51 protein-coding genes (1 of these 51 running past the window's edge) are annotated in these 57,671 nt (G+C 55.6%); 16 read left to right on the forward strand and 35 right to left on the reverse strand.

Annotated elements, in window-relative coordinates:
* Positions 1-143 precede the first annotated feature (143 nt).
* Complete coding sequence (gmhB, locus tag IM317_RS18670) at positions 144-710, reverse strand: D-glycero-beta-D-manno-heptose 1,7-bisphosphate 7-phosphatase (protein WP_029741186.1); 567 nt, start codon at positions 708-710, stop codon at positions 144-146.
* Positions 711-898: 188 nt separating this feature from the next.
* Here gmhB and metN point away from each other — a divergent pair, with 188 nt between their 5' ends.
* The 6 genes from metN (at position 899) to proS (ending at position 6,478) form a co-directional block, all read left to right on the forward strand.
* Positions 899-1,930: a methionine ABC transporter ATP-binding protein MetN gene (gene metN / locus IM317_RS18675; protein WP_033144683.1), complete on the forward strand. Its 1,032-nt coding sequence runs from the start codon at positions 899-901 to the stop codon at positions 1,928-1,930.
* Complete coding sequence (locus IM317_RS18680; RefSeq protein ID WP_014168730.1) at positions 1,923-2,576, forward strand: methionine ABC transporter permease MetI; 654 nt, start codon at positions 1,923-1,925, stop codon at positions 2,574-2,576. Before metN ends, IM317_RS18680 begins: the two co-directional genes overlap by 8 nt.
* Positions 2,577-2,616: 40 nt before the next feature.
* A complete protein-coding gene (gene metQ / locus IM317_RS18685) occupies positions 2,617-3,432 on the forward strand; it encodes a methionine ABC transporter substrate-binding lipoprotein MetQ (protein ID WP_014168729.1) in 816 nt (271 codons plus the stop codon).
* Positions 3,433-3,538: 106 nt separating this feature from the next.
* Complete coding sequence (gene rcsF, locus IM317_RS18690) at positions 3,539-3,943, forward strand: Rcs stress response system protein RcsF (RefSeq protein WP_008501883.1); 405 nt, start codon at positions 3,539-3,541, stop codon at positions 3,941-3,943.
* Complete coding sequence (tsaA, locus tag IM317_RS18695; RefSeq protein WP_033144682.1) at positions 3,940-4,647, forward strand: tRNA (N6-threonylcarbamoyladenosine(37)-N6)-methyltransferase TrmO; 708 nt, start codon at positions 3,940-3,942, stop codon at positions 4,645-4,647. The genes rcsF and tsaA overlap by 4 nt, the downstream gene beginning before the upstream one ends.
* A gap of 112 nt (positions 4,648-4,759) precedes the next feature.
* Positions 4,760-6,478 carry a proline--tRNA ligase gene (proS, locus tag IM317_RS18700; RefSeq protein ID WP_033144681.1) on the forward strand — a complete coding sequence of 573 codons (1,719 nt, stop codon included), beginning with the start codon at positions 4,760-4,762 and terminating at the stop codon, positions 6,476-6,478.
* Positions 6,479-6,525: 47 nt separating this feature from the next.
* On the opposite strand, the gene nlpE is transcribed toward proS, so the two are convergent.
* Genes nlpE through IM317_RS18715 form a run of 3 tightly spaced genes read right to left on the reverse strand, consistent with a single transcriptional unit; the run spans position 6,526 to position 8,223 of the window.
* Positions 6,526-7,224: an envelope stress response activation lipoprotein NlpE gene (gene nlpE / locus IM317_RS18705; RefSeq protein ID WP_033144680.1), complete on the reverse strand. Its 699-nt coding sequence runs from the start codon at positions 7,222-7,224 to the stop codon at positions 6,526-6,528.
* 34 nt (positions 7,225-7,258) lie between these two features.
* Entirely contained in the window at positions 7,259-7,681 is a 423-nt protein-coding gene (gene arfB, locus IM317_RS18710) for an alternative ribosome rescue aminoacyl-tRNA hydrolase ArfB (RefSeq protein ID WP_033144679.1), read from the reverse strand.
* Entirely contained in the window at positions 7,678-8,223 is a 546-nt protein-coding gene (locus IM317_RS18715; RefSeq protein WP_033144678.1) for a YaeQ family protein, read from the reverse strand. Before IM317_RS18715 ends, arfB begins: the two co-directional genes overlap by 4 nt.
* A gap of 196 nt (positions 8,224-8,419) precedes the next feature.
* On the opposite strand from IM317_RS18715, the gene IM317_RS18720 reads away from it, so the two are divergent.
* Together IM317_RS18720 and rof are read left to right on the forward strand one after the other, a co-directional pair.
* Complete coding sequence (locus IM317_RS18720) at positions 8,420-8,620, forward strand: YaeP family protein (protein ID WP_033144677.1); 201 nt, start codon at positions 8,420-8,422, stop codon at positions 8,618-8,620.
* On the forward strand, positions 8,607-8,867 hold the full coding sequence (rof, locus tag IM317_RS18725; RefSeq protein ID WP_008501890.1) for a Rho-binding antiterminator: 261 nt from the start codon (positions 8,607-8,609) through the stop codon (positions 8,865-8,867). Before IM317_RS18720 ends, rof begins: the two co-directional genes overlap by 14 nt.
* 28 nt (positions 8,868-8,895) lie before the next feature.
* Here rof and tilS read toward each other — a convergent pair whose 3' ends face one another.
* The 20 genes from tilS to rpsB form a co-directional block, all read right to left on the reverse strand.
* On the reverse strand, positions 8,896-10,185 hold the full coding sequence (gene tilS, locus IM317_RS18730) for a tRNA lysidine(34) synthetase TilS (protein WP_033144676.1): 1,290 nt from the start codon (positions 10,183-10,185) through the stop codon (positions 8,896-8,898).
* A gap of 58 nt (positions 10,186-10,243) precedes the next feature.
* Positions 10,244-10,633 carry a VOC family protein gene (locus IM317_RS18735; RefSeq protein WP_023334583.1) on the reverse strand — a complete coding sequence of 130 codons (390 nt, stop codon included), beginning with the start codon at positions 10,631-10,633 and terminating at the stop codon, positions 10,244-10,246.
* A 65-nt stretch (positions 10,634-10,698) separates the two neighbouring features.
* The gene (locus IM317_RS18740; protein ID WP_033144675.1) at positions 10,699-12,831 is read right to left on the reverse strand and encodes a lysine decarboxylase LdcC; all 2,133 of its coding nucleotides are present in this window, start codon (positions 12,829-12,831) and stop codon (positions 10,699-10,701) included.
* A gap of 100 nt (positions 12,832-12,931) precedes the next feature.
* Positions 12,932-13,891 (reverse strand): acetyl-CoA carboxylase carboxyl transferase subunit alpha, encoded by a 960-nt coding sequence (accA, locus tag IM317_RS18745; RefSeq protein WP_023310466.1) that lies wholly within the window; start codon positions 13,889-13,891, stop codon positions 12,932-12,934.
* Positions 13,892-13,903: 12 nt separating this feature from the next.
* Entirely contained in the window at positions 13,904-17,386 is a 3,483-nt protein-coding gene (gene dnaE / locus IM317_RS18750) for a DNA polymerase III subunit alpha (protein WP_033144674.1), read from the reverse strand.
* A gap of 38 nt (positions 17,387-17,424) precedes the next feature.
* On the reverse strand, positions 17,425-18,021 hold the full coding sequence (gene rnhB, locus IM317_RS18755; RefSeq protein ID WP_024907528.1) for a ribonuclease HII: 597 nt from the start codon (positions 18,019-18,021) through the stop codon (positions 17,425-17,427).
* Positions 18,018-19,166 (reverse strand): lipid-A-disaccharide synthase, encoded by a 1,149-nt coding sequence (gene lpxB / locus IM317_RS18760; RefSeq protein WP_023334578.1) that lies wholly within the window; start codon positions 19,164-19,166, stop codon positions 18,018-18,020. Before lpxB ends, rnhB begins: the two co-directional genes overlap by 4 nt.
* Positions 19,166-19,954: an acyl-ACP--UDP-N-acetylglucosamine O-acyltransferase gene (lpxA, locus tag IM317_RS18765; protein ID WP_023310462.1), complete on the reverse strand. Its 789-nt coding sequence runs from the start codon at positions 19,952-19,954 to the stop codon at positions 19,166-19,168. The genes lpxB and lpxA overlap by 1 nt, the downstream gene beginning before the upstream one ends.
* 3 nt (positions 19,955-19,957) lie before the next feature.
* Positions 19,958-20,413, reverse strand: a complete 456-nt coding sequence (gene fabZ / locus IM317_RS18770) for a 3-hydroxyacyl-ACP dehydratase FabZ (RefSeq protein WP_010426706.1) — start codon at positions 20,411-20,413, stop codon at positions 19,958-19,960.
* A gap of 102 nt (positions 20,414-20,515) precedes the next feature.
* The gene (gene lpxD / locus IM317_RS18775; RefSeq protein ID WP_032644136.1) at positions 20,516-21,541 is read right to left on the reverse strand and encodes a UDP-3-O-(3-hydroxymyristoyl)glucosamine N-acyltransferase; all 1,026 of its coding nucleotides are present in this window, start codon (positions 21,539-21,541) and stop codon (positions 20,516-20,518) included.
* Between the two features lie 3 nt (positions 21,542-21,544).
* A complete protein-coding gene (gene skp, locus IM317_RS18780; RefSeq protein WP_032644135.1) occupies positions 21,545-22,039 on the reverse strand; it encodes a molecular chaperone Skp in 495 nt (164 codons plus the stop codon).
* A 122-nt stretch (positions 22,040-22,161) separates the two neighbouring features.
* Positions 22,162-24,579, reverse strand: a complete 2,418-nt coding sequence (bamA, locus tag IM317_RS18785) for an outer membrane protein assembly factor BamA (protein ID WP_033144673.1) — start codon at positions 24,577-24,579, stop codon at positions 22,162-22,164.
* 29 nt (positions 24,580-24,608) lie between these two features.
* Positions 24,609-25,961 (reverse strand): sigma E protease regulator RseP, encoded by a 1,353-nt coding sequence (gene rseP / locus IM317_RS18790; protein WP_033144672.1) that lies wholly within the window; start codon positions 25,959-25,961, stop codon positions 24,609-24,611.
* Between the two features lie 11 nt (positions 25,962-25,972).
* Positions 25,973-26,830, reverse strand: coding sequence for a phosphatidate cytidylyltransferase (gene cdsA, locus IM317_RS18795; RefSeq protein WP_023310457.1), 858 nt, complete (start codon positions 26,828-26,830; stop codon positions 25,973-25,975).
* Positions 26,831-26,842: 12 nt separating this feature from the next.
* Positions 26,843-27,601: a (2E,6E)-farnesyl-diphosphate-specific ditrans,polycis-undecaprenyl-diphosphate synthase gene (gene ispU, locus IM317_RS18800; RefSeq protein WP_024907522.1), complete on the reverse strand. Its 759-nt coding sequence runs from the start codon at positions 27,599-27,601 to the stop codon at positions 26,843-26,845.
* A 186-nt stretch (positions 27,602-27,787) separates the two neighbouring features.
* Complete coding sequence (gene ispC, locus IM317_RS18805; protein ID WP_033144671.1) at positions 27,788-28,987, reverse strand: 1-deoxy-D-xylulose-5-phosphate reductoisomerase; 1,200 nt, start codon at positions 28,985-28,987, stop codon at positions 27,788-27,790.
* A gap of 95 nt (positions 28,988-29,082) precedes the next feature.
* The gene (frr, locus tag IM317_RS18810; RefSeq protein WP_003856180.1) at positions 29,083-29,640 is read right to left on the reverse strand and encodes a ribosome recycling factor; all 558 of its coding nucleotides are present in this window, start codon (positions 29,638-29,640) and stop codon (positions 29,083-29,085) included.
* A 167-nt stretch (positions 29,641-29,807) separates the two neighbouring features.
* Positions 29,808-30,533 carry a UMP kinase gene (pyrH, locus tag IM317_RS18815; RefSeq protein WP_008501910.1) on the reverse strand — a complete coding sequence of 242 codons (726 nt, stop codon included), beginning with the start codon at positions 30,531-30,533 and terminating at the stop codon, positions 29,808-29,810.
* A gap of 150 nt (positions 30,534-30,683) precedes the next feature.
* Positions 30,684-31,535 carry a translation elongation factor Ts gene (gene tsf / locus IM317_RS18820; RefSeq protein ID WP_014882627.1) on the reverse strand — a complete coding sequence of 284 codons (852 nt, stop codon included), beginning with the start codon at positions 31,533-31,535 and terminating at the stop codon, positions 30,684-30,686.
* 117 nt (positions 31,536-31,652) lie between these two features.
* Positions 31,653-32,378: a 30S ribosomal protein S2 gene (rpsB, locus tag IM317_RS18825; protein ID WP_003856207.1), complete on the reverse strand. Its 726-nt coding sequence runs from the start codon at positions 32,376-32,378 to the stop codon at positions 31,653-31,655.
* A gap of 321 nt (positions 32,379-32,699) precedes the next feature.
* Between rpsB and map the strand changes: the two genes are divergently transcribed.
* The 4 genes from map (at position 32,700) to IM317_RS18845 (ending at position 37,588) form a co-directional block, all read left to right on the forward strand.
* Positions 32,700-33,494 carry a type I methionyl aminopeptidase gene (gene map / locus IM317_RS18830; RefSeq protein WP_033144670.1) on the forward strand — a complete coding sequence of 265 codons (795 nt, stop codon included), beginning with the start codon at positions 32,700-32,702 and terminating at the stop codon, positions 33,492-33,494.
* Between the two features lie 63 nt (positions 33,495-33,557).
* On the forward strand, positions 33,558-36,233 hold the full coding sequence (gene glnD, locus IM317_RS18835) for a bifunctional uridylyltransferase/uridylyl-removing protein GlnD (protein WP_029741204.1): 2,676 nt from the start codon (positions 33,558-33,560) through the stop codon (positions 36,231-36,233).
* Positions 36,234-36,265: 32 nt separating this feature from the next.
* Complete coding sequence (gene dapD, locus IM317_RS18840) at positions 36,266-37,090, forward strand: 2,3,4,5-tetrahydropyridine-2,6-dicarboxylate N-succinyltransferase (protein ID WP_008501915.1); 825 nt, start codon at positions 36,266-36,268, stop codon at positions 37,088-37,090.
* 111 nt (positions 37,091-37,201) lie between these two features.
* Positions 37,202-37,588 (forward strand): DUF3461 family protein, encoded by a 387-nt coding sequence (locus tag IM317_RS18845; RefSeq protein ID WP_014168696.1) that lies wholly within the window; start codon positions 37,202-37,204, stop codon positions 37,586-37,588.
* Between the two features lie 92 nt (positions 37,589-37,680).
* On the opposite strand, the gene cdaR is transcribed toward IM317_RS18845, so the two are convergent.
* The 3 genes from cdaR to dgt form a co-directional block, all read right to left on the reverse strand.
* On the reverse strand, positions 37,681-38,838 hold the full coding sequence (gene cdaR, locus IM317_RS18850; RefSeq protein ID WP_023310452.1) for a DNA-binding transcriptional regulator CdaR: 1,158 nt from the start codon (positions 38,836-38,838) through the stop codon (positions 37,681-37,683).
* A 146-nt stretch (positions 38,839-38,984) separates the two neighbouring features.
* The gene (gene degP / locus IM317_RS18855; RefSeq protein ID WP_024907518.1) at positions 38,985-40,421 is read right to left on the reverse strand and encodes a serine endoprotease DegP; all 1,437 of its coding nucleotides are present in this window, start codon (positions 40,419-40,421) and stop codon (positions 38,985-38,987) included.
* Positions 40,422-40,552: 131 nt separating this feature from the next.
* Positions 40,553-42,067, reverse strand: coding sequence for a dGTPase (gene dgt / locus IM317_RS18860; RefSeq protein ID WP_033144669.1), 1,515 nt, complete (start codon positions 42,065-42,067; stop codon positions 40,553-40,555).
* 82 nt (positions 42,068-42,149) lie between these two features.
* On the opposite strand from dgt, the gene mtnN reads away from it, so the two are divergent.
* The 3 genes from mtnN to IM317_RS18875 are packed head-to-tail and all read left to right on the forward strand — an operon-like array spanning position 42,150 to position 44,292.
* The gene (gene mtnN, locus IM317_RS18865; protein WP_014882620.1) at positions 42,150-42,848 is read left to right on the forward strand and encodes a 5'-methylthioadenosine/S-adenosylhomocysteine nucleosidase; all 699 of its coding nucleotides are present in this window, start codon (positions 42,150-42,152) and stop codon (positions 42,846-42,848) included.
* Positions 42,841-43,641, forward strand: a complete 801-nt coding sequence (gene btuF / locus IM317_RS18870; protein WP_033144668.1) for a vitamin B12 ABC transporter substrate-binding protein BtuF — start codon at positions 42,841-42,843, stop codon at positions 43,639-43,641. The genes mtnN and btuF overlap by 8 nt, the downstream gene beginning before the upstream one ends.
* A gap of 27 nt (positions 43,642-43,668) precedes the next feature.
* The gene (locus IM317_RS18875) at positions 43,669-44,292 is read left to right on the forward strand and encodes a TRIC cation channel family protein (RefSeq protein ID WP_023310447.1); all 624 of its coding nucleotides are present in this window, start codon (positions 43,669-43,671) and stop codon (positions 44,290-44,292) included.
* A 93-nt stretch (positions 44,293-44,385) separates the two neighbouring features.
* Here the strand turns inward: IM317_RS18875 and erpA are convergent, their stop codons facing one another.
* Together erpA and clcA are read right to left on the reverse strand one after the other, a co-directional pair.
* On the reverse strand, positions 44,386-44,733 hold the full coding sequence (gene erpA, locus IM317_RS18880; protein ID WP_023310446.1) for an iron-sulfur cluster insertion protein ErpA: 348 nt from the start codon (positions 44,731-44,733) through the stop codon (positions 44,386-44,388).
* A 79-nt stretch (positions 44,734-44,812) separates the two neighbouring features.
* Positions 44,813-46,213 carry a H(+)/Cl(-) exchange transporter ClcA gene (gene clcA, locus IM317_RS18885; protein WP_033144667.1) on the reverse strand — a complete coding sequence of 467 codons (1,401 nt, stop codon included), beginning with the start codon at positions 46,211-46,213 and terminating at the stop codon, positions 44,813-44,815.
* A 177-nt stretch (positions 46,214-46,390) separates the two neighbouring features.
* On the opposite strand from clcA, the gene hemL reads away from it, so the two are divergent.
* Complete coding sequence (hemL, locus tag IM317_RS18890) at positions 46,391-47,671, forward strand: glutamate-1-semialdehyde 2,1-aminomutase (protein ID WP_033144666.1); 1,281 nt, start codon at positions 46,391-46,393, stop codon at positions 47,669-47,671.
* A 96-nt stretch (positions 47,672-47,767) separates the two neighbouring features.
* On the opposite strand, the gene fhuB is transcribed toward hemL, so the two are convergent.
* The 6 genes from fhuB to hrpB form a co-directional block, all read right to left on the reverse strand.
* Entirely contained in the window at positions 47,768-49,750 is a 1,983-nt protein-coding gene (gene fhuB / locus IM317_RS18895) for a Fe(3+)-hydroxamate ABC transporter permease FhuB (protein ID WP_033144665.1), read from the reverse strand.
* On the reverse strand, positions 49,747-50,637 hold the full coding sequence (gene fhuD, locus IM317_RS18900) for a Fe(3+)-hydroxamate ABC transporter substrate-binding protein FhuD (RefSeq protein WP_033144664.1): 891 nt from the start codon (positions 50,635-50,637) through the stop codon (positions 49,747-49,749). The genes fhuB and fhuD overlap by 4 nt, the downstream gene beginning before the upstream one ends.
* Complete coding sequence (gene fhuC / locus IM317_RS18905; RefSeq protein WP_033144663.1) at positions 50,637-51,434, reverse strand: Fe3+-hydroxamate ABC transporter ATP-binding protein FhuC; 798 nt, start codon at positions 51,432-51,434, stop codon at positions 50,637-50,639. Before fhuC ends, fhuD begins: the two co-directional genes overlap by 1 nt.
* A gap of 50 nt (positions 51,435-51,484) precedes the next feature.
* Positions 51,485-53,734 carry a ferrichrome porin FhuA gene (gene fhuA, locus IM317_RS18910; RefSeq protein WP_033144662.1) on the reverse strand — a complete coding sequence of 750 codons (2,250 nt, stop codon included), beginning with the start codon at positions 53,732-53,734 and terminating at the stop codon, positions 51,485-51,487.
* A 235-nt stretch (positions 53,735-53,969) separates the two neighbouring features.
* A complete protein-coding gene (gene mrcB / locus IM317_RS18915) occupies positions 53,970-56,495 on the reverse strand; it encodes a bifunctional glycosyl transferase/transpeptidase (protein WP_033144661.1) in 2,526 nt (841 codons plus the stop codon).
* Between the two features lie 188 nt (positions 56,496-56,683).
* Positions 56,684-57,671, reverse strand: the 3' portion of a protein-coding gene (gene hrpB, locus IM317_RS18920; protein ID WP_033144660.1) for an ATP-dependent helicase HrpB. 1,442 nt of this gene lie beyond the right edge of the window; only the last 988 of its 2,430 coding nucleotides appear in the window; its start codon lies beyond the right edge, outside the window; the stop codon is at positions 56,684-56,686.

Here is a 57,671-nt window from a genome sequence, read left to right on the forward strand (position 1 = left end):
TTTTTCTCTTCAACCGAACCGGCTGTTGTGTGAAGTGATTCACATCCGCCGTGTCGATGGAGGCGCATTATAGGGGGCCGCCGAGGAATGACAAGCGGAAAAATGCATTTTTATTTCAACCGCTCATCTTTTCACCAAAAAGGCTATTTTTGGTGCTTTTTAATCTCTTTTGGCAGATCGGCCAGACTATTAATCACCCAATCCGCTGCATTTTCTGCTTCTGGCGTCACTGGCTTACCGGTGCGAACTAATATTTTGGTTCCTACACCCGCTGCGGCGGCTGCCTGCATATCTTCCAGTTTATCGCCCACCATATAAGAAGCAGACATATCAATGTGCAGGAACTCCTGTGCAGAGATGAACATCCCGGGATGCGGCTTACGGCAGTCACAGGTCTGACGATACGCTTCAACGGTTCCCTGCGGGTGGTGCGGACAATAGTAGATGCCGTCGAGATCCACACCGCGGTCGGCTAGCGACCAGTCCATCCATTCCGTCAGCGTCTCGAACTGCGCCTCGGTGAATTTACCGCGTGCAATACCGGACTGGTTCGTCACAACCACCAGCGCATAACCCATCTCTTTCAGCTGGCGCATGGCATCTATTACGCCCTCGATAAACTCGAACTCATCAATCTCATGAACATAACCGTGATCCACATTAATAGTGCCGTCACGATCGAGAAAAATTGCGGGTACTGATTTTGCCACCGGTTTGCTCCTGAAAAAGGCATGTTCGACTAGTATCTCATGAATCGCAGCGCAATAAAGTGCTCATCGTACAGAGTTGGATTGATTTAGACGTCTGGATGCCTTAACATCCGTTTTGTTTACGGTCATCACCCGTATCTGGCAGAAGAAAATGCCACGGCTAACTTACATACGATAAAAATAATCTAATGATTAAACTTTCCAATATCACCAAAGTGTTCCAGCAGGGGAACCGAACCATTCAGGCGCTGAACAACGTCAGCCTGCATGTTCCTGCTGGTCAAATTTATGGCGTCATTGGCGCATCGGGTGCAGGTAAAAGCACGCTGATTCGTTGTGTTAACCTGCTTGAGCGCCCAACCCAGGGCAGCGTAGAAGTTGGCGGCCAGGAACTTACCGCCCTCTCAGAGAAAGAACTCACCAAAGCGCGTCGTCAGATTGGCATGATCTTCCAGCACTTTAACCTGCTGGCTTCCCGCACCGTGTTCGGCAACGTTGCCCTGCAGCTTGAGCTTGATAACACGCCAAAAGAAGAAGTGAAGCGTCGCGTCACCGAACTGCTCGACCTCGTGGGTCTGGGCGACAAGCATGATAGCTACCCGGCAAATCTGTCCGGTGGGCAAAAGCAGCGTGTGGCCATTGCCCGCGCGCTGGCAAGCAATCCTAAGGTTCTGCTGTGTGATGAAGCCACCAGCGCACTGGATCCGGCAACCACGCGTTCGATTCTGGAACTGCTGAAAGACATTAACCGTCGCCTGGGCCTGACGATCCTCCTTATTACGCATGAGATGGACGTGGTGAAACGCATCTGCGACTGCGTGGCGGTCATCAGCAACGGTGAACTGATCGAGCAGGACACGGTAAGTGAAGTGTTCTCGCATCCGAAGACGCCTCTGGCACAGCAGTTCATCCAGTCCACGCTGCATCTGGATATTCCGGAAGATTATCTGGAGCGTTTGAAAACCGAACCCGCAGCAGACAGCGTCCCGATGCTGCGCATGGAGTTCACCGGTCAGTCCGTTGACGCTCCCCTGCTTTCCGAAACCGCGCGTCGCTTTAACGTAAACAACAACATCATCAGCGCGCAGATGGATTACGCCGGTGGCGTGAAGTTCGGCATCATGCTGACAGAAATGCACGGCACACAAGAAGAAACCCAGGCCGCGATTGCCTGGCTGCAAGAACACCACGTAAAAGTAGAGGTACTGGGTTATGTCTGAGCCGATGATGTGGCTGCTGGTTCGCGGCGTTTGGGAAACGCTGGCAATGACCTTTGTCTCTGGCTTCTTTGGTTTTGTGATTGGCCTGCCGGTCGGCGTATTGCTGTACGTGACGCGTCCGGGTCAAATCATTGAGAACGCGAAACTGTACCGTACGCTCTCTGCGCTGGTGAACATCTTCCGTTCTATTCCCTTCATTATTCTGCTGGTGTGGATGATTCCGTTTACCCGCGTGATCGTCGGAACGTCTATCGGTCTGCAGGCGGCCATTGTTCCACTGACCGTGGGGGCTGCGCCGTTTATCGCCCGTATGGTGGAAAACGCCCTGCTGGAGATCCCAACCGGTTTGATCGAAGCCTCACGCGCGATGGGCGCAACACCGATGCAGATCGTCCGCAAAGTCCTGCTCCCGGAAGCACTGCCAGGCCTGGTGAACGCGGCAACCATCACGCTCATCACGCTGGTCGGTTATTCCGCAATGGGTGGCGCAGTTGGCGCTGGCGGTTTAGGCCAGATTGGTTACCAGTACGGCTATATTGGATATAACGCTACCGTGATGAATACCGTTCTGGTATTGCTGGTTGTTCTGGTTTATTTAATCCAGTTCTCCGGCGATCGCATCGTCCGGACCGTTACTCACAAATAACGTTACACACAACACAAACTCTACGAGTTAAGGATAAAACATGGCGTTTAAATTAAAGACCTTTGCAGCAGTAGGCGCGCTGATCGGCTCTCTGGCACTGGTGGGTTGCGGTCAGGACGAAAAAGATCCAAACCACATTAAAGTGGGCGTTATCGTGGGTGCAGAACAACAGGTTGCTGAAGTTGCTCAGAAAGTGGCGAAAGAGAAATATGGCCTGGACGTTGAGCTGGTGACCTTCAACGATTACGTTCTGCCGAACGAAGCGCTGAGCAAAGGCGATATCGACGCTAACGCCTTCCAGCATAAGCCATACCTGGATCAGCAGATCAAAGATCGTGGCTATAAACTGGTGGGTGTTGGTAACACCTTCGTTTATCCAATTGCCGGTTACTCTAAGAAAATTAAATCGCTGGACGAGCTGCAGCCGGGTTCTCAGGTTGCCGTGCCTAACGACCCAACCAACCTTGGCCGTTCCCTGCTGCTGCTGCAGAAAGTGGGCCTGATCAAACTGAAAGACGGTGTTGGCCTGCTGCCAACCGTTCTGGATGTCACCGAGAACCCGAAAAATCTGAAAATTGTTGAACTGGAAGCACCGCAGCTGCCACGTTCTTTGGACGATGCGCAGATTGCCCTGGCCGTGATCAACACCACCTATGCCAGCCAGATTGGCCTGACGCCAGCTAAAGACGGTATCTTCGTTGAAGATAAAGACTCCCCGTACGTTAACCTGATCGTGACTCGCGAAGACAACAAGGACGCGGAAAACGTGAAGAAATTCGTTCAGGCTTATCAGTCTGATGAAGTTTACCAGGAAGCCAACAAAGTGTTTAACGGCGGCGCTGTTAAAGGCTGGTAATCTCACCTCAGTGTAATATCATCAGGACGGGCTTATGCCCGTCTTGTCATTTGTGCAGTCAACTGATTCAATATCTGACGTTTTGATTATCCATTGAGGAACTATTATGCGTGCTTTACCGATCTGTCTTTTAGCACTCATGCTGAGCGGCTGTTCTATGCTAAGCAGATCTCCCGTTGAACCTGTTCAAAGCACGGCAACCCCGCCAAAAACCGAGCCTGCAAAACCGAAAGTGGTTCGCCCTGCGCCGGTTCGCATTATCACGAAAGCAGACGAACTCGTCGGTAAACCGTTCCGTGAACTGGGCGAAGTGAGCGGCGAATCCTGTCAGGCAACCAATCAGGACTCACCACCGAATATTCCGACAGCGCGTAAACGTATGCAGATTAATGCCGCAAAAATGAAAGCCAACGCGGTTCTGCTGCACAGCTGCGAAGTCACCAGCGGCACGCCGGGCTGCTACCGTCAGGCGGTTTGCATCGGTTCAGCGCTGAACATCACGGCGAAATGAGTGCATTTCAGTTCGAGCAGATAGGCGTTATCCACTCTCCTTATAAAGAGAAGTTCGCCGTCCCCCGCCAGCCCGGTCTGGTCACCAGCGGAAGCGGTGAGCTTCACCTGATTGCGCCTTACAATCAGGCCGATGCGGTACGCGGGCTCGAGGCTTTCAGCCATTTATGGGTGGTGTTCGTGTTTCACCAGACGATGGAAGGCGGCTGGCGTCCGACCGTGCGCCCTCCTCGTCTTGGCGGAAATGCGAGAATGGGCGTGTTTGCAACTCGCTCGACCTTCCGCCCAAACCCGATTGGAATGTCGCTGGTTGAACTGAAAGGCATACGCTGCCAGAAAGATCGGGTGATACTGGAGTTAGGTAGCCTGGACCTGGTAGACGGCACGCCGGTAATCGACATCAAACCCTATTTGCCCTTCGCCGAAGCGCTCCCGGACGCGCGTGCAAGTTATGCTCAGGACGCGCCGCAGGCGGATATGCCTGTTTATTTTACGCCAGAGATAACCGCGCAGATCGGCCAGCTGGAGAAACGCTATCCTCGCTTACGGGATTTCATCACTGAAGTTCTGGCACAGGACCCGCGTCCGGCCTACCGTAAAGAAGAGGAAGAAGGAAAAACGTACGCCGTCTGGCTGCTCGATTTCAACGTTCGCTGGCGCGTCACCGGGGCAGGTTTTGAAGTGTTTGCCCTTGAACCCAGGTAATTTTGTTCTCCTCTCTTTTGGCATCTTTGCCACACTGGTAAACTAAACCACTTTTTTTGTGTCAGGCTGGTGTTTCAGCCTGTTCCAATCGTCGAAATGGAACCGTAACAACATGCGTACTAGCCAATATCTGCTCTCCACTCTGAAGGAGACGCCTGCCGACGCCGAAGTGATCAGCCATCAGCTGATGCTGCGCGCCGGGATGATCCGCAAGCTGGCCTCCGGGTTATATACCTGGCTGCCGACCGGCGTGCGCGTCCTGAAAAAAGTCGAAAACATCGTGCGTGAAGAGATGAACAACGCCGGTGCTATCGAGGTGTCCATGCCTGTGGTTCAGCCCGCTGACCTGTGGCAGGAGAGCGGCCGTTGGGAGCAATATGGTCCTGAACTGCTGCGCTTTGTCGATCGCGGCGAGCGTCCTTTCGTTCTCGGCCCAACGCATGAAGAAGTCATTACCGACCTGATTCGTAACGAGCTGAGCTCTTACAAACAGCTGCCGCTGAACTTCTTCCAGATCCAGACCAAGTTCCGTGACGAAGTTCGCCCACGTTTCGGCGTCATGCGCTCTCGCGAATTCCTGATGAAAGATGCTTACTCTTTCCATACCTCTCAGGAATCACTGCAAGAGACCTACGACGCAATGTACGCGGCGTACAGCAAAATCTTCTCCCGCATGGGTCTGGATTTCCGTGCTGTGCAGGCTGATACCGGCTCCATCGGCGGTAGCGCATCCCATGAGTTCCAGGTACTGGCGCAGAGCGGTGAAGACGATGTGATCTTCTCTGACTCTTCAGACTACGCGGCGAACATCGAATTTGCAGAAGCGCTGGCGCCAAAAGAGCCACGCGGCGCGGCAACGCAAGAGATGACGCTGGTTGATACGCCAAACGCGAAAACCATCGCCGAGCTGGTTGAGCAGTTCAATCTGCCAGTCGAAAAAACCGTGAAAACCCTGCTGGTGAAATCTACCGAAGGTAGCGCTTATCCGCTGGTTGCCCTGCTGGTGCGTGGCGATCATGAGCTGAACGAAGTGAAAGCCGAGAAGCTGCCGCAGGTAGCCAGCCCGCTGACCTTCGCAACGGAAGCGGAAATCCGCGCCGTGGTGAATGCGGGTCCAGGTTCACTGGGTCCAGTCAATCTACCGGTGCCTGTTGTCATTGACCGCACGGTTGCGGCAATGAGCGACTTCTCCGCAGGTGCGAACATCGACGGTAAACATTACTTCGGCATCAACTGGGATCGCGACGTGGCGACGCCGGAAGTGGCTGACATCCGTAACGTGGTTGCAGGCGATCCAAGCCCGGACGGCCAGGGTACCCTGATGATTAAGCGCGGCATCGAAGTGGGTCATATCTTCCAGCTGGGTGATAAATACTCTCGCGCGCTGAACGCGGCTGTTCAGGGTGAAGATGGCCGTAACCAGATCCTGACCATGGGTTGCTACGGTATCGGGGTGACGCGCGTGGTGGCTGCGGCGATTGAGCAGAACTACGACGAACGCGGCATCGTCTGGCCGGACAATATTGCGCCGTTCCAGGTGGCTATTCTGCCAATGAACATGCACAAGTCTTACCGCGTGCAGGAGCTGGCCGAGAAGCTGTATGCCGAGCTGCGCGCTCAGGGTATCGAAGTGCTGATGGATGACCGTAAAGAGCGTCCAGGCGTGATGTTTGCCGATATGGAACTGATCGGTATCCCGCACACCGTCGTCATCGGCGACCGTAACCTCGACAGCGATGAGATTGAATACAAATACCGTCGCAGCGGCGAGAAACAGATGATCAAGACCGGCGACATTCTTGATTACCTGGTGAAAGCCATCAAAGGCTAAACAAAAAACCCCGCTCAGGCGGGGTTTTTTAATGGCTCAGCGTCGGCTTATTTACTGTTACAGTCTTTACCCGCAACAAACTTCGCGTCTTTATCTGCCACCAGCGTTTTCACCATCTCTCCGCTATCCGGGTTTGGATCCAGCGTAAAGTGACCGTCAACCGTCAGCAGTACCGGCTTGCTGTCATTGCCGCGTGCCACAGCGTAATCACGTTCAAGCTGCGCATTGTTTGCCACGCTGACCTTCCTGCCGGTTGCGCAGTCGGTAAAGATCGCCGCATCCGCCATATAGAAGTACATCCCCCGCATTGCCATCGGTGTGGCAGGCAGAGCCGCTTTTACCGGCGCCAGCGTGTAGTTGAGCTGGGATTCAATCGGGTTGCCTTCGCGGTCGAGCATCTCCATCCCCTCGCCTTTGGCGCGGAAAAAGGTTTTCTCACCGGAGGTATCCGTCAGGACCAGCTTCTCTGCCGTACGCGCCCATGTTCCATAAGTGGCAAAAGAAGAAGGCTCTTTAGCGCCCTGATAGCGCTGATTCATCACCCAGGTGCCATCTTTTTGCAGGAACAGAGACGTTTCAATGCCTTCACAGTCCGCGCAAGGCAATACGCCGCGCCAGCTTTGCTGCATCGGTTTTAATTCTTCCGTTTGCGTGGGTTGTAAAACCTGCGTTTCGGAGCGGTTGTTACACCCAAAAAGCGCAAACAGCGTACTCACTGCCAGCGCTGACCATAATGCTTTTTTCACAATGAATTCCTTATGAAAAGTGTGTTCCCTTTCGTCACTCTGTCGGGCGACGAACTTTACCGCGTAGTGCTTTCACTGTGGATTTTTGGGCCTTCGAGGACAACCGACGCTCTTTCGATGCGCGGGTCGGCCGCGTTGCCCGGCGGCTTTTTTGTACTGCCGTTAGCTCTTTGATGACCGCCACCAGCCTGGCTATCGCCGCTTCCCGGTTGAGCTCCTGGCTGCGGTACTCCTGGGCTTTGATCACAATCACGCCATCGCTGGTGATCAGGTGATGGCTGGCGGCAAGCAGGCTTTCTTTATAATACTCTGGCAGGCTTGAGGACCGAATGTCAAAACGCAAATGGATAGCCGTCGACGCCTTGTTGACGTGCTGCCCGCCAGCCCCCTGCGCACGAATGGCGGTGATCTCCAGCTCGCTGTCAGGGATGCTGACGTTTCGGGACAAGACGATCATGACGCGGGTTGCCACGCCGTTAAATGAATTTCCAGATTATTCTGAGAATCAGAGAGCCAGATGGCGCCATCCTGAATCGTCGCCTGCAAAACCATGGTCCGGCTGGCGAACTCGCTCAACTGCGCCAGCTGCTCATCGTCCAGATACCAGACCGTGAGATTTTTAAACTGTCCGCACTTGCTCTTGTTTTGCTGCCACCAGATCTCCGCCGCGCGCTGATTATACGCGAATAAGGCCACTTCAGCGGACTGGGTGCAGGCCTTCTTAATTCTGCGCTCGTCAGGCAGGCCGAGTTCGATCCACAAATCGATACCCAGATGATCGTTGCGCAGCCAGGCTTCAGGTTCGTCTTCTGCGCTTAACCCACGGGAAAACTGCAGACGCTCGTCGGCATACTTAATCCACGCCAGCAGGCGCAGCATCATGCGCTCCTGGGTTTCGGAGGGGTGGCGTGCCAGCGTAAGCGACGCATCGAGGAACTGGTTGCGATCCAGATCGGCCACATTGACCACTGCTTTATAAATTGTCGCTTTCAGCGCCATGAGAGAACTCCATTCGAATCAGGCGCACATTGTAGCGAAAACCGCGGCAAAAGGCTGTTACAGGGTGTTAAATACACCGCTATCAAGGCCCTGATATTGCTTAAATGAGTATGGTATAGTCACCTTGCTAAACCGAGTTTATCTTCGTAGGCTTAATGATATCTCACAGTAAGTCAGTGCGCTGGCGGGAGGGGATGTGAATAATTATTGTGAGTTAATTCGCAAACGGTATGCGGAAATCGCCAGCGGAGATCTGGGGTATGTCCCGGACGCGTTGGGCTGTGTATTGAAGGTGCTTAATGAAGTGGCCTCTGATGAAACCCTTTCAGAGTCGGTCAGGGAAAAAGCAGCGTATGCTGCGGCGAATTTACTGGTGAGCGATTATGTCGATGAATGATACTTATCAACCCATCAATTGTGATGACTATGACAACCTCGAACTCGCCTGCCAGCATCATTTATTACTGACGCTGGAGCTAAAAGATGGCGAAGTGTTGAAGGCGAAAGCCAGCGATCTGGTTTCACGAAAGAATGTGGAATACCTGATAGTGGAAGACGCCGGGGCGACGCGTGAGCTGCGTCTGGACAAAATAGCCAGCTTCAGCCACCCGCAAATCGGCACCGTCGTGGTGAGCGAATCCTGATGACACTAACGGGCAGCCTGGCTGCCCGTTACGCTTTCTGCCACTCAAAACGAACGCCCTCTTCTGACCACCCCTCTTCCGTGATGAACACCCCTGCCGCAGCGATAAGCGTTTCACCGTAGAACAGTAGCGGCGTGGTGTCGCGCAGCCACGGCGGCACGTTACACTCCTGCCATATTTTCTTCAGCTTCCGTCCCCCGTTGCGCCCGACGATATGCAGCAGGCCGCCAGCCTTAAAGCGCACGGTGACAGGTTCATCGGGCTTAGGCAGCCGCACATGACCAGACGACAGAAGAGAAACGCGTCCTGCCTCACAGGGCAATATCAGGGGCGCGTCAGGAGAAAGCCAGTCGAGCACCACATCGGTCAGCGAGGGCATGGATTTTATCCACCAGAGCTCCCCTTTATAACGTCTAACCTCAAAACCGTTCAGGTGGACGCACGGAGAAGCATCATCCCGCGCCAGTGCGACTTCGTCCCAGAGACGGCTCAGCATTGTCCTCGACGGCATCGCGGCGCGATGAAAGGCCAGCCAGCGCCGTAACAGCGCGGCGCGACGTACCGGGCTCATCGCTTTCATCGGTGCGATCGCCAACGCCCCGTCGGCAGAAATGAGTGCAGCCAGCTCGTCGCTCAACAGTTCATCCAGCAACGATTCCTGTTCGGCGCACAGCATGGCGCTTCTTGCCGTCGCGTCGGCGAAATGCGGCCAGCGTTCGCCTAAAAGCGGGAGGACGCGCAGACGCAGGAAGTTACGGTCATAGCCGTCATCCTGGTTACTCTCATCTTCGATCCAGTTCAGCTGATGTTCTCGCGCCCAGGCTTCCAGTGAGGCACGCGTCTCGCCAAGCAGCGGACGCAGTAACGTTGTGCCGGCAAATTCAGAACGCGTCGGCATGGCAGAAAGTCCCGCCGGGCCGCTGCCCCGCTTAAGGGCTAGCAGAAAGGTTTCACACTGATCGTCCAGATGCTGGGCCGTGACCAGCGCTTCTCCAGGACGTAATGCCCCGGCAAATGCGGCATAGCGGGCTTTCCGCGCCTGCGCCTCGATGCCCAGCCCTTCCTTCGCAAGCGTCACTCGCTCAGCGATGAGCGGGATCGCCCAGGCCGCACACAAGGCTTCGCAGTGCGCCACCCACGCCTCTGCATGAGGACTTAACCCGTGGTGAATATGCATCGCCCGAAGCTGGACGTTAGGCTCCCGGTCGCGCCAGAGTTTAAGACGATGGAGCAGAACGGTGGAATCCAGGCCACCGCTAAACCCCACCAGCAGCTGGCGGTACGGTGAAACGGCTTGTGCGATAGCGGGTAAGGTCATAGGAGATTACACATAAAAAATGCCCGAACTGAGCGGGCATTATCACACAGGACAACCATTACTGCTGATAAAGCTCCAGCGGCAGGCCGTCCGGATCGTTGAAAAAAGTAAAGCGCTTGTCGGTGAACGGATCGACGCGTATCGCTTCGCACGTCACGCCGTGCGCTTCCAGATGCTTAACTGCGCTATCCAGGTCATCGACGCTGAAGGCAAGATGACGCAGGCCGCAGGCTTCCGGGCGGGACGGACGTGCAGGCGGAAAAGGAAAAGAGAACAGCTCAATCACATATTGCCCGTTTAACGCCAGGTCGCCCTTCCAGGAGTCGCGCTCCTCGCGGTAGGCCTCGCTCATGAGCGTAAAGCCCAGGATGTCGCAGTAGAAGGCCTTACTTTTCGCGTAATCGGTCGCAATGATCGCAATATGATGAACAGCTTTTAAACCCAGCATAGCTTCTCCTTTTTATGATGCCTGAACGTTACAACCGAAAACCCGCGCCTGGCAAGCGGTCACCCTTATTTTAGGACTCGCACCCAGTAAACGCCGCTCTCGTCGCGCTTCGCACCGTGGATATCCGTCTCAAAACCGGGATAGTGGCGCCCGACAGAGCAGAGCATTAGCAGGAAATCGAGCACGGCCCGACTCTCTTCGGTAATCATCTCTCCCGGCATCAGGAGCGGAACGCCCGGCGGGTAAGGCAGGATCATGTTAGCCGATACGCGCCCGACCAGGTTTTCCAGCTCGACGGTTCCGACCTCCCCTTTCACCTGGCGCTGCCATGCCTTGTGCGGGGTAAACTTCATCTCCGGTAAGACATCGAACGCCTGAAGCATCAGACGCGGCAGATCGTGCTGACGGATCAGCCTGTGGATCCCCTGGGCCAGATCCTGAATGCGCATATTTCGATAGAAGTCAGGATCCTCCGCGTAGAGATCCGGCAGCATGTTCTTCACCCGCAGGTTGAGATCGTAGGCGCGCTTAAACTCCATCAGGCCGCGCAACAACCCCATCGCGCGGGTTTTGTCGATCCCGATGCTGAACAGGAACAGCAGGTTATAGGGGCCGGTTTTCTCTACCACCACTCCACGTTCATCAAGGAATTTCGCGACCAGCGCGGCCGGAATACCTTCATCGCTCATCTTGCCCTGCTCATCCATGCCCGGCGTCAGGATCGTCACTTTTACCGGGTCGAGGAACATATGGTCGCTATCGGCATCCCGGAAGCCATGCCAGCCTTCGCCGGGCGAGACGGGCCAGCATTCTGCTTCATCAATCTCTTCCGGCTGCCAGATATCAAAGAACCAGCCGTCGGCTTCGTCTTTCAGCCGCTGCACCTCTTTACGGAAATGCAGCGCGCGTTCCACCGAACGATTGATGAGACGCTTACCGGGATTGCCGCGCAGCATCGCCGCGGCCGTTTCAATAGAGGCCACCAGCGGGTAGCTCGGCGAGGTGGTGGTGTGCATCATAAAGGCTTCGTTGAACGTGTCTTCGTCGTACTCGCCTTTGATGTGAATAAGCGAAGCCTGGGAAAACGCCGCCAGCATTTTATGCGTCGACTGCGTTTCGAAGAACACTTTCCCCGGCACCCGTTCACCGCTCATGCCGCTTTTGCCTGCGTAAATCGGATGGAAATTAGTGTAAGGCACCCATGCGGAATCGAAGTGGATCGACGGCACGTCCAGCGTCTGTTTGATCCAGTTCGTGTTGTACAGCAAACCGTCGTAGGTGGAATTGGTGATCACCGCATGGACAGGCCAGCTTGCGCCAGGAATTGCCGCGACCTTACTTTCAATGGCTTCGTGGGTGAACTCCCGGCGCGGAATGCCGCCAAGAATACCGAGCGCATTACGCGTGGGCGACAGCCAGAGCGGTACGACGTCGCTCATCATCAGCAGGTGTGCCAGCGATTTATGGCAGTTACGGTCAATCAGCAAGGTGCTGCCAGCAGGCGCAGCGTACATCCCGACAATTTTGTTCGAGGTCGACGTGCCGTTGGTCACCATATAGCTCTGCTCGGCGCCAAAGGTGCGGGCGATATACTCTTCGGCTTCAAGATGCGGGCCGGTGTGATCCAGCAGGGAGCCTAGTTCGGTGACTGAAATCGACACGTCCGCTTTTAGCGTGTTGCCACCGAAGAAATCATAGAACAGGCAGCCCACCGGGCTTTTTTGATAGGCCGTTCCCGCCATATGACCTGGCGTACAGAAGGTATATTTGCCCTCCTTCACGTAGGTGAAGAGCGCGCGGGTAAAGGGGGGTGTGATGTTATCGAGATATTCATTCGTGTATTGCTGAATGCGGGTCGCAATATCTTCCGCCACGCCGAGCGAATATTCAAAGAACCACAGCGCCATACGCATATCATTGGCGCTGACGTCCATGGTTGAGTGAGTATTAATAAACGCGTACAGCGGAAGGTATTCGTTCAGCTTGTTGATATCGCTGCACAGTTCGAGATCGTATTCGTCCCAGTCGAAGATCACGCCGCAGATACGCGGGTTATGCTCGATGAACTTCAGCAGGTCGGCGCTGTTGTGCGGCCAGATTAGCTGATACCCGCGCGACTGCAGGGCTTGCTCAAGCTCCTTGATGGGCTCGTCTTTATAGAAGATGCCGTGTGGCCCCATAATGGCAATGATATTCATGGGCTTCCTCCTTAAAAAACATTAGCTAAGCATAGTCCGGCTAAACCGCAGGTATAAAAAAAGCCGCAACATTGTGCGGCTTTTCAGATAATTGTGAAGCTTACGCGTAACCGTAGGTCATCAGACGCTGGTAGCGGCGGTTGAGCAGATCGTCTTTGCTCAGCACGTCCAGATCTGCCAGGTCAGCCAGCAGCTGCGCTTTCAGAGAAGCCGCCATTACTTCCGGCTTACGATGCGCACCACCCAGCGGTTCCGGGATGATGGAGTCGATCAGCTTCAGCTCTTTCAGGCGTGGCGCAATGATGCCCATTGCTTCTGCAGCCAGCGGCGCTTTGTCGGCGCTTTTCCACAGAATGGACGCGCAGCCTTCCGGAGAGATAACGGAATAGGTGCTGTACTGCAGCATATTCACTTTATCGCCCACGCCAATCGCCAGCGCACCGCCGGAACCACCCTCACCGATGACGGTACAGATGACCGGCACCTTCAGACGAGACATCTCGCGCAGGTTGCGCGCGATAGCTTCAGACTGACCGCGCTCTTCCGCACCCACGCCAGGGTATGCACCCGGGGTGTCGATGAAGGTGATGATTGGCATGTTGAAACGCTCAGCCATCTCCATCAGACGCAGGGCTTTACGGTAGCCTTCTGGTGCTGGCATACCGAAGTTACGACGGATTTTCTCTTTGGTTTCACGACCTTTCTGATGACCAATGATCATCACCGGGCGTCCGTCCAGACGCGCGATACCGCCAACGATAGCTTTATCGTCAGCGTATGCGCGATCGCCTGCCAGTTCGTCAAATTCGTCAAACGCCAGGCGGACATAATCCAGGGTGTACGGACGCTGTGGATGGCGAGCCAGCTGGGCCACCTGCCATGCGCCGAGATCGGCAAAGATTTTGCGCGTCAGCTCTACGCTTTTCTCGCGCAGACGATGCACTTCTTCGTCGATGTTAATATCCAGTTTTTCATCCTGACGGCTTACCGCTGTCAGAGAATCGATTTTCGCTTCCAGCTCAGCAATCGGCTGTTCGAAATCAAGGAAATTCAGACTCATAGTATTCCTGTATTAGTCAAACTCCAGTTCCACCTGCTCCGAACCAATGAGGCCACGGAGATCGTTCAGTAAACGATCGCTCGGAGAGACACGCCACGTTGCACCAAAGCGCAACCGCGCACGTGCATCCGCCCTCTGATAGTAGAGATGTACTGGAATTGTCCCCGAGCGGTGGGGTTCCAGAGACTGACGGAGTCGGTTTAAAAGCTGGTCATCAATTTGCCTGTCCGTCAGCGAGATAGCAAGCCCGCGAGCATATTTTTCCCGGGCTTCGTCAATGTCCATCACTTCGCGGGCGGTCATTTTAAGCCCCCCACTGAAGTCATCAAAGCTGACCTGTCCGCTGACGATAAGTATGCGGTCTTTTTCCAGCAATTGCTGGTATTTATCCAGCGCGTCGGTGAACAACATCACCTCCAGACGCCCGGAACGGTCATCCAACGTACAGATGCCGATACGATTGCCGCGCTTGGTGACCATAACCCTTGCGGCAATCACGAGCCCCGCAGCCGTGGTGATTTTACCACGTTCTGTCGGATGCATGTCTTTAAGCCTGTGGCCGCCGACATAGCGCTCAATTTCTTTGATGTACTGGTTGATCGGGTGCCCCGTCAGGTACAAGCCTAACGTCTCACGCTCCCCATCCAGTACCACCTGTTCTGGCCACGGCTGGCAGTTGGAATAAGATTGCTCGATCTGCTCTGGCTCTTCCGCCAGCACCCCGAACATATCCGCCTGACCAATGGCTTCCGCTTTTGCGTGCTGATCCGCCGCTTTCAGGGCGTCGCCGAGGGAATTCATCAGCGCGGCGCGGTGCGGCCCCAGCCTGTCAAACGCGCCGGACATGATCAGTTTTTCCAGCACGCGACGGTTCAGTTTTTTGGTATCGGTACGGGCGCAAAGATCGAACAGCTCGCGGAAATACCCGCCGTTGTTACGCGCTTCGATGATCGCCTCGATCGGACCTTCGCCCACGCCTTTGATCGCGCCGATCCCGTAAACGATCTCTCCGTCGTCGTTAACGTGGAAGTGGTAGAGCCCTGAGTTAATATCCGGCGGCAGGATCTTAAGCCCCATGCGCCAGCACTCATCCACCAGGCCAACCACCTTCTCGGTGTTGTCCATATCGGCCGTCATTACCGCCGCCATAAATTCAGCAGGATAGTGCGCTTTCAGCCACAGCGTTTGATACGACACCAAAGCATAGGCGGCGGAGTGGGATTTGTTAAATCCGTACCCGGCGAATTTCTCCACCAGGTCGAAGATTTTCATCGCCAGCTCGCCGTCAACGCCGTTTTTCTTCGCCCCGTCTTCAAAGATGGAGCGCTGCTTGGCCATCTCTTCCGGCTTTTTCTTACCCATCGCACGACGCAGCATGTCCGCGCCGCCGAGCGTATAGCCGGAAAGCACCTGAGCAATCTGCATGACCTGTTCCTGATACAGGATAATGCCGTAGGTTGGCTCCAGCACCGGCTTCAGGCTTTCATGCTGCCACTGAACGTCCGGGTAAGAAATCTCTTCGCGACCGTGCTTACGGTCGATAAAGTTATCTACCATCCCTGACTGCAGTGGGCCCGGACGAAACAGGGCGACCAGTGCGATCATATCTTCGAAGCAGTCGGGCTGCAGGCGTTTAATCAGATCTTTCATGCCGCGGGATTCAAGCTGGAAGACGGCTGTCGTCTCCGAGCGCTGCAGCATGTCGAAACTTTTCTTGTCATCCAGCGGGATGGCGGCAATGTCTATCGGCTCAAGGCCCTGCTTTTCCCGGCGCGGGTTGATCATCTTCAGCGCCCAGTCGATGATCGTCAGCGTACGCAGGCCGAGGAAGTCAAACTTCACCAGCCCGGCGTATTCTACGTCGTTCTTATCAAACTGAGTAACCGGGTGCTCACCCGCTTCATCGCAGTAGAGCGGCGCGAAGTCGGTAATTTTGGTCGGGGCGATAACCACGCCCCCCGCATGCTTGCCGGCGTTACGCGTGACGCCTTCCAGCTTGCGCGCCATGTCGATCAGCGCTTTCACTTCTTCGTCAGCTTCGTAGATTTCCGGCAGCTGAGGTTCGGCTTCAAACGCTTTTGCCAGCGTCATGCCCGGATCGGGCGGCACCAGCTTCGAAATACGATCGACAAACCCGTACGGGTGGCCCAGCACGCGGCCGACGTCACGAATAACCGCCTTCGCCGCCATCGTACCGAACGTAATAATCTGCGATACCGCATCACGGCCGTACATATCGGCAACGTGCTCGATCACCTGGTCGCGTTTCTCCATGCAGAAGTCGACGTCAAAGTCGGGCATGGAAACACGTTCCGGGTTAAGGAAACGTTCGAACAGCAGGTCGAATTCCAGCGGATCGAGGTCGGTAATTTTAAGCGCATAGGCCACAAGCGATCCCGCACCGGAGCCACGTCCCGGTCCAACCGGTACGCCGTTATCCTTCGACCACTGGATAAACTCCATTACGATCAGGAAGTAGCCCGGGAAGCCCATCTGGTTGATGACCTGGAGTTCAATATCCAGGCGTTCATCGTACGGCGGCCGCTTCTCTTTGCGAACGGCCTCATCCGGGAACAGGAATTCCAGACGCTCTTCCAGACCTTCTTTTGATTTCACGACCAGGAAATCTTCCGTGGTCATGTCACCCGTCGGGAACTGCGGCAGGAAGTATTCGCCGAGGCGGACGGTAACGTTACAGCGCCTGGCGATCTCTACGCTGTTTTCCAGCGCTTCGGGGATATCGGAGAAGAGTTCACACATCTCCTCCTCGCTGCGCATGTACTGTTGAGCGGAGTAATTACGCGGCCGTTTCGGATCGTCGAGCGTGAAGCCATCGTGGATCGCCACGCGAATTTCGTGAGCGTCAAAATCTCCCGGCTCGAGGAAGCGTACATCGTTTGTCGCGACGACGGGCAGCCCGCGTTCTTCCGCAAGTGCGACCGCCGCATGCAGATAGCTCTCTTCGTCCTGACGACCGGTGCGGATCAACTCCAGATAATAACGATCCGGGAAATACTCTTCATAGAACGAGACGCATTGATCCACCAGCGCGCTATTGCCGCGCAGCAGGCATTTACCGACATCGCCCATACGGCCGCCAGAGATCAGCAGCAGCCCTTCGTTCAGCTCAGCCAGCCAGTCCCTGTCGATCCACGGGCCCAGCGCACCATATCCGCGCTGATAGGCTTTTGAGATAAGCAGAGTGAGGTTTTGATAGCCCGTGTTGTTCATCGCCAGCACGGAGATTTGCGTCATTTCATCGCCGACGAGATCGCTCTGGACATGAAAATCTGCGCCGACGATAGGCTTCATTCCCGCACCGTGCGCCGTTCCGTAGAACTTCACCAGGCCACACAGGTTGGTAAAATCGGTGATCGCCAGCGCGGGCATGCCAAGGGAGGCCGCCTTTTTTACCAGCGGCCCGGTCTTCGCCAGCCCATCGATCATGGAGTAGTCGCTATGCACCCGCAGGTGTACGAAACGTGGTTCAGCCATCTTCAGATTCCGCGTTACTTAATTGCTTGCGTATTGATTCAGGACACCCGTCCCAGCGCGCGTTTCACCGGGCCAAAACTGCGCCGGTGATGTTCGGTTGCGCCATGTTCAGCCAGCCTTTCCAGATGGAAAGGTGTGGGATACCCCTTATGCTGGGCGAAACCATACTGAGGATAAGTGAGGTCCAGCGCGGCCATTTCGGCGTCGCGCGTCACTTTGGCAATGATAGAAGCGGCGCTAATTTCTGCGACCCGACTATCGCCTTTGACGACCGCCATTGAAGGCATGGGCAATGCCGGACAGCGGTTGCCGTCAATCAGGACATATTCCGGGGAAATTTTCAGACCTGCTACCGCACGCTGCATCGCCAGCATCGTGGCATGCAAAATATTCAGCTCGTCTATTTCATGCGGTTCAGCGCGCCCCAGGCTCCAGGCCAGCGCCTTCTCCTGAATCTCACTGAACAGCGCCAGACGGCGTTTTTCAGACAATTTTTTTGAGTCGTTCAGCCCGATAATCGGGCGAGCCGGATCGAGGATCACCGCGGCAGTCACCACAGCCCCGACCAACGGGCCACGACCCACTTCGTCCACGCCCGCCACAAGGCGAGTGTGAGGATAAACAAATTCCATCATTTTGCTAACTCCAGCACCGCATCAGCCGCTTGCTCATCAGCATTACAGCGGATCAGTTGATGCAGTTCGCGGAAGGTATCGTGCATCTGGTGGCTGGTCTTGCCGTTCGCGAGCAGCGGCAGTAGTGCATCGGCAAGCGCCTGCGGCTGGCACTCATCCTGCAGCAGCTCTTTCACCAGCTCGCGCCCGGCAAGCAGGTTTGGCAGGGAGACATAATCCGTTTTAACCAGACGTTTTGCCAGCCAGAAAGTGAACGGCTTCATGCGATAACCGACCACCATCGGGCATTTCGCCAGCATGCATTCCAGCGCCGCCGTGCCGGAAGCCAGCAGCGCGGCATCGCTCGCATACATCGCTTCCCGCCCTTTCCCGTCCAGAAGACGGACGTGAAGATCCGGGGCGACTTCCGCTTTAATGCGCTCAAACTGCTCGCGGCGTTTGGCATTTACCAGCGGAACAACCACTTCAAGATCCGGATAGGTCTGGCGAAGAATTTGCGCAGTTTTGAGGAAATCGGCGCTCAGCATCTCAACTTCTGCGCCACGGCTGCCCGGTAGCAGTGCCAGACAGTGCACATCGTGCGGGATGCCCAGCGCGTCGCGCGCCGCGTTTTTATCCGGATCCAATGGCATCGCATCCGCCATGGTATGACCGATAAAACGGCACGGAACATTAAATCTGTCGTAAAACGCTTTTTCGAAAGGCAGGAAAGCCAGCACCAGGTTGGTGGACCGTCCGATTTTGAAAACGCGTTTCTGTCGCCACGCCCAGACGGACGGACTGACGTAGTGAATTGTTTTGATACCCTGCTTTTTCAGATTCCCTTCGAGGGTAATGTTGAAATCAGGTGCATCAATACCGACAAACACATCGGGTTTGAGTTCGGTAAAACGGCGGGTGAGATCGGCGCGGATGTGCAGCAAACGGCGTAGCCGTCCCAGCACCTCGACGATGCCCATCACGGCGAGTTCTTCCATTTCATACCAGGCTTCACAGCCTTCGGCCTGCATCAGCGGGCCAGCAACGCCGACAAAGCGAGCATTGGGTACACGCGCCTTAAGCGCGCGAATGAGACCGGCACCAAGAATATCGCCGGAGGTTTCTCCGGCGACCAGGGCTATCGTAAGCGGACGACTGTCGACCATTAACGAATCAGACCCCTTGTTGAACGGTCAAAGAATTCCATGAACGCGTTCACTTCCGGGTGCTTATTCGCCAGCTCGGCAATTTCCGGCTTCGCCTCTTCCAGCGTTTTACCGCTACGGTACAGCAGTTTGTACGCGTTGCGGATAGCAGTAATCGCTTCGCGGCTAAAACCACGACGCTTGAGGCCTTCGATGTTCACGCCAAACGGCGTGGCATGGTTGCCCTGCGCAATCACATACGGTGGGACGTCCTGCGCCACACCGGAGCATCCGCCAACCATCACGTGCGCACCAATGATGCAGAACTGATGGACTGCGGTCATGCCGCCAATAATTGCGAAGTCATCAACCGATACGTGTCCTGCCAGCGTTGCGTTGTTGGCAAGAATACAGCGATCACCCACGGTACAGTCGTGCGCGATGTGCGCATTAACCATAAACAGGTTATCGCTGCCCACCTTCGTCAACCCACCACCCTGTACTGTTCCACGATGAATAGTGACGCTTTCGCGAATACGGTTACGATCGCCAATTTCCAGACGGGTCGACTCACCAGCATATTTCAGATCCTGGTTAACTTCGCCGATGGAAGCGAACTGATAGATCTCGTTATTGCAGCCAATGGTCGTGTGACCATTCACGACAACGTGAGATTTCAGTACTGTACCCTCACCAATTTCGACATGGGGTCCAACAATACAAAACGGGCCAATGTGGACGTTAGCGCCAATGATGGCACCGGTTTCCACAATAGCGGTAGGATGAATAAAGGCGGATTTATCAATCACGTATCAGGACTCCCGGCTACGAGCACACATCATCGTCGCTTCGCAAACAACTTTGCCGTCAACCAGCGCTACGCCTTTGAAGCGAGTCAGGCCACGACGCGTTTTTTCAAAAGTGACTTCCATGATCATCTGATCACCAGGCACGACAGGGCGCTTAAAGCGCGCTTCATCAATACCCGCGAAGTAATACAGCTCACCTGGCTCCAGTTTGCCAACGCTTTTAAACGCCAGAATACCGGTAGCCTGAGCCATCGCTTCCAGAATCAACACACCCGGGAAGATAGGCTTACCAGGGAAGTGTCCCTGGAAAAACGGCTCGTTCACGGAAACATTTTTCACTGCGCGCAGAAAACGACCTTCTTCAAAATCCAGCACACGGTCTACCAGCAGAAACGGGTAGCGGTGCGGCAGAAGTTCTAAAATCTCTTCAATATGCAGAGTATGAGTGTCAGTAGTCAAAATACTCTTCCTGTCAAAATGTACTGATAACAATAATAACACGGCCTGCCGGTTTATTAGAAAGCCGACAGGCCGGGAAAAATAGCGTTCAACGGATGACGCTTAATCTTGTTGATCGATCTTACGCTCAAGAGACTTGAGGCGCTTGCTCATATCATCAATGTTCATCACCAGAGCTGCTGTTTTACGCCATACCTTGTTGGGTTGTAGCGGAATACCTGAGGAATAGACGCCAGGTTCAGTGATAGGACGCATTACCATGCCCATTCCCGTCACAGTCACCTTGTCGCATATTTCCATATGGCCATTAATCACGCTCGCGCCGCCAATCATGCAATAACGGCCAATTTTCAGGCTGCCTGCCATGATGACGCCACCCGCAACCGCGGTATTGTCGCCAATCACAACGTTATGCGCAATCTGGCACTGGTTATCGATGATAACACCATTGCCAATGATCGTGTCGTCAAGCGCGCCACGGTCAATGGTGGTACAGGCGCCGATCTCTACGCGATCGCCAATAATAACGCGACCAAGCTGCGGGATCTTAACCCAGTTACCACGATCGTTAGCGTAACCAAAGCCATCAGAACCAATAACGGTGCTGGACTGGACGAGGCAATTTTCGCCAATTTCAACATCATGATAAACGGACACATTGGCCCATAAACGGGTTCCGGCGCCGATTTTCGTATTTTTCCCAACGAAGCAGCCCGGGCCAATGACGACGTTATCGCCCAGCACAACGCCGGATTCGATAACTGCATTCGCGCCAACGGCGACGTTGTTACCAAGCCTGGCCGTCGCATCAATCGCTGCACTGGCCGCAATGTTCTGGGCCGGCTGCGGCGTGGTATCAAGAATTTGAGCCATGCGTGCATACGTCAGGTAGGGGTTTTTCACTACCAGCGCGCTTACAGTGGCAAATGGAAGATCGTCCTGCGTCAGTACAACAGCTGACGCCTGGCATTGAGCCAGTTGCTCACGGTACTTAGGGCTTACCATGAAGGTAATCGTGCCAGCTTTAGCAGATTGCATGGACGCAACAGCGGTGATGACGATATCGCCATCACCGTGTAATTCTGCATCCAACTGCTGAGCTAAATCAGCCAGTCGAATTGAAGGCATTACTTATTTAACCTGTTTCAGAACATCAGCAGTGATGTCTTTAACATCTTTGCTGTTATAAGCAACGGCGTTCGCATCTACAACCAGATCGATACTCTGATCGGCAGCCACTGCTTTAACAGCAGTCTGAATGCGAGTTACCAGCTTGCCGCGTTCTTCGTTAGAACGACGCTGACGATCCTGCTCGAAAGCCTGCGCTTTCTGGGAGAACGTCTGGCGCTGAGCCATTACGTCTTTTTCCAGCTTGCTGCGATCGCTTGCTTTCATGGTAGAACCATCACGCTGCAGACGCTGCATTTTGGACTGAAGATCGTTTTCCATACCCTGCAGTTCGCTTGCACGGCCTTTGAATTCGTTTTCCAGAGTCGCAGAAACACCCGTTTTCTGTGCAACCTGCTGGAACAAATTACCCATATTGACGATTGCAATTTTGTCTGCTGCCTGAGCAGAAGTTGCCATCGCTAAACCGAGACCTGCAGCTAATAACCACTTTTTCACAATTAACTCCTTACCATCCCATTGGCACCAGAAGGTACCGTTCTTTGCGTGGCAAGGCGACCGTGTTACCGATCGCCAGTTGTCAGCGCTACACTGCCAACGCATTCCTTTGCAGCGGATTATTACCAGGTTTTACCAATGTTAAACTGGAATTGCTCCGCTTTGTCTCCATCATATTTCTTAAACGGCTGGGCGTAGGAGAAGACCAACGGTCCCAGCGGTGACATCCATTGTAATGCGATACCGGCAGACATGCGAATATTGCTCGGATCGCTGTAGTCAGGAATGCCTTCTGCGCGCATCTGGGCAGTATTCTGCCAGTTGGTATCCCACACGGTACCGGCATCCCAGAAGAAGGACGTACGGACCGAGTTCGCATATTTATCACTGATAAACGGCGTTGGCGTGATGAACTCCAGACTGGCAACGGCCATGGCGTTACCGCCCACCGCGTCATTGGAGCTACAGACTTCTGACGAGGAAGACTTATCACAGTTATCTTTGTCGTTTCCGCCGTAGTAAACCGCTTTCGGACCAATGTTATTGGACTGGAAACCACGAACGGTGCTGGAGCCACCCGCATAGAAGTTTTCATAGAACGGCAGTTCTTTGCTACCCAGACCATCTCCATAGCCCCAACGGGTACGACCCAGAACCACCCACTTATGATCGTCATCGATCGGGAAATAGGACGCGGTATCCAGCGTGACCTTATAGAACTCGTTATCGGAACCCGGCACGGTAACTTTACCGTTCAGGTTGACGCGAGAACCTTCCGTTGGGAAGTAACCACGGTCGAGACGGTTATAGGTCCAGCCGTAGTTAAAGGTGAAGTCATCCGCCGCGAAGCCATTGTCATTACCATTTTTACTGGTTGACTGGCCGATAGAGTCCAGATAACGCCACATCGCCACCTGCGGTTGCATGTTGGACAGGTCGTTATGCACGTAACCCAAGCCTGCACGCAGGGTGTTGTATTCGTTAACCGGGAAGCCAAGCGTACCGTCTACACCGTAACTCTTGTTGGTGTATGAAGACAGGTCCGCGTCATCTGCTTTAAAGTCGTTATAGAAGATACGACCGCCCAGGCTCACACCGTCTACGGTGAAGTATGGGTTAGTCACAGAGAACTCAGAGTAGGTCTGGTAGTCGTTTTTGGTGCCGTTAATACCGACAGAGTAACCCGTACCCAGCCAGTTATCCTGCTGTACGCCGACCTGGAAGCTGACGCCGCTTTCAGTACCGTAGCCCACACCGAAGTTGAAGCTACCGGTGTTGCGCTCTTTCACTTTATATACGACATCAACCTGATCCGGGCTGCCCGGTACGCGCTGGGTATCGGTATCCACCGTTTCAAAATAGCCCAGACGGTTCAGACGCTCTTTACCCTGATCAACGAGGTCGCTTCCCAACCATGCGCCTTCCATCTGACGCATTTCGCGACGCAGAACGGAATCTTTGGAGGTGTCGTTACCGACGAAGCGGATCTTACGCACGTAGAAACGGTTGCCCGCATCAACATTCACGTGCAGCTTAACGGTTTTATCCGCGTCATTGATTTCCGGCTGAGTCTGTACGCGCGGATAGGCATAACCGTAGCGGCCGAGCAGCTTCTTAATGCTGTCTTCCATTTTGGTTACCTTGGAACCGCTATACAGATCGCCCGGCTGAATTTTGGTCAGCGATTCGATTTCAGCAGAATGCCCCGCCAGGTTACCACTCACTTCAACACCAGAAAGCTTGTACTGCTCGCCTTCAGTGATGTTAACCGTAATGTAGATACCTTTCTTGTCCGGAGTCAGACTGACCTGAGTCGAGTCGATGTTGAAACGCGCATAGCCACGATCGAGATAGTAGCTGCGCAGGGTTTCGAGGTCGCCCGCCAGTTTCTGTTTCTGGTATTTGCGATCGCCCACCACGTTCCACCATGGCACTTCATCGCGCAGCTGGAAGGTGGAGATCAGTTCGTCGGTGCTGAACGCGTGGTTGCCGACAATGTTGATCTGCTGGATCTTCGCAGAAACACCTTCCTGGAAGACCAGCTTCAGGTCAACACGGTTACGCGGCAGCGGAGTGACAACCGCTTTCACGCTGGCGCTGTATTTACCGACGCTGTAGTAGAAGTCTTCCAGACCTTTTTCAATGTCTGAAAGGGTTGTGCGGTCCAGGGACTCACCCACACGAACACCAGATGCTTCAAGGTTCTGCTTGAGCATGTCATCTTTCACCGACTTGTTACCGGAGAAAGTGATACTGGCGATCGTCGGACGTTCTTTTACCTGTACCAGCAGCGTATCACCATCGCGCAGGACGCGGACGTCCTCAAAGTTGCCGGTGGCAAACAGAGCACGGATGGTGTTACTGATATCATCATCATTAACCGTATCGCCGGGGCGTACAGGCATACTGAGGAGGGCCGCACCAACGGCGACACGCTGGAGGCCTTCGAAATGAATGTCTTTCACTACGAACCCGTCAGCACCGTATACGGTGGCGCTGCTAAACAGCAGCGACGCTATGAGCAACTTTTTCATCGCCATCGTTATTATGCGTTCTTCCTAACACTCTCTTACAACCGAGAGAAATCATTGAAAAGTGCAAGCCCCATTAACAGCACCAGCAAAATCGAGCCAATGCGATAACTAAAGTCTTGAACTCGCTCGGATACCGGTCCGCCTTTTAGCTTTTCAATCGCCAAAAACAGCAGATGACCCCCGTCTAAAACGGGAAGCGGGAACAGGTTGATTATCCCAAGGTTCACGCTAATGAGCGCGAGGAACATGAGATAGTAAATCACCCCGAATTCCGCTGACATCCCAGCCCCCTGAGCAATCGAAATTGGCCCACTGAGGTTGTTCAGTTTCACATCACCGGTTATCAATTTCCCCAACATGTTGACCGTCAGCTTCATCAGTTGCCATGTTTTATCCGTGGCTTCAAGGATGGCGCTGAACGGCCCATACTGGCGTATTGTCTTGTACTCATCTGGCAGCGGGATCACTTTTGGCACAACGCCTGCAAACCCTTCTGCCTTTTTGCCGACCGACTTCGTATCCGGGATCAGCGTCAGCGAAAGCGGACTGCCCTGCCTTTCAACTTCCAGCGCGAGAGACGTTCCCGGATTATCGCGCACCAGAGTAACAAAGGTCATCCACTCTGTTAATGGTTGACCATCGACTTTAACGATCCTGTCGCCCGCTTGCAAACCCGCTTTGCTCGCCGCCGAATTTGCCTGTACTTCGGCTAATACCGGCTCAATCTGCGCGCCGCGTGGACGAATGCCCAGCGCAGCGACGGGATCCTCTTTGTCTGGCTCGAAACGCCAGTGACGTAAATCGAGTACTTTGTCCTGACGCGTATCTGAACCAAACGGCGATACGCTGATGGTGGTCTGCGCATCGCCAATTTTGGCTACCAGCTGCAGTCGCACGGCATCCCAATCAGGGGTTTCGATGCCATCAATCGCTTTAAGTTCCATCCCGGATGTAATTTGCGCACTCGCCGCGATGGAATTGGGGGCAATTTCACCCACCACCGGACGTACGCCAGGGACGCCGATGATAAACACCAGCCAGTAAGCGAAAATCGCAAAGATGAAGTTGGCTACCGGTCCGGCAGCAATGATGGCGGCGCGTTGTCCAACGGTTTTATTGTTGAATGCGCTGTGTCGCAGCTCAGGAGCGACAGGCTCGACGCGTTCGTCGAGCATTTTGACGTAGCCGCCCAGCGGGATAAGGGCGATGACAAATTCCGTGCCGTGGCGGTCGGTGCGCGTCCAGAGTGATTTACCAAAACCGATGGAAAATCGCTCTACGCGCACGCCACAGCGGCGAGCAACCCAGAAATGGCCAAATTCATGCACGGTAATCAGTACACCCAGTGCAACAATGAACGCCGCCAGATTCCAGAGAATGCTCAGCATAAAACCTTCCGTTAAATCGTCCCGAATACCAGTAAAAGCAAACACGCAAACACTGGAACAGCCGCTGTCAGGCTATCAATGCGATCCAGTATACCGCCATGCCCTGGAATCAGGTGTCCGCTGTCCTTAATCCCTGCTTCACGCTTAAACATACTTTCGGTTAAATCACCGAGCACGGAGGCAAGCGCAGCAAAAATCGAGCACACCAGCAGTATTGACGGTGCCACTTCAAGATTCGCCCAGACGCCGTAGCCCCAGGAGATGATCGCTGCCGTAAACAGGCCGCCGATGAATCCTTGCCAGGTTTTGCCCGGAGAAACCTTCGGTGCCAGCTTATGTTTGCCAAACAGTTTACCAAACATATAGGCCCCGGAGTCAGCCCCCCAGACCAGAATCATCACATAAAGCAGCCAGATCGCACCGCTGTAGTGGTTTTCGTCGTAGTGCCAGGCTCGCAGCGCAACCATACCCCAGAAAAAAGGAATAATTGTGAGCAAGCCAAAAATCAGTCGCAGCACTTTTGAATTACGCCACAATGCCGCGGAACCCGGATAAAAAAGAACCAGCAACAGCGCGGCAACCCACCAGGCCAGCGATATCCACAAAGATCCGGCAACCAGGGGCTGATGAATATCATGGTGATATTCAGGCAACGTAAACAGCATTATGGCCAGGATAAAGCCACAAAGTACCGCAAGCCATACTCGCTGAGTGCGCGAGGTAAAGCCGCTAAACTGTCCCCATTCCCACGCGGCGAGCATGCACACCACCAGCGTGACAATAGCGAATCCCACCGGGGGCAGTAAAAACAGCGCCGCAATGACAATGGGTATTAATACAAAAGCGGAAATCAGGCGATACTTCAGCAAAAGCTACCCCCATCAGGCTTTGTCGCCACCAGGCTCGGTGCCGCCGAAACGACGCTCTCGATTGGCAAAGGCATGCAGCGCACCTTCAAAGTCTTGTTCATCAAAATCGGGCCAAAGAACATCCGTAAAGTAAAGTTCGGCATAGGCAATTTGCCATATCAAAAAGTTACTTATGCGATGTTCCCCCCCTGTCCTAATTACCAAATCCACAGGTGCCTGTTCATTCATGCAGATTTGCTTGCTCAGCGCCTCTTCATCAATTTGGTCGGGTCTCAACAGCCCTTCCTGAACCTGTTCGGCCAGATGCCGAACGCCCTGGATAATATCCCAGCGTCCGCCGTAATTCGCCGCAATATTCAGCGTCAAACCGGTATTATTTTCCGTCAGCGCTTCAGCTTTGCGAATCCGTTCCTGCAAACGTGAGTTAAAACGACTGGTATCGCCAATGATACGCAGGCGGACGTTGTGGCGGTGCAGGCTTTTTACTTCGCTGTCTAGCGCCCACACAAACAATTCCATCAACGCAGTCACTTCCTGCAGAGGTCGATTCCAGTTTTCACTGCTAAAAGCATAGAGCGTTAACGCATCAATGCCGTTGTTGGCGGCAAAAGAAACGGCGCGACGAACGGATTTCGCCCCCGCTTTATGCCCAAAGGCTCGTATCTTCCCTTGTCTTTTCGCCCAGCGGCCATTGCCATCCATAATGATTGCTACATGACGGCAGCCATGAGCTGGCAAATTTTCGCTTATTGGTTGATTCGCAGACAACATAACGCGTTTTTTGTCCCTGAAAAGGATTTAACGGTACTCAGGAATACTGAAGCCTATACATAAAAAAGCCGTGTCAAACCACGGCTCACCTGACCACATTAAGTCAAATACCTGCGATCAGGTGGCGCAGACTATATCACTGAAGCCCAACGCTAACAAATAGCACGACGACTAGTGCTTGCTTTATCACCAGCTTGCGAGACGTGTCACCTGTTGGCGCGCAATATTACGCGCAGCTGCATCCACCGCCAGCACCTCTTCCACGCTTTGTGGTTCGCGCAAATCCATCATGTCCAGTACCGATAAATTAAGCGACGCGATATCGGTAAAACGAATTTGCTGATTCAGAAATGCCTCAACGGTAATTTCATTAGCTGCATTAAGTGCCGTCGTCGCCGCCTGCCCCTGGTCAAAGGCATTCATCGCAAGCTTCAGACAAGGATAGCGGTCGTAGTCTGGTTCACTGAACGTCAGGGAACTTAGCTTGCAGAAATCAAGCGGCTTCACGCCGGATTTCACTCGATTTGGCCACGCCATTGAATGGGCAATCGGCGTACGCATGTCCGGCTCGCCCAGCTGTGCCAGCACGCTGCCATCCTGATAACGCACCATCGAGTGAATCACCGATTGCGGGTGAATCAGTACTTCCATCTGTTTCGCTGACGCATTAAACAGCCAGCGCGCTTCAATGTATTCCAGACCTTTGTTCATCATGGTGGCAGAATCAACGGAGATTTTACGCCCCATCGACCAGTTCGGATGACGGCACGCCTGATCCGGTGTCATCGCACGCAGTTCAGACAGTGGCGTTTCACGGAACGGGCCACCAGACCCGGTAAGCAGAATAGACACTACGCCATTCTGCTCCAGGTCAGCGTACCCCAGGTTCTGTTGAAAAGGTTGCGGTAAACTCTGAAAAATCGCGTTGTGTTCGCTGTCGACCGGCAGAAGACGCGCGCCGTGCTGCTTCACCGCATCCATAAACAGGCGTCCACAGGTGACCAGCGACTCTTTATTGGCCAGCAAAACATCCTTACCGGCATCAATCGCAGCAAGCGTCGGCAGCAGCCCTGCCGCGCCGACAATGGCCGCCATGACCTGATCCACCTCATCCAGCGCCGCCATCTCGCAGGCCGCCTGCTGGCCGCTCAGCACTTCGGTTCGGCTGCCCTTTTCACGCAGCTGTGCTTTTAGCAGACGCGCGCTCTCTTCGTCATCCATCACCGCATAGCGGGGCGCAAACTCCAGGCACTGTTCGACCATTCGCTGCACATTCTTACCGGCCACCAGCGCTGTCACGGTGTAAAGTTCAGGATTATGGCGAACGACGTCGAGAGTGCTGCAACCGATAGAGCCGGTTGAGCCGAGGAGTGTTAAATGCTTCATGAGATGCCCGAAAAAAGTTAGACCAGATAAAAGCAAAACGCCGCCAGCAAGACCCGAAGTCCTTCTGAACGGCGTTTATCAGTGTACGACAGAAATCAGAACTGCATCAGTTCCGCTTCTTTTTCTGCCAGCGCCGCATCAATTTTCTTGATGGCCGCGTCGGTCATTTTCTGAATGTCGTCCTGAGAACGACGATCGTCATCTTCGCTGATCTCTTTTTCTTTCAGCAGTGCTTTCACTTTATCGTTCGCGTCGCGACGGACGTTACGCACGGATACACGACCCTGCTCAGCTTCGCCACGAACCACTTTGATAAGATCTTTACGACGTTCTTCCGTCAGCGGAGGCAGTGGAACGCGGATGTCTGCGCCCGCAGAGCTTGGGTTCAGTCCGAGGTCAGAGGCCATAATCGCTTTCTCAACGGCCGGGCTCATAGAGCGGTCGAAGACGTTGATTTTCAGCGTACGGGTATCTTCAACCGTCACGCTCGCCAGCTGGCGCAGAGGGGTTGGCGTACCGTAATATTCTACGATGATGCCATCCAGCAGGCTTGGGGAAGCACGGCCAGTACGGATTTTGCTGATTTGGTTTTTGAACGCTTCTACGCATTTGTCCATGCGTACTTCAGCATCTTTTCTGATGTCGTTAATCACGTTACGAATCCTTGAAAACTTGTCTCAGGCAGACTATCCGCCAGCACAGCGCTACAGGTGTGCTAAGTATAGTCGCGTTTAATTCATGACAACGCCAAAGGCGCGCCCGGGTAAGATACCACTACAAAATAAAGCGGAATCTTACCTGTATTTATCGTCAACGGAAATTATTCCGTGATCAAAGTGCCTTCTTTTTCGCCCATGACCACGCGACGCAGTGCGCCAGGTTTGTTCATGTTGAAGACACGGATCGGCAGTTTGTGGTCGCGAGCCAGCGTGAAGGCGGCAAGATCCATCACTTTCAGCTCTTTATCCAGCACTTCGCTGTAGCTCAGCTGATCGTACATGGTGGCAGAAGGATCTTTTGCCGGATCGGCAGTAAACACGCCGTCTACTTTGGTCGCTTTCAGTACCACATCGGCTTCGATCTCGATACCGCGCAGGCAGGCAGCGGAATCGGTTGTAAAGAACGGGTTACCCGTACCGGCGGAGAGGATCACCACGCGGTTATTGCGCAGCAGGCTGATGGCTTCTGCCCAGCTGTAATTATCGCAAACGCCATTCAGCGGAATCGCGGACATCAGGCGGGCATTCACATAGGCGCGGTGCAGGGCATCACGCATCGCCAGGCCATTCATGACGGTTGCCAGCATACCCATGTGGTCGCCCACAACGCGGTTCATCCCCGCTTTCGCCAGACCAGCACCACGGAAAAGGTTGCCACCGCCAATGACCACGCCAACCTGGATACCCAGTTCGACCAGTTCTTTGATTTCCTGTGCCATGCGATCAAGGATGCTTGCGTCAATACCGAAGCCTTCTGATCCCTGCAGCGCTTCGCCACTCAGCTTAAGCAGAATGCGTTTGTACACGGGTTTTGCATTGGTAGCCATGTTTCTTTCCTGAGACTGTCAACGATTAAGATGGGGGTTAATTCTGGCGACATGATATGCCGCAAATCAGCACAGCGATACTGGAGCCTGTCTGATTTCCTGTGACGGGTGACAAAAAGAAGCCGCCCTCAGGCGGCTCCTTTTCAATCATTAAGACTGCTTGGACATTGCAGCAACTTCTGCTGCGAAGTCAGTCTCAACTTTCTCGATGCCTTCGCCCACTTCGAAGCGGATGAAGCCAGTTACGTCAGCGTTGTGCTCTTTCAGCAGCTGAGCAACAGACTTGCTTGGGTCCATTACGAATGGCTGGCCAGTCAGAGAAACTTCGCCGGTGAATTTCTTCATGCGGCCTTCAACCATTTTCTCTGCGATTTCTTTTGGCTTACCAGACTGCATCGCGATGTCCAGCTGAACCTGGTACTCTTTCTCTACTACTTCAGCAGACACGTCTTCTGGCTTAACGAATTCTGGTTTGCTTGCAGCGATGTGCATAGCCAGCTGTTTAACCAGCTCTTCGTCAGCGCCTTTAGCCGCAACCAGAACACCGATACGTGCACCGTGCTGGTAAGAGCCCAGAACGTCGCCTTCCAGAGAAGATACGCGACGGATGTTGATGTTCTCACCGATTTTAGCAACCAGCGCAACACGTTCTTCTTCGAACTGTGCTTTCAGAACTTCAACGTCAGTGATTTTACCCGCAACAGCTGCGTCCAGAACTTTGTTAGCAAATGCCTGGAAACCGCCATCTTTAGCAACGAAGTCAGTCTGGCAGTTAACTTCCAGAATGATGCCGTAGTTGCCGTCGATCTTAGTGATGATCACGCCGTCAGCAGCAACGTTGCCTGCTTTTTTAGCTGCTTTGATCGCACCGGATTTACGCATGTTTTCGATTGCCAGCTCGATGTCGCCGTTCGCTTCAGTCAGCGCTTTTTTGCAATCCATCATGCCTGCGCCAGTACGCTCGCGCAGCTCTTTTACCAGGGATGCGGTAATTTCAGCCATTCTTAAATCCTCGGGAGATGTGAACTGCCCGGCCGGGGGCCAAACAGTGTAAATTGAAAAAAGGGGCCGGTAATGGGCCCCTATTCATACACGGTACTAATAAGGGGTAAAACCTTATTATTCAGCTTCTACGAAGCTTTCTTCCGCCTGAGAAGCCAGATCCTGGGAACGGCCTTCACGAACGGTAGCAGCTACAGCGCTCAGGTACAGGCTAACAGCACGGATTGCGTCGTCGTTACCCGGGATAACGAAGTCAACACCGTCCGGATCGGAGTTGGTATCAACGATAGCGAATACCGGGATACCCAGGTTGTTAGCTTCTTTGATTGCGATGTGCTCGTGGTCTGCATCGATTACGAACAGCGCGTCTGGCAGGCCGCCCATATCTTTGATACCGCCCAGGCTGTTTTCCAGCTTGTCCAGTTCACGAGTGCGCATCAGCGCTTCTTTCTTAGTCAGCTTGTCGAAAGTACCGTCCTGAGACTGGGTTTCCAGATCTTTCAGGCGTTTGATGGACTGACGAACAGTTTTCCAGTTGGTCAGCATGCCGCCCAACCAGCGATGGTTCACGAAGAACTGGTCGCAGCTGTTAGCAGCATCTTTCACAGCTTCGCTTGCAGCGCGCTTAGTACCAACGAACAGAATCTTACCTTTACGGGAAGAGATCTTGTTCAGCTCAGCCAGGGCTTCGTTGAACATTGGTACAGTTTTCTCAAGGTTGATGATGTGAACTTTGTTACGCGCGCCGAAGATGAAAGGCTTCATTTTCGGGTTCCAGTAACGGGTCTGGTGACCGAAGTGAACACCAGCCTTGAGCATGTCGCGCATGGAAACAGTTGCCATGTTTAAAACCTCTATATTGAAAGTTGGGGTTATGCCTCCACGTATCCCATATTACCGACCCCGAAGGGCACCCCGGAATATGTGCCGATACGTGTGTGTTGTTACACAAAGTGAGATTTGTCGCTTCCGTCCAGCCTGTGTATCTGAGATGGATCGGAAGTCCGGCGCGCTTTATACCACAAAACACGACCAGAAACCAACAGTTGTTGGCGGAGTGTGCTGTTAATGATTCTCAATTTGGCACGGAGCGTGCCTGACTGATACCATTGACGACACTTAGACTAGTATTGTCGAAAAAATCGACACCGATGGACAGATTACATGGCTATCTCTATTAAGACACCTGAAGAAATTGAAAAGATGCGCATCGCCGGTCGTCTGGCCGCGGAAGTGCTGGAAATGATCGAGCCGTTCGTGAAGCCGGGCGTCAGCACCGGTGAACTGGACCGTATCTGTAACGACTATATCGTGAACGAGCAGCACGCGGTTTCCGCCTGCCTCGGCTACCACGGTTTCCCGAAATCCGTCTGCATCTCCATTAATGAAGTGGTGTGTCACGGCATCCCGGACGATGAAAAACTGCTGAAAGATGGCGACATCGTCAACATCGACGTAACCGTCATTAAAGACGAGTACCACGGTGACACCTCAAAAATGTTCATCGTTGGCAAGCCGACGATTCTCGGCGAGCGTCTGTGCAAAGTGACGCAAGAGAGCCTCTACCTGGCGCTGAAAATGGTTAAACCGGGTATTCGCCTGCGTACCCTCGGTGCGGCAATCCAGAAGTTTGTGGAAGCGGAAGGTTTCTCCGTGGTGCGCGAGTACTGCGGACACGGCATTGGTCGCGTCTTCCATGAAGAACCGCAGGTCCTGCACTATGATGCAGATGACGGCGGCGTGGTGCTGCAAAAAGGCATGACCTTTACCATTGAGCCGATGGTCAACGCGGGTGATTACCGCATCCGCACCATGAAAGACGGCTGGACGGTGAAAACCAAAGACAGAAGCTTGTCTGCGCAGTACGAGCATACTATTGTGGTAACAGACAACGGCTGCGAAATTATGACGTTGCGCAAGGATGACACCATCCCGGCGATACTGACGCACGATGAATGATAAAAAAGCCGGCAAATGCCGGCTTTTTTAATGGCTATAGCTTTTTCTTATGGGTGGCGCACGATGAGTAATCTTTTACCCGAACAGTATGCTAACACAGCACTTCCCACCCTCCCCGACCAGCCCGATAACCCGGGCGTCTGGCCGTCGCACGAGCTGACCTGCGCGCATATTAAAGCCCATATGGATGTTTTCCATCGCTGGCTGGGCAGCGCGTTTGACGCAGGCGTGTCGGCCGAGCAGCTCATTGAAGCGCGCACCGAATTTATCGACCAGCTGCTGCAGCGCCTGTGGATCGATTACGGGTTTGGGCAAATCAGTGATGTTGCGCTGGTTGCCGTCGGGGGCTATGGCCGCGGTGAGCTGCATCCGCTTTCCGATATCGATCTGCTGATCTTAAGCCGCAAAAAGCTGCCGGACGAACAGGCGCAAAAAATTGGCGAACTGCTGACGCTGCTCTGGGACGTAAAGCTGGAAGTCGGCCACAGCGTGCGTACCCTGGAAGAGTGTCTGCTGGAAGGGTTATCGGACCTGACCGTCGCCACCAACCTGATTGAAACCCGCCTGCTGATTGGTGACGTCGCCCTGTTCCTGGAGCTGCAAAAACACATCTTCAGCGACGGCTTCTGGCCGTCAGAAAAGTTCTTCGCCGCGAAGGTCGAGGAGCAAAATCAGCGCCACCAGCGCTACCACGGCACCAGCTATAATCTTGAACCCGATATTAAAAGCAGCCCCGGCGGCCTGCGCGACATCCACACCCTGCAGTGGGTCGCCCGCCGCCATTTTGGCGCCACTTCAATGGACGAGATGGTCGGCTTCGGCTTTTTAACCGAGGCCGAGCGTAACGAGCTGAACGAGTGCCTGCACCTGCTGTGGCGCATCCGGTTTGCCCTGCATCTGGAAGTCACCCGCTACGATAACCGCCTGCTGTTTGACCGCCAGCTCAGCGTGGCTCAGCGTCTGAATTATCAGGGCGAAGGCAACGAGCCGGTTGAGCACATGATGAAGGATTTCTTCCGCGTCACCCGCCGGGTGACCGAGCTGAACCAGATGCTGTTGCAGCTGTTCGACGAGGCCATTCTGGCCCTGACGGCGGACGAAAAACCGCGCCCGATTGATGACGAATTCCAGCTGCGCGGCACGCTTATCGACCTGCGCGACGAAACGCTGTTCATCCGCGAGCCGGAAGCGATTCTGCGGATGTTCTATACCATGGTGCGCAACAGCACCATCACCGGGATCTACTCCACCACCCTTCGCCATCTGCGCCATGCGCGCCGTCATCTGACGCAGCCGCTGTGCTATATCCCGGAAGCGCGTTCGCTGTTCCTGAGCATGCTCCGCCACCCGGGCGCCGTCAGCCGCGGCCTGCTGCCGATGCACCGCCACAGCGTGCTGTGGGCCTATATGCCGCAGTGGTCGCACATTGTCGGGCAAATGCAGTTCGATCTGTTCCACGCCTACACGGTGGATGAACACACGATCCGCGTGATGCTCAAGCTGGAAAGCTTTGCGAAAGAAGAGACGCGCTCCCGCCACCCGCTGTGCGTGGAGCTGTGGCCGCGCCTGACCCATCCGGAGCTGATCCTGATTGCCGCCCTGTTCCACGACATCGCCAAAGGTCGCGGCGGTGACCATTCGGTGCTGGGCGCGCAGGACGTGCTGAAATTTGCCGAACTGCACGGCCTGAACTCGCGTGAAACGCAGCTGGTGGCCTGGCTGGTGCGCCATCACCTGCTGATGTCGGTCACCGCGCAGCGTCGTGACATTCAGGATCCGGAAGTGATCAAGCAGTTCGCGGAAGAGGTTCAGACGGAAAATCGTCTGCGCTATCTGGTCTGCCTGACGGTGGCCGATATCTGCGCCACCAACGAGACCCTGTGGAACAGCTGGAAGCAGAGCCTGCTGCGCGAGCTGTACTTCGCCACCGAAAAACAGCTGCGTCGCGGGATGCAAAACACCCCGGACATGCGCGAGCGCGTGCGCCATCACCAGCTGCAGGCGCTCGCGCTGCTGCGGATGGATAACATTGATGAAGAGGCACTGCATCAGATTTGGGCCCGCTGCCGCGCCAACTATTTTGTCCGCCATAGCCCAAACCAGCTTGCGTGGCACGCGCGGCATCTGCTCAAGCACGATCTGTCCCAGCCGATGATCCTGCTGAGCCCGCAGGCCACCCGCGGCGGGACGGAGATTTTCATCTGGAGCCCGGACCGACCTTATCTGTTTGCTGCGGTCTGCGCCGAGCTGGACAGGCGTAACCTGAGCGTTCACGACGCGCAGATTTTCACCACCCGCGACGGCATGGCGATGGACACCTTTATCGTGCTTGAGCCGGACGGCAGCCCGCTCTCGTCGGACAGGCATGAAGGGATACGTTTTGGTCTGGAACAGGCGATTACCCAGCGCAGCTGGCAGCCCCCGCAGCCGCGTCGCCAGCCGGCGAAATTGCGCCACTTTACCGTCGATACCGAGGTCAATTTCCTGCCGACCCACACCGACCGTAAATCGTTCCTGGAGCTGATCGCGCTCGACCAGCCAGGGCTGCTTGCCCGCGTCGGCCAGGTTTTTGCCGATCTGGGAATTTCGCTCCACGGCGCCCGAATTACAACGATTGGCGAGCGAGTAGAAGATTTATTTATAATCGCAACAGCGGACCGGCGTGCCCTTAATAATGACCTGCAGCTTGAAGTGCAACAACGGTTGACAGCAGCCCTCAATCCAAACGATAAAGGGTGATATGTTTTTTAGTGAAATGGAAAGAGTAAACAATGCAGCAGTTACAGAACGTTATTGAGTCCGCTTTTGAGCGTCGCGCCGAGATTACCCCGGCAAATGTGGATACCGTGACCCGTGAAGCGGTAAACCAGGTGATTTCCCTTCTGGATTCCGGCGCGCTGCGCGTGGCAGAAAAAATCGACGGTCAGTGGGTCACTCATCAATGGCTGAAGAAAGCCGTGCTGCTCTCTTTCCGTATCAACGATAACCAGGTTATCGACGGAGCAGAAAGCCGCTACTTCGATAAAGTGCCAATGAAATTCGCTGACTACGACGAAGCGCGTTTCCAGAAGGAAGGCTTCCGTGTGGTACCGCCTGCGGCAGTGCGTCAGGGCGCATTCATCGCACGCAACACCGTGCTGATGCCATCCTACGTGAACATCGGTGCCTACGTTGACGAAGGCACCATGGTTGACACCTGGGCGACCGTCGGTTCCTGCGCGCAGATCGGTAAAAACGTTCACCTGTCCGGCGGCGTGGGTATCGGTGGTGTTCTGGAGCCACTGCAGGCTAACCCGACCATCATCGAAGACAACTGCTTCATCGGCGCGCGCTCTGAAGTGGTTGAAGGCGTGATCGTTGAAGAAGGCTCCGTGATCTCCATGGGCGTTTACATCGGTCAGAGCACCCGTATTTACGACCGTGAAACCGGTGAAGTTCACTACGGTCGCGTTCCGGCGGGCTCCGTGGTGGTTTCCGGCAACCTGCCGTCAAAAGATGGCAAATATAGCCTGTACTGTGCGGTTATCGTGAAGAAAGTGGATGCGAAAACGCGCGGTAAAGTGGGCATCAACGAATTGCTGCGCACCATCGATTAATCGGGTATAACAAAAAGCGGGGGCAACCCCGCTTTTTTTATATCTGAGGGTGGCGAAAATAGATTTTTTCGTTAATTATTCAAAGGTTATGTTGAGATCAAGGGTACCGCTATGTACGATAATCTGAAAAGTCTGGGCATTACCAATCCTGATGAAATTGATCGTTACAGTCTCCGTCAGGAAGCCAATAACGATATTCTGAAAATCTATTTTCACAAGGACAAAGGAGAGTTTTTCGCCAAAAGCGTGAAGTTTAAATATCCACGCCAGCGTAAGACCGTTGTGGCTGACGGTGTAGGACAGGGCTACAAAGAAGTACAGGAAATCAGCCCTAACCTGCGCTATGTGATCGATGAACTCGATCAGATCTGCCAGCGCGACCGCACCGAAGTCGATCTCAAGCGTAAGATCCTTGACGATCTGCGTCACCTTGAAAGCGTTGTAACAAATAAGATCAGCGAGATTGAAGCGGATCTTGAGAAATTAACGCGGAAATAAAAGCAAAACGGCAATCTTTGATTGCCGTTTTTAGTGTTTGCGCCCTCTCCCAGTGGGAGAGGGATGGGGTGAGGGCACCAGACCGCACTCAGTCATCTCTGTTCGTCCAGCTGCAGCGCCACATACAGCAGCAGCCTGTCGTCAAAGTTTCCCAGATCCAGACCCGTCAGCTCTGAAATCCGGTTTAACCGATACTCAAGCGTATTGCGGTGAATAAACAGCGCCTTCGAGGTCGCCAGCGGCTGCACGTTATGGCGGAACCACGCCTGCAGCGTCCGGCGCAGCAGGCCATTGTTGTCCATGGCTTTCAGACGCGCTAATGGCCGCGCCAGCTCATTGGCCTGCCAGCCCCCGCGCAGGCTGTCGAGCAGCACCGGCAGCATCAGATCCTGATAGAAATAGCTGCGGCTCTCCGGCATCCGCTGCTTGCCCACCATCATGGTGGTGCGCGCGGTACGCCAGGAGCGGGCGATACTGCCCGGCCCGGTAAAGTAGTTGCCCAGCGCAACGCGAAAACGCAGCTGGCCGTTCTCCTCCATCCGGGAGATCAGCTGCTCCACGCGACGACGATGATCGTCGGCATCCCAGCGGCCGAACGCATTGAGCGCCGGTTTGAGGACCACCATTTCCGTCAGAGAAACGATCGCCACCAGGTTATCGCGCTCCGGCGTCGCCAGCGCATTTTGCAGCTGCTGCAGCTCGGCCATCGCGCTGTCCACGCCAAGCTGGCCGCTATCGACCTCAATGACCGCCACCACGCGCGGCTGGTTTAAATCGATCCCCAGACGCTGCGCCCATTCGCTGAGCGCAGGCGTATGCTCTTCCGCCTGAATAAGGTTCATTACCAGCTCTTCACGCAGGCGGCTGTCCTGAGCGAGCAGGTGCATCAGGCGCGACTGCTCCAGCATCATCTCTGCCGTCATACAGACCAGCTCACCGTATTTTCGCAGTGACTCGGGCTCGCCGGTGAGGCCGATTACCCCCACAATTTCGCCTTCAAGACGCAGCGGTAAATTGATGCCCTGACGTACGCCGTGCAGGTGTTTCGCTACCGCATCGTCGATATCCACGACCCGCCCCTGAGAAAGCACCAGCAGCGCGCCTTCGTGCAATTCCCCAATACGCTCGCGATCGCCGCTGCCAATAATGCGCCCGCGGGCATCCATCACGTTGATATTGGTATCAATGATGCGCATGGTGCGCGCCACGATATCCTGCGCCATTTTGGTATCAAGATGCCAGCCAGCCATGTAACCCTCCCGTGAGCAGAGCTCAAGCATAGGGAAGTTCAGCGACGACTGCATTGTGCGAATGCACAAAGAGAGAGGAAGAAGTATGGAGTTGTGGCAAGAATCACAGAAACGAGAAAGCCCCCGCGAACAGGGGCTTCAGAGGATTACTGCATCAGCAGATAAAGAGAGGTATCACCACGCTGGATATTCAGCGCCAGCACGGAAGGCTTGCTGTCGAGAATTTTGCGCAGTTCAGCGATGTTTTTCACCGGCTGCTGGTTAGCGCCCATGATCACATCGCCTTTTTTCAGGCCGATACGGGCTGCCGGTGAATTCGCTTTCACGTTGTTCACCACCACGCCTTTGTCTGCGCCTTTATTGCTCATCTCGGCACCTTCAATACCGCTGAAGATGGTGCTGGAATCCACCTGATTCTGGCTGCTCTGCTGCAGCTCCAGGCTCACGTTAACCGGCTTACCGTCGCGCAGCAGGCCGAGGGTCACTTTACTGCCAATCGGCATCGAGCCCACTTCGGCACGCAGGGCGGCAAAGCTGCTGATCGGTTTACCGTTCAGGGAGGTGATCACATCCCCCGCTTTAATGCCCGCTTTCGCCGCAGAGGAATTTGGCATCACCTGGCTGACGAATGCCCCGCGCTGAGCGTCAACTTTCATCGCCTTAGCCAGTTCGGAGTTCAGCTCCGTACCGAGGATACCCAGCTCGCCGCGTTTCACCTGGCCATACTGCACCATCTGCGCGGTCAGGTTTTTCACCATGTTACTCGGGATAGCAAAACCGATGCCGATGTTGCCGCCGTCCGGTGCCAGGATAGCGGTGTTGATACCGATCAGCTCACCGTTCAGGTTCACCAGCGCACCGCCGGAGTTACCGCGGTTGATCGCCGCATCCGTCTGGATGAAGTTTTCATAGTTTTCCGCGTTCAGGCCGCTACGACCCAGCGCTGAGACGATACCGGATGTCACGGTTTCACCCAGACCGAACGGGTTACCGATCGCCACGGTATAGTCGCCCACGCGCAGCGCATCGGAGTCGGCAATTTTAATCGCCGTCAGGTTTTTCGGATCCTGAATCTGGATCAGCGCGATGTCGGAACGCGGGTCTTTACCCACCACTTTGGCATCGAACTTGCGGCCATCGCTCAGCTGAACCTTAATGCTGTTCGCGTTATCGACAACGTGGTTGTTAGTGACGACGTAGCCTTTCGCCGCATCAATAATTACCCCCGAGCCAAGCGCCATGAATTTCTGCTGCTGGCCGCCGCCCTGGCTGTCATCCCCGGCACCGCCGCCCTGACAGAACGGAGAGCTCTGGAATGGCGAACCGTCCTGGCAGAACGGCGAGTTGTCGCCGAAGAACTGCTGGAAGTTACGCGGCATACGCGGCGTATTGACGGTCGTGCTGCCCTCAACGTTAATACTCACCACCGATGGCATCACTTTTTCGAGCATCGGTGCCAGGCTTGGCATCTGCTGCGCGGTTGCTGCCGACGACGCGGTCTCGGCTGCAGTAGCAGTCAGAGGAGACAGCGCTAAACCTAAACTCAGAGCCAGTGCACTCATTGCTAATGTGGTTTTTTTCATGTTTCTCAATCTCGATTTACAGGTAACGCAAAATTGCTGTGTAACTCAGATTCATTTTATACCGCTTAGTTCCGGCGATAAGTTTATGGAAAAGGTAAAAATTTATTGGCCGTCTTTACAAAACTCCGGAATTATTCCACCGCCATGAGCTTGCGGTATTCATCCCAGGCATACAAATCCGTCATGCCGCTGATATAGTCCTGGATAAGACGGCAGCGATAATAATATTCCATCACCGGCCATTGGGGAGAGTTGCGTTCCAGCTTACCAATCGCTTCGACATACGCCAGACGATGCCGGGTAGAAAGTTTCTGATAAAGCCGCGATTCGATGGGTATTCTGCGCACGCGCTCGTGTTCCACCAGTTCGCTGAATTCATCGACCGACAGCTGAAGCAACGGGGAATAAATTTCCAGTAACCCACTGATTACCCGATAGCCCTGCAGCTCTAGCTGCTCGACATCCGGATGGCTGAATACATGCCGCATCGCCACATGTTTATAAAGCTCAAGGAGTTGACTGAAACTACTGTCATCTTCCAGCAGCGCGTGGTTGAATTCCCCGCTGAAAATGAGCGGCAAATTATCAATAAAACGCGACGCCGCATACGGCACCAGCTTATTTAATGTATTGACCCGCAAATACATAAAGAACTGGTCTTCCGTACTGCGGCTTAATGTATTTGAGCGCGATTTTTCCCAGGCATTTTCGACCACCTGCGCAAACAGCGAACCTTTTTCATGGGTACCCCAGGACGCATAAAGATGTTGATAAAGCTCCTCGACGCTGAAGATTCTTTTCTCCACGGCATCTTCCAGATCGGCCACGCAATAGGAAATATCATCGGCGGCTTCCATAATCCACGTCAATGGAAAGCGGCCGTTTGGCGTCAATGAAAGTTCTTTACGTAACCGTTCAATATAGGCCTCTTCGGAAAGGTAATAGCCCGGTTTTTTCATTAAATAGCTGTGGGACGCGGGCGTATCCCCCATCCACCACGCGGGACGCGTATATTTCAGAATGCAGCCGACCTGTGCCCAGGTCAGGTTCATGCGCATCAGGGAATGAACCAGCCGGATCCCCTGCGCGTTGCCCTCGAAGTGACACAAATCCTGGCGCACTTTGCGGCGCAGATCGTTCAGCCCCTCTTCACCTTCACGCAGGCGTAAATCGCGTACGATGCAGCGGTCATCGCTGAGGGGCTGGCTTACCGCATCCGAAGGATAAAGCCGCTGCTTAAACCAGTCATTGATAGCCGCCTCACCAAAGTGGCCGAAAGGCGGGTTGCCGATGTCATGCATCAGGCAGGCCATCTCAACGATGCTCTCGAAGGGCCCCGTCAGCTCGTCCAGACCATAGGTTTCCAGTAAACGCTGCTCTTTGAGACGGCTCAAAATCTCTTTGGCAATGTAGCGCCCGACCTGCTGCACTTCCATCGAGTGGGTTAAGCGCGTGCGCACCGCGGCGTTACGCTCCAGCGGGAACACCTGAGTTTTTTGCTGCAGACGGCGGATGGCAGGCGAGTTAACGATCCGCCCGCGATCGCTCTCGAATATACGCAGGATCTCATGTTCGCTCTTGTCGCCCTGCGGCGAACGGAAACGTCGGTGCCAGTTTATTTTGGTGCGAAAATCGATTGGTGACATGTGCTCCCCCGCGTGAGAATGCGTTTCCCCTTAACCGCATGATAGACTATGCATCTTAACAAGGCACATCGCGAGTAAATCTATGAAAATCGGCATTATTGGTGCAATGGAAGAAGAAGTTACGCTGCTGCGTGACAAAATTGAGAACCGTCAGACCCTCTCTCTGGGAGGTTGTGAGATCTATACCGGCCAGCTGAACGGTGTTGACGTGGCTCTGCTGAAATCAGGCATCGGTAAAGTGGCTGCTGCGCTGGGTGCAACCCTGCTGCTTGAGCGCTGCAAGCCGGACGTGATCGTGAATACCGGCTCTGCGGGTGGCCTGGCGCCAACGCTGAAAGTGGGCGATATCGTTGTTTCCGACGAAGCGCGTTACCACGATGCCGACGTCACCGCGTTCGGTTACGAGTACGGCCAGCTCCCGGGCTGCCCTGCTGGTTTTAAAGCTGACGACAAACTGATTGCGGCGGCAGAGACCTGCATCGCAGAACTCAACCTCAACGCGGTACGCGGTCTGATTGTCAGCGGTGATGCCTTTATCAACGGCTCCGTTGGGCTGGCGAAAATCCGTCATAACTTCCCTCAGGCGGTTGCCGTTGAGATGGAAGCGACCGCGATCGCTCACGTTTGCCATAACTTCAGCGTACCGTTCGTGGTGGTTCGCGCCATCTCTGACGTGGCAGACCAGCAGTCCCACATCAGCTTCGACGAGTTCCTGACCGTTGCGGCAAAACAGTCCACCGTGATGGTGGAGCGCCTGGTGCAGAATCTGGCACGTGGCTAAACATACCGTCAGGGCGCTGGCCGCCCTGCTTCTTCTCGCACCGCTGTGGCTCTATGCGTTACCGCGCGTGATTACCCTCTCTCCCGCAAATACGGAACTGGCGTTTGCCGCCGGGATCACGCCCGTTGGCGTGAGTAGCTATTCGGATTACCCACCGCAAGCCGCGGGTATTGAACAGGTGGCAACCTGGCAGGGGATGAACCTTGAGCGCATCGTGGCGCTTAAACCGGATCTCGTGCTGGCCTGGCGCGGCGGCAACGCCGAGCGGCAGGTCAACCAGCTCACCTCGCTTGGCATAAAGGTCATGTGGATTGATGCCGTCAGCATTGAGCAGGTCGCTCAGGCGCTACGCGCCCTGGCACCCTTCAGCCCTACGCCCAAAAAAGCCGAGGCTGCGGCGAAACAGATGCTGAGCGACTATGCCGCGCTGAAATCCCGATACGATACCCCTGTTAAAAAACGCATCTTCCTGCAGTTTGGCAGCCAGCCGCTGTTCACCACCGGAAAAGGGTCGATTCAGAACCAGGTGCTGGAAGTCTGCGGCGGTGAAAATATCTTTGCTGCCAGCCGGGTACCGTGGCCTCAGGTGAGCCGCGAACAGGTGCTGGCGCGCCAGCCGCAGGCCATCGTCGTGGTCGGAAATGCGAGCGAGATTCCTAAAATTGAACAATTCTGGCAAAAGCAGCTAAAAATTCCGGTGATCCCGCTCAACAGCGACTGGTTTGAACGCACCAGCCCGCGTATTATCCTCGCCGCAAAACAGCTCTGTGCCGCGCTGGCAGAGAGTCACTAACATAAGACCCTTTTCGAGGATTTAACGATGCTCGTTTATTGGCTGGATATTCTTGGCACAGCCGTTTTTGCTATCTCCGGCGTTCTGCTCGCCGGAAAACTACGCATGGATCCGTTTGGCGTGCTGGTGCTGGGCGTCGTGACCGCCGTCGGCGGCGGGACTATCCGCGATATGGCGCTGGCAAATGGCCCGGTGTTTTGGGTGAAAGATCCTACCGATCTGGTGGTCGCGATGGTCACCTGCCTGTTGACCATTGTGCTGGTTCGCCAGCCCCGCCGCTTACCCAAGTGGATATTGCCGGTACTGGATGCCGTGGGTCTGGCCGTGTTTGTCGGTATTGGCGTCAACAAGGCGTTTAATGCCGGTACCGGTCCGATGGTGGCAATCTGCATGGGCGTATTAACCGGCGTGGGCGGTGGGATCATACGCGACATTCTGGCGCGTGAAGTGCCGATGATCCTGCGTACTGAAATTTACGCAACGGCCTGCATTGTGGGCGGGATTGTTCACGCTACCGCGTACTATACCTTCGCCCTCCCGCTGGAAAATGCCGCGATGCTGGGGATGGTCGTGACGCTGGTGATACGCTTAGCGGCGATACGCTGGCACCTGAAGCTGCCGACGTTTGCGCTGGATGATAATGGCAGGTAAAAGCAAAACGGTAACCGCAAGGTTACCGTTTTTAGTCTTTTCTCCCTCTCCCTGTGAGAGAGGGACGGAGTAACGGCATCAGCCCGCACTCTCTTAGATGCTGAACGAAGATCCACACCCGCAGGTGCTTGTCGCATTCGGGTTCGTGACCACAAAGCGCGAACCTTCCAGACCCTCGGTGTAATCCACCGAACCACCCACCAGATATTGCAGGCTCATCGGGTCAACCACCAGCGCGACGCCCTGTTTCTCGATGGTCATATCGCCATCGTTAACCTGATCGTCAAAGGTAAAACCATACTGGAAGCCGCTGCAGCCGCCACCGGTAATATAAACACGCAGTTTCAGATCCGGATTGTCTTCGTCGGCAATCAGGACTTTCACTTTGTTGGCTGCTGCTTCGGTAAATTCGAGCGGTACAGCTACTACGTCATCACTCATCTTATGCTCCCATGAATACTGCTATTGGGTAAAATTCACCCAATTCTTTGTCTCATTATCTAATACCCTGGTAATTCATTCAAGTATTCTGCGTGGCGGCCCGCTCAGCCTCTTGTTTCGCCAGGGTACGCGCGAGGATGGTGGAGTATAGCGGTTTTCCACCCAGGAACTGGGCTAATAGTGTCGCGCCGAGACAGGTGATGATCATTGGCAAAATGAGCTGGTAATTGTCCGTCATTTCCAGCACCAGCACGATCCCGGTCAAGGGCGCACGCAGGGACGCGGCCAGCAGCGCCCCCATTCCGGCCACCGCAAAGGTACCGGCTTCAAGATGATAGGCGGGAAAGCCCACTTCAGCCGCCATACCAAACGCGGTCCCGAGCAGCGTACCCAGCGCCAGCATCGGGGCAAAAATCCCGCCGGGCGCGCCGGAAGAGAAGCACAGTACCGTCGTGATAACCCGGGAGATAAACATAAACAGCAGCAGACCCACGCTGAAATTCCCCGCCGCCGCAATGGGAATCAGCCCGAACCCGCCGCCTGCGGCATTCGGCTCGATAAACCCGAGTACGCCGCACATTCCGCCCAGCAGGCCGCCCATCAGCACCCATTTCGTGGTGTTGCCGCCATGAATGCGCTGGAACATATCCTGAGCGCGCAGGATAAAGGTGTTAAACAGCGGCCCCACCACGCCAAAAATCATGCCGAGGATCAGGTAAAGCCACAGGGTGTTGACCGGCGCGTTGGTCAGTTTCCCCACCTCAATGACCGCGCCCTCGCCATTAAAGATGCGAAACACGATGCTCGACATAATGACGCCGGTGAATACCGCTTTAATTGAGATCAGGTTGTAGCGGAACTGCGCGCGCATCTCTTCAATAATGAACAAAATGCCCGCCAGCGGCGCGTTAAACGCGGCGGAAAGTCCCGCCGCCGCGCCGGTTGCCAGCAGCGTATGGCGCGCCTCGGCGCTTCGCATCCGAAACAGATCGCCCACCATGCGGCCCACGTTCCCCCCCAGCTGTACCGTGGGTCCTTCCCGTCCAAGCACCATTCCCGCGCCCAGAGTCCCCATGCCGCCGATAAACTTAACCGGAATCACCCGCCACCAGCGCACCGGACGCAGCTCCTCCAGCGCTCCTTCAATTTCCGGGATGCCCGATCCCCCCGCTTCCGGCGCGAATTTTCGCACCAGAAAATACCCCACCATGGCAAACAGCGCGGACAGCCCGAATGCCCACACCCAGACCAGCCATTCGCTGTCGGCGAAACCGGCCACGGTGCCCACTCGCCAGTTGAGTACGGCATTAACCGCTTTTTCAAACGCCACGCCAACCAGGCCCGCGAGAGTACCCACCACGGCAGCGGCCAGCAGGATCGCCAGCGGCGTTTTATCGCGATTGAGCAGCCGCCGAATGCTGATTCGGTGCTGGACGCGCGTAAACTGTTGTTCTTCAAAAGACGGAGAATCTGATTTCATGTCCTGTTCTTATTTGTCACACAAAAAGCCGCGAGGATTTTACCAGAGACGGCCCCACCGTCTCCTGAAAATTACTTAACAAATCTTAAAGCATTGCCCGGCTAAAAATTTCATAACCTTCCCCGAATCACATAGAATAGTGGGCTTAACCATTTTATTCGAACCAGGAACGACGCCATGAGCAAGTCTGAAAACCTCTACAGTGCAGCCCGCGAGCTTATTCCGGGTGGCGTGAACTCACCTGTGCGCGCCTTCACCGGCGTGGGCGGTACGCCGCTGTTTATCGAACGTGCTGACGGCGCGTATCTGTATGATGTCGATGGCAAAGCCTATATCGATTATGTGGGTTCCTGGGGGCCGATGGTGCTGGGGCACAACCACCCGGCCATTCGTAACGCGGTAATTGAAGCCGCCCAGCGCGGCCTGAGCTTCGGTGCGCCAACCGAAATGGAAGTGAAAATGGCGGAACTGGTGACCGAGCTGGTGCCGACCATGGACATGGTGCGTATGGTGAACTCCGGTACCGAAGCGACCATGAGCGCCATCCGCCTGGCACGCGGTTTTACCGGTCGCGATAAAATCATCAAGTTTGAAGGCTGTTACCACGGTCACGCCGACTGTCTTCTGGTGAAAGCCGGTTCCGGCGCTCTGACGCTCGGCCAGCCGAACTCGCCTGGCGTACCGGCAGATTTCGCGAAGCACACCCTGACCTGCACCTACAACGATCTTGCTACCGTTCGCGCGGCGTTCGAGCAGTATCCGCAGGAGATCGCCTGCATCATCGTTGAGCCGGTTGCCGGCAACATGAACTGTATCCCACCACAGCCTGACTTCCTGCCGGGCCTGCGTGCCCTGTGCGACGAGTTCGGCGCGCTGCTGATCATCGATGAAGTCATGACCGGCTTCCGCGTGGCGCTGGCGGGTGCCCAGTCTTACTACGACGTCGTGCCGGACCTGACCTGCCTCGGCAAAATCATCGGCGGCGGCATGCCGGTCGGCGCATTCGGTGGTCGTAAGGACGTGATGGAAGCCCTGGCGCCAACCGGCCCGGTTTACCAGGCGGGCACGCTTTCCGGTAACCCTATCGCCATGGCGGCGGGCTTTGCCTGCCTGACCGAAGTGGCACAGCCGGGTATTCACGAAACCCTGACCGACCTGACCTCGCAGCTGGCAAACGGTCTGCTGGAAGCGGCAGAAGAAGCGGGTATTCCGCTGGTGGTTAACCACGTGGGCGGGATGTTCGGGATTTTCTTCACCGATGCGAAAACCGTGACCTGCTATCAGGACGTGGTGAAGTGCGACGTTGAACGCTTCAAGCGCTTCTTCCACCTGATGCTGGACGAAGGCGTGTACCTGGCGCCGTCCGCGTTCGAAGCGGGCTTTATGTCCGTTGCGCACAGCGAAGAAGATATCAACAACACCATCGACGCGGCGCGCAAGGTGTTTGCGAAGCTGTAAGGGCATTGCCGGGTGGCGCTAACGCTTACCCGGCCTACGATGTTCTCCCTCTCCCCGTGGGAGAGGGTCGGGGTGAGGGCAACAGGCCGCACCTGACTACCGACTCTGCTTTCTCAACAGATAAATAAAGTACGGCGCACCGATAAAGGTCGACAGCAGACCCGCCGGGATCTGATACGGGAACAGCACCATTCTTCCGCACCAGTCCGCGAACACCAGCATCACCCCGCCCGTCAGGGCCGACATGACGATATGCGGCATCGTCCGGCGGAATCCCATCATTCTGGCAATGTGCGGCGCCATTAATCCGACAAAACTCAGCGGTCCAATCGTCAGGGTTGCCACAGCCGTCAGGCACGCCGCCAGCAGCAGCAGGGCCACGCGCGCTGGCGTCAGCGCCATTCCCACCGCGCGCGCGGTTTCGCCGCCAAGCGGCAGAATGGTCATCCAGCGGCGGCACAGCGGCACCATCGCCAGCAGCACGAGCATCACGATCCCGGACCAGACCACCTGGCTGCCGGTGGCGTTGTACGTCGAGCCGGAAATCCAGGTCAGGATCTTCGCCATACGCGGATCGCCGCTGGCCTGCAGCATCATCAGCAGCATGGTAAATGCGGTGCTGAGCGCCATCCCGGCCAGCAGCATGCGGTGCGGCGAAAATCCGCCGCGACCGGCGGCAATCAGGATAATCATCAGCGTGACTGCCGCGCCGATACTGCCAGCAGGCATCAGCCAGCCAAACGCATTCCCCGGCACAAAGAACAGCATCAGCACCACGCCAAAGGCGGCGCCAGAGCTGATCCCGAGCACTTCAGGGCTTGCCATCGGGTTGCCGGTCAGACGCTGAATAATGCACCCCGCCACCGCCAGCATCACCCCTGCGATCAGCGCGGAGAAGATACGCGGCCAGCGCCACTGCACCAGTTCATTGAGTAAATCACCCGTTGCCCAGTGCCAGCCCATGGCATCGCGTCCGAATGAGAGCGCCGCGAACGAGGCGATAATCAGCACCGCCAGACCGGCAAGGCTAAACCACAGCACCGACTGACGTTCAGCGTAGACTTTATCGCCGGCGTCCATCGCCGGTGCGCTCATGCTGCGCAGGCGCGGCAGCAGCCACAGCAGCAGCGGCGCCCCGATAAGCGCGGTCACAGAGCCGGTGGACACTTCCCTCCAGACCTGCGCCAGCCAGAGAATAAGCTGATCGGAAAGCCAGAGGATCAGCGCCCCAATCAGCGGCGCCAGCATCAGACGCGCCAGCAGGCGACGCGCCCCGAGCATTTTCGCCAGCAGCGGCGCAAACAGGCCGATAAATCCGATGATGCCGACCGCGTTGACCAGCAGGGCACTCAATACAATCGCCAGCGTCAGCGCCGCCAGACGAGCCAGCGACAGCGCCAGCCCCAGGTTACGCGCCACGCCATCATCCAGCCCCATGAGCGTCAGAGGGCGCAGGAGCAGCAGCGTCAGCACGACGCCGCCAGCCAGCTGCGGCCAGAGGTGCTCTACAACGCTCCAGTCGGTCTGGGTGAGCGTGCCGGTACTCCACAGGAACATGCTTTGCAGCCGATCGTGATGGAACAGCACCAGCAGCTGGTTAATCGCCCCGCAGTACAGGCTCACCACCAGCCCGGCCAGAATAAGCGTCACAGGAGAAAGGCGCTTGCCCCAGGCCACGCCAAAGACCAGCGCGCCCACCACGCACGCCCCCGCGAGTGCCGCAAACTGCGAGGTTAACGCTCCCGGCAGCGCCCACAGCGTGGTGATGGTGATCCCAAGCTGCGCGCCGGTCGCGACGCCGAGCGTGGTTGGCTCTGCCAGCGGGTTACGTAAAACCTGCTGGAACAGCACGCCCACCAGCCCTAAGCCGGCCCCGACCAAAAGGGAGATCGCCAGACGCGGCAGCAGGCTGTAGTGGAACAGCATCTGCTGAATATTGTCGATACCCGGCGAGGCCAGAGCGGCCCCCCACTGCGCGCGCGGTAAGGCCGCGGAGAGATTGAAGCCGGTTAATACCAGCGCAACCAGAAAAAGCAGGGATAACAGCAGCGCCGGGAAGCGGGCGATACGCGTACTCATGCTTTACCTCCCAGGGCGTTATCCAGCACGCGGGCAAAATGCATGGCCGACAGCGTCGCGCCGTAGAACCAGACTGCCGGGGCGCGCTGGAAGCGCTTCTCGCGTACAAACGGCATCGCCTGCCAGAGCGGGGTCGCCATCAGGGTTTGCATGTCGCGTTCATTACCGTGGTCGAAACAGAGCACGTCCACATCGCGAAACGCCGCCAGGCGGTCGATACCCACGGCGGTACTGCCCCAGAAGGTCATCTCCCCTTCCCAGGCGTTGCGAATGCCGAAGCTGTCCAGCACCTCCTGGAACAGACAGTTTTTACCGAAGACCAGCATATGGCGGGCATCCAGCAGCGTCACCATGAGCAGCGGACGATCGCCCCGGTGAGCAAAGCGCGGCTTCAGGGAGTCTATCAGGGCATCAAATTCGTCGAGATGCTTTTTGGCCTCCGCTTCGCGGTTGAGGAAATGCGCCATCTCGTTAATCGAGTTTTTCGCCACGGCCAGCGGTTTTTTACCGTCGCTGAAAGCAAATCCACGTCCCGGCGCAATGCGCGCCATGGTCTCCTCTGACGGGCCGTAGCCCGCGGACCAGAACAGGAACGAGGGTTTCATCTGGGTGAGCAGCTCGAGGTTTGGCTCCGTACGCAGGCCGACGTCGATCACCGAGTCCGGCAGCTTTGGCTCGTTCACCCAGAGGTTATAGTTAGGAATGTCCGCCACGCCATAGGGCGTGACGCCGAGCGCCATCATCAGTTCGACCGGCAGCCACTCCAGGGCCACAATACGGTGCGGATCGACGGCGGCGGCACGCGCCGTATTCATTTTTAACAGCAGCGGCGAGAGCGCCATCGCCGTCAGCAGGCGACGGCGGCTAATGCGTGTGTTATTCAGCATCAGTAGACAAAGCTCACCGGTGCAGCCCCGGCCGGGTGAGGCAGAATACCCATCGGAATACCGTAAATATGTTCCAGCGTTTCGCTGCGCATCAGCTCTGCCGGTGTCCCCTGGGCAATCATCTCGCCCCCGCGCAGCGCGACGAGGTAGTCACAATAGCGCGCGGCCATGTTGATATCGTGCAGAACCGCGATGACCGTCAGGCCACGCTGCTGGCTCAGGCGATGCACCAGCGCCAGGACGTCGACCTGATGGGCGATATCCAGCGCAGAGGTCGGTTCATCCAGCAGCAGACAGCGGCTGTCCTGCGCCACCAGCATCGCGATCCACGCGCGCTGACGTTCGCCGCCGGACAGGCTATCCACCAGACGGTGCGCCAGCGGTTTTAGCCCGACCAGCGCAATCGCCTCTTCCACCTTCTCTCTGTCGGCGACGCCGAAGCGCCCAAGCGCACCGTGCCACGGATAACGCCCAATCGCCACCAGCTCGCGCACCGTCATCCCTTCCGCCTGCGGCAGCTGCTGCGGCAGATAGGCCACTTTGCGGGCAAAGGCTTTACTGCTCCAGCTCTCCAGCGGTTGGTCATCCAGCAGAATATCGCCTTCTGAAGGCGGCTGATGGCGCCCCAGCATCTTGAGAAGCGTGGATTTACCGGAACCGTTGTGACCAATCAGGCCCGTCACTTTACCGGCAGGGAACGTCAGAGAGAGCGGATGCAGCAGCGTGCGCCCGGGTACGCGAAAGGAGAGATGGTTGAGCGTAAAGGTGGTGTCGGGTTGCGTTTGAATATCCTGCATATCAGCCAACTTAAATAAAAAGGGCACGGCGAACCGTGCCCGAAGAGAGATTAGAAGCGGAAGGTCGCGGTGGCAACAACCTGACGTTCAGCACCCCAGAAGCAGCCGTAGGTATTGAAGCAGCTGGCAACGTACTCACGATCGAACAGGTTGTTCACGTGCAGCGCCACGTTTGAGCCCGCCATGCCAACGCGTGCCAGATCGTATCTGACCAGCGCATCGACAACGGTGTAGCTGCCCACCTTGAAGGAGTTCGCCGGATCGCCATAGCTTGAGCCCGTGTAACGCACGCCGGTACCCAGCGTCAGACCTGACAGCGCACCGTCAAACAGGGTGTAATCGCCCCACAACGATGCCATGTGTTTTGGCACCTGAGCAGGCGTGTTGCCTTTGTAGGTGGTGTCCGTGGTGTATTCCGCATCGGTATAGGTATAAGAACCCACCAGGTTGACGCTCGCAGAGAGGGCCGCTTTCGCTTCCAGTTCTACGCCACGCGCGCGGATTTCACCGCCCTGAACCGAGAAGAAGGAGCCCGCCGGGTCCGCCATCAGGTTGTTGGTTTTGGTCAGCTGGTACAACGCACCGGTGACGACGATCGGACGATCGTTCGGCACGTATTTCACGCCCGCTTCGTACTGTTTGCCTTTAGACGGCGAGAACAGCTTGCCCTGGGCATCGGTCTGCGAAGCCGGTTCAAACGATTCGCTGTAGCTAAAGTACGGAGTTACGCCGTTATCAAACAGATAGTTAACGCCACCGCGCCAGGTGAACTGGGTATCATCACGTTTGGAGGTGGTGTTCGTCACGCGGTTGTAGGATTCCTGATCGGCCCAGTCATAACGGCCGCCCAGGGTTACCAGCACTTTATCCCACTGCGCCTGATCCTGAACGTACAGACCCGTCTGTTTTTGACGGTTGAGGATCTGATATGGGCCGGAGGTCGCGGGATCTTTTGAGCCGAAATCAAAATCGCTGTTCACCGGGTTGTAGAGATCCAGCAGCGGAACAGAGTCGTCGTAACCGAACCAGGAGTTGATGTCATTCCGCATGCGCATAAAGTCAACGCCGGTCAGCAGGACGTGGTCCACCTCGCCGGTTGAGAATTTGCTCTGCAGCTGGGTATCAACGGTAAAGTTCTGCAGCTTTTCATTATCGACAACGTATTTACGCGCCAGATAATGGCCTTTGTCCGATGGCGCTAGCGCGGCGCACTGTTTGTTGCCGCTGTTTGCCGGATCGGTACAGACGCCATAGCCGTATACGCTGTTTTGCGAGGTTTTGTTCTCGGCAAAGCGCAGGTTCTGACGCACGGTAAAGGTATCGTTGAACTCGTGGTCGAAGCTATATCCCACCATTTTCTGGTTACGGGAATAGGTATTGTTCTTCGCGCCTTCGTTGAAGTTCGTCGGCAGACGATCCCCATTCGGCAGCGGCTCCACCGTTCCCTCTTTTGGCAGCCAGCCGTAGTAGCCCGTTTCAGGCTCGTTCTGGAAGTAGGAGAGGAACGTGAAGGTGGTTTTATCATCCGGACGCCAGGAGAACGATGGCGCGATGGCGTAACGCTGCTCTTCCGCACGCTCCTGCTGAGCGTTATTAGAACGCGCAACGCCCGTTAAGCGATAAGAGTAAACGCCGTCGTCGTCGATCGCATCGCTAAAGTCAAACCCGGTCTGGAACAGGCTATCCGTGCCGACTTTGAACTGGATCTCTTTCAGCGGCTCGGTTGTTGGGCGCTTACTGACCATGTTCAGCAAACCGCCCGGGCTGCTTTTGCCGTACAGAACGGAAACCGGACCGCGCATGATCTCGGCGCGCTCCAGCATATAAGGATCAATCACCGCGTCGTTATAGAAGTTCCCCTGCATTTTCATGCCGTCGAGGTAGTTATTCTGCGTCTGGCCATCGGCCGCGAAGCCGCGAATGATCAAATAGTCATAGGTGTTAGACGCGCCGCGCGTGCCTACCGCAACGCCCGGCGTGTAGCTCAGGGCTTCTTTCACCGAGCGCGGCTGATGCAGCGCCATCTCTTCGGCCGTGACCACAGAAATAGACTGCGGAACCTTTTGAATAGGGGTATCCGTTTTGGTTCCGGTCGCGGATTGCCGTGCGGCGATGGTCGCAGCAGGCCCCCAGGCACTTTCCTGTGCCGCAGGTGCTGCGGTAACCGTAATGGTTTCTTCTTTTTTCGGGGTTTCGGCCGCGTGAGCATAAGCAGACATGCCGGCAACCGCTGTGGCGACGACGACCGCGAGCTTACGCAGCGACGTGTTCATTGGCTGAGCAGTATTGGAAAGCGCCATGTTGAATCTCTGATGTGAAAGTGAATGATAACGTAAACGAGAATTATTATTATGAGCGCCAGAATAATATGCGAAACGCTGGTTGCATAGCAAGCAGTAAGCGGCCCTATGAGAATTAAGGGTTTAAGAAATCATCAAGAGAAAACGAAGGGTTAATCAGAGTTAAAGCGAGGGTTAACGAAATGAGGTTTGCGGGTAAAAAAAGCCCCCTTCCAGGGAAGAGGGCTTTAAAAGCTTAGTTACCGCCGAACATGTCTTTAATCCAGCCCGCGACACCGTCGCTGTCTTTCTTCTCATTCTGCTGCTGCGGCTGTTGCTGCTGCGGCTGCTGTGGCTGAGAAGACTGGTCGAACGGGTTACCCGTTGGCTGTTCTGGCTGGCTTTGCTGGCACAGCGAGTCCGGGTTTGCGGTCCAGACAGGCAGCGTACGCATCCCGCCGCCGCAGACGAAGTTACCGGAGCTGTCAACGCCCATATCGACGATATCTTCCGGCGCAACCAGATTCAGCGGCACAGGAGACTGATTTGCCAGATAGCGCTGGTAAATCGACATCGCCCCGCTCGCCCCGTACAGTTTGGTCGGCTGGTTGTTGTCGCGGCCTACCCAGGTGATCACCACTTCACGGCCATCAATACCGGCGAACCAGGTATCGACGTTGTTGTTGGTGGTCCCGGTTTTACCCGCCAGATGCAGACCCGGATACTTCGCGCCCAGCTGGCGCCCGGTACCGCGCTGCACGACCTGCTGCATCGTCCACAGCGTCATATAGGCGGCCTGAGCAGGAACGGCACGCTCCGCCTGCGGGAAGCTCTGATAAAGCACGGAACCATCTTCGGCAATCACTGAGCGCAGGGCAGACAGCGGCGCGCGGTTGCCCCCGCTGGCAATGGTCTGGAACGCCTGCGCCACTTCGATCGGCGTCAGGTTAAGCGCACCGAGGATCATCGCCGGCACCGGATGCAGCTGATCTTTCGCCACGCCCAGTTTTTGCCAGGTATCGACAATCGCCGGCAGTCCCAGCGACATGCCCAGGTTCACCGTTGGCACGTTCATGGAACGGGTCAACGCATCCACCAGCATGACCTGGCCGCTGAACTGTTTATCATCGTTCTGCGGTGACCAGACCTGGCCGTTAGGCTGGCGCAGGGAGATCGGCGCATCCGCAATCCAGGTATTCAGGCGATACTGATTTGGCTGGCTCAGGGCTGTGAGGTAGGTTGCCGGTTTTGCCAGAGAGCCGATTGAGCGACGCGCCTGCATCGCACGGTTGTAGCCTGCAAACTGCGGCTCGGCCCCGCCCACCATCGCGCGCACTTCGCCGGTGTTACGGTCAACCACCACCATCGCGGTTTCAAGATCGGAGAGCTTACGCTGTTTCTTCAGCGCCGGAATGCCTTCCACCGCCGCTTTTTCGGCCGCATCCTGCGCCACGGAGTCAAAGGTGGTGAAGATCTTCACGCCGGAGAGATCTTTGACCTTATCGCCGAGCTTGCTTTGCAGCTCCTGACGCACCAGCTGCATAAACGCAGGCTGAGGCGAAATCACGCCGCCGCGCGGCTGAACGCCGAGTGGACGCGCGCTCAGCATGTCGTACAGCTCCTGGTCAATCACCTGCTGCTGTTGCAGCAGACGCAGAACGAGGTTACGACGCTCCAGCGCCAGTTTCGGGTTACGCCACGGGTTATAAATGGACGCCCCTTTCACCATGCCCACCAGCAGCGCCTGCTGGTCCAGGCTCAGCTCTTCCACCGGACGGCCAAAGTAGTACAGGCTCGCCAGCGGGAAGCCGCGGATTTCGTTATCGCCGCTCTGACCGAGGTACACCTCGTTCATGTACAGCTCAAGGATACGATCCTTGCTGTAGCGCGCATCCATCAGCACGGCCATGTAGGCTTCGTTCGCTTTACGCCAGTAAGAGCGTTCGCTGGAGAGGAACAGGTTTTTCACCAGCTGCTGGGTCAGCGTACTCGCTCCCTGCACGGTACGACCGGCAGTCAGGTTAGCCAGTACCGCACGGCCAATCGAGTAGAGGCTGATGCCATCGTGCTCGTAGAAGTGACGGTCTTCGGTTGCCAGCAGGGTATCTACCAGCAGATCCGGGAAGCCGTTACGCGCCACGAACAGGCGCTGCTCGCCGTTTGCTGACGAAAGCATGGTGATCAGACGCGGATCGAGACGGAAGAAACCGAACTGACGGTTGTTATCCATGTTCTCGATGGTGTCCAGACGATCGCCGTCAAAGGTCAGACGCGCGCGCACCTGCCCCTCTTTGCTGTCCGGGAAATCAAACGGACGACGAATCATCTCAATGCTGTTGGACTGCACGGTAAATTCGCCAGGCCGCGTCATTTTTGATACCTGACGATACTGGGTGGCTTCCAGCAGTTTAACCATCTCGTTCTTGGTGATGGACATATCTGGCTCAAGGTTCACCATACGGCCATACACTGCCGCAGGGAGCTGCCAGACTTTACCGTCGATACGGCTACGGATCTTCTGATCCAGATACACGCCGTAAATCGCCATCAGGACAACAAAAACAATAAACAGCTTCAGCAGCAGCCAGAACCAGCCGCGCTTGCCCCGAGGCTTACGCCCTTTGCCTTTTCCATTACGCGGCATCGGTTCTTCATCCTCATAATCGTCTTCATAGTCATCGTCATAGTCCTCATCTCTGAGGCGACGACGGCTTACCTTTTCTTTCGCCGGACGCGTTGGTTTTCCCTTACGTCCTATTGGCTCGCGGTCATTCCCCGCCATGCTTTTTCTCCGCAACTTTCAGGCGCAAAGGCCAGATTTTCTTTTCTTTCACAGGCCTGTGAAAGAAGAAATCTCTCAAAATAAACAGCAAGACTTTCCTGTCAGGAAAGTCTTTAGTGTTTTCTCCCTCTCCCCGTGGGAGAGGGCCGGGGTGAGGGCATCAGGCCGCACTCCCTCTTTCACCTAACCTACGAATATTTCTTCGTTCGCCGCGTCGGCGCCGTATTCGCCGGATCGTCCGGCCAGACATGTTTGGGATATCGCCCCTTCATCTCTTTCTGCACTTCACGGTAGCTTCCCGCCCAGAACGCTCCCAAATCTCGGGTGATTTGTAATGGACGATGCGCAGGCGACAGCAGCTCAAGCACTAACGGCACACGCCCTTCCGCAATGGACGGCGTGGTGGCTTCACCAAACATCTCCTGCATCCGAACCGCCAGCGCCGGCGGATTATCCTCATGATAACGGACGGCAATCCGGCTTCCGGTCGGCACAGTGTAATGCCCTGGCAGTTCACTATCCAGACGTTGACGTAATGACCAGTCCAGTAAATTCTGTAACGCGGTCTTAACATCAAGCGCCTTAAGGGCTCGCAGAGAGTGTACGCCGCTCATTTGCGGCAGTAGCCAGCGCTCAAGCGTAGCGAGCAGCGTCTCGTCATCCACCGCAGGCCAACCGTATTCCGGTAGCCACTTCGCGGCGCAGTGCAGACGAATGCGGTACTGCTCCGCTTCCGGCGTCCAGTTCAGGGCGCTCAGCCCTTTTTCCCGAATTCCGTTCAGCATCGCCTGATGAAGCTCGTCTTCCGACGGCTTCGCCAGCGGCTTCGTCCCAAGCGTCAACTTGCCAATCTGGCTGCGACGAAAGGCCTTCAGCGTGCCCTGGGCGTCATCCCATTCCACGGTATCAGATTGCTGAAGCAGCTGCGGACAGGCACGCGTCAGGGCGTCAATATCTACGGCTATCGCCAGCAGGATACGCGCATCCGGAGAATGGCTGCCCTGCAGCAACAGCGGGGCGATCAGCCATTCGTGACGCGTCAGCGCATCATCGCTATCCAGCATCGCTCCCATGCCGTTTGCCAGCTGGTAGCGACCATCCAGCCCGCGCCGACGCGCGATCCTGTCCGGGAAAGCCTGGGCCAGCAGGAAGGCAATCTTATCGCTGTCAGGCGCA

The sequence above is a fragment of the Enterobacter cloacae complex sp. S3 genome, assembly GCF_014930495.1.
In the GTDB taxonomy this organism is placed as follows: domain Bacteria; phylum Pseudomonadota; class Gammaproteobacteria; order Enterobacterales; family Enterobacteriaceae; genus Enterobacter; species Enterobacter asburiae_B.

What these genes read in the sequence shown, in the direction of transcription:
- rseP (WP_033144672.1), bottom strand. Translation starts at nt 25,961, where the DNA reads ATGCTGAGCATTCTCTGGAATCTGGCGGCGTTCATTGTTGCACTGGGT.
- accA (WP_023310466.1), bottom strand. Translation starts at nt 13,891, where the DNA reads ATGAGTCTGAATTTCCTTGATTTCGAACAGCCGATTGCTGAGCTGGAA.
- rpsB (WP_003856207.1), bottom strand. Translation starts at nt 32,378, where the DNA reads ATGGCAACTGTTTCCATGCGCGACATGCTCAAGGCTGGTGTTCACTTC.
- IM317_RS18875 (WP_023310447.1), top strand. Translation starts at nt 43,669, where the DNA reads ATGCTCGTTTATTGGCTGGATATTCTTGGCACAGCCGTTTTTGCTATC.
- IM317_RS18735 (WP_023334583.1), bottom strand. Translation starts at nt 10,633, where the DNA reads ATGCTGGGTTTAAAAGCTGTTCATCATATTGCGATCATTGCGACCGAT.
- dapD (WP_008501915.1), top strand. Translation starts at nt 36,266, where the DNA reads ATGCAGCAGTTACAGAACGTTATTGAGTCCGCTTTTGAGCGTCGCGCC.
- lpxD (WP_032644136.1), bottom strand. Translation starts at nt 21,541, where the DNA reads ATGCCTTCAATTCGACTGGCTGATTTAGCTCAGCAGTTGGATGCAGAA.
- dgt (WP_033144669.1), bottom strand. Translation starts at nt 42,067, where the DNA reads ATGTCACCAATCGATTTTCGCACCAAAATAAACTGGCACCGACGTTTC.
- IM317_RS18740 (WP_033144675.1), bottom strand. Translation starts at nt 12,831, where the DNA reads ATGAATATCATTGCCATTATGGGGCCACACGGCATCTTCTATAAAGAC.
- tsaA (WP_033144682.1), top strand. Translation starts at nt 3,940, where the DNA reads ATGAGTGCATTTCAGTTCGAGCAGATAGGCGTTATCCACTCTCCTTAT.
- bamA (WP_033144673.1), bottom strand. Translation starts at nt 24,579, where the DNA reads ATGGCGATGAAAAAGTTGCTCATAGCGTCGCTGCTGTTTAGCAGCGCC.
- dnaE (WP_033144674.1), bottom strand. Translation starts at nt 17,386, where the DNA reads ATGGCTGAACCACGTTTCGTACACCTGCGGGTGCATAGCGACTACTCC.
- fhuA (WP_033144662.1), bottom strand. Translation starts at nt 53,734, where the DNA reads ATGGCGCTTTCCAATACTGCTCAGCCAATGAACACGTCGCTGCGTAAG.
- metN (WP_033144683.1), top strand. Translation starts at nt 899, where the DNA reads ATGATTAAACTTTCCAATATCACCAAAGTGTTCCAGCAGGGGAACCGA.
- map (WP_033144670.1), top strand. Translation starts at nt 32,700, where the DNA reads ATGGCTATCTCTATTAAGACACCTGAAGAAATTGAAAAGATGCGCATC.
- fhuB (WP_033144665.1), bottom strand. Translation starts at nt 49,750, where the DNA reads ATGAGTACGCGTATCGCCCGCTTCCCGGCGCTGCTGTTATCCCTGCTT.
- clcA (WP_033144667.1), bottom strand. Translation starts at nt 46,213, where the DNA reads ATGAAATCAGATTCTCCGTCTTTTGAAGAACAACAGTTTACGCGCGTC.
- tsf (WP_014882627.1), bottom strand. Translation starts at nt 31,535, where the DNA reads ATGGCTGAAATTACCGCATCCCTGGTAAAAGAGCTGCGCGAGCGTACT.
- cdaR (WP_023310452.1), bottom strand. Translation starts at nt 38,838, where the DNA reads ATGGCTGGCTGGCATCTTGATACCAAAATGGCGCAGGATATCGTGGCG.
- proS (WP_033144681.1), top strand. Translation starts at nt 4,760, where the DNA reads ATGCGTACTAGCCAATATCTGCTCTCCACTCTGAAGGAGACGCCTGCC.
- rcsF (WP_008501883.1), top strand. Translation starts at nt 3,539, where the DNA reads ATGCGTGCTTTACCGATCTGTCTTTTAGCACTCATGCTGAGCGGCTGT.
- IM317_RS18715 (WP_033144678.1), bottom strand. Translation starts at nt 8,223, where the DNA reads ATGGCGCTGAAAGCGACAATTTATAAAGCAGTGGTCAATGTGGCCGAT.
- rof (WP_008501890.1), top strand. Translation starts at nt 8,607, where the DNA reads ATGTCGATGAATGATACTTATCAACCCATCAATTGTGATGACTATGAC.
- erpA (WP_023310446.1), bottom strand. Translation starts at nt 44,733, where the DNA reads ATGAGTGATGACGTAGTAGCTGTACCGCTCGAATTTACCGAAGCAGCA.
- fhuD (WP_033144664.1), bottom strand. Translation starts at nt 50,637, where the DNA reads ATGCTGAATAACACACGCATTAGCCGCCGTCGCCTGCTGACGGCGATG.
- degP (WP_024907518.1), bottom strand. Translation starts at nt 40,421, where the DNA reads ATGAAAAAAACCACATTAGCAATGAGTGCACTGGCTCTGAGTTTAGGT.
- pyrH (WP_008501910.1), bottom strand. Translation starts at nt 30,533, where the DNA reads ATGGCTACCAATGCAAAACCCGTGTACAAACGCATTCTGCTTAAGCTG.
- tilS (WP_033144676.1), bottom strand. Translation starts at nt 10,185, where the DNA reads ATGACCTTACCCGCTATCGCACAAGCCGTTTCACCGTACCGCCAGCTG.
- fhuC (WP_033144663.1), bottom strand. Translation starts at nt 51,434, where the DNA reads ATGCAGGATATTCAAACGCAACCCGACACCACCTTTACGCTCAACCAT.
- ispU (WP_024907522.1), bottom strand. Translation starts at nt 27,601, where the DNA reads ATGTTGTCTGCGAATCAACCAATAAGCGAAAATTTGCCAGCTCATGGC.
- IM317_RS18680 (WP_014168730.1), top strand. Translation starts at nt 1,923, where the DNA reads ATGTCTGAGCCGATGATGTGGCTGCTGGTTCGCGGCGTTTGGGAAACG.
- mtnN (WP_014882620.1), top strand. Translation starts at nt 42,150, where the DNA reads ATGAAAATCGGCATTATTGGTGCAATGGAAGAAGAAGTTACGCTGCTG.
- metQ (WP_014168729.1), top strand. Translation starts at nt 2,617, where the DNA reads ATGGCGTTTAAATTAAAGACCTTTGCAGCAGTAGGCGCGCTGATCGGC.
- IM317_RS18845 (WP_014168696.1), top strand. Translation starts at nt 37,202, where the DNA reads ATGTACGATAATCTGAAAAGTCTGGGCATTACCAATCCTGATGAAATT.
- ispC (WP_033144671.1), bottom strand. Translation starts at nt 28,987, where the DNA reads ATGAAGCATTTAACACTCCTCGGCTCAACCGGCTCTATCGGTTGCAGC.
- arfB (WP_033144679.1), bottom strand. Translation starts at nt 7,681, where the DNA reads ATGATCGTCTTGTCCCGAAACGTCAGCATCCCTGACAGCGAGCTGGAG.
- mrcB (WP_033144661.1), bottom strand. Translation starts at nt 56,495, where the DNA reads ATGGCGGGGAATGACCGCGAGCCAATAGGACGTAAGGGAAAACCAACG.
- hemL (WP_033144666.1), top strand. Translation starts at nt 46,391, where the DNA reads ATGAGCAAGTCTGAAAACCTCTACAGTGCAGCCCGCGAGCTTATTCCG.
- glnD (WP_029741204.1), top strand. Translation starts at nt 33,558, where the DNA reads ATGAGTAATCTTTTACCCGAACAGTATGCTAACACAGCACTTCCCACC.
- lpxB (WP_023334578.1), bottom strand. Translation starts at nt 19,166, where the DNA reads ATGGTCGACAGTCGTCCGCTTACGATAGCCCTGGTCGCCGGAGAAACC.
- rnhB (WP_024907528.1), bottom strand. Translation starts at nt 18,021, where the DNA reads ATGATGGAATTTGTTTATCCTCACACTCGCCTTGTGGCGGGCGTGGAC.